The following is a 53602-nucleotide window of genomic DNA, read 5'->3' on the forward strand; positions in this document are numbered from 1 at the left end:
TCGGACAGACCCCCCGATGCCTGGATGCGGATCTGCTGCTCCTTGCCGGTGCCCTTGTCCTTGGCACTGACGTTGACGATGCCGTTGGCGTCGATGTCGAACGTGACCTCGATCTGCGGCACGCCGCGCGGCGCCGACGGGATGCCGACCAGGTCGAACTGACCCAGCAGCTTGTTGTCCGCCGCCATCTCGCGCTCGCCCTGGAATACGCGGATCGTCACCGCCTGCTGGTTATCGTCCGCGGTCGAGTAGGTTTGCGACTTCTTGGTCGGGATCGTCGTATTGCGATCGATCATGCGCGTGAACACGCCGCCCAGCGTCTCGATGCCGAGCGACAGCGGCGTCACGTCGAGCAGCAGCACGTCCTTGACGTCACCCTGCAGCACGCCCGCCTGGATCGCGGCGCCCATCGCGACGACCTCGTCCGGGTTGACGCCGGTGTGCGGGTCCTTGCCGAAGAAGTTCTTCACCACTTCGCGCACGCGCGGCATGCGGGTCATGCCGCCGACCAGCACCACTTCGCTGATGTCGTCCGCCTTGACGCCCGCGTCGGCTAACGCCTTCTTGCACGGCTCCAGCGTGCGCTTGATCAAATCCTCGACCAGACGCTCCAGGTCCGCGCGCGTGATCGTCTTGACCAAGTGCTTCGGGCCATTCTGGTCCGCAGTGATGAAGGGCAGGTTGACCTCGGTCGACGCCGCCGAGCTGAGTTCGATTTTCGCTTTTTCCGCGGCTTCCTTCAGACGCTGAAGTGCGAGCTTGTCCTTGGTGAGGTCGATGCCCTCGTCCTTCTGGAATCCCTGCGCCAGATAATCGACGATCTTGTTGTCGAAATCTTCGCCGCCCAGGAAGGTGTCGCCGTTGGTTGCCTTCACCTCGAACACGCCGTCGCCGATCTCGAGGATCGAGACGTCGAACGTGCCGCCGCCGAGGTCATAGACCGCGATCGTCTTGCCGTCCTGCTTTTCCAGCCCGTATGCGAGCGCCGCCGCGGTCGGCTCGTTGATGATGCGCAGCACTTCGAGGCCCGCGATCTGGCCGGCGTCCTTGGTCGCCTGGCGCTGCGCGTCGTTGAAATATGCCGGAACCGTGATGACCGCCTGGGTCACCGTCTCACCGAGATAGCTCTCGGCGGTTTCCTTCATCTTCTGAAGCGTGAACGCGCTGATCTGCGACGGCGAGTAATCCTTGCCGCCCGCATTGACCCACGCGTCACCGTTCTGGCCGCGCACGATCTTGTACGGAACTAGCTCGGTGTCCTTCTTGGTGACGGGATCGTCGAACCGGCGACCGATCAGGCGCTTCACCGCGAAGATGGTGTTGTCGCCGTTGGTGACCGCCTGGCGCTTCGCCGGCTGGCCGACCAGCCGCTCGCCGTCCTTGGCGAAGGCGACGATCGACGGCGTGGTGCGCGCGCCCTCGGCGTTCTCGATCACCTTGGGCTTGCCGCCCTCCATCACCGAGACGCACGAGTTGGTCGTGCCGAGATCGATACCGATAACTTTTGCCATGAGTGCTTTGCCTAGCCCCTACAACGATGAAAAAACATGCAAGTCACGCCCCGTTACGGCAGCGCAACCCTTCGTGTCTGGGGGCGATATAGGTGCCGCACTCCTTGCCGCAAGATTTCTGCCCGACTAGGCGGGGCGCGTTGTTCCATCGCCGGAGAAATTTCGTGACCAAAGGCTTGTGGGCGGTTCTGACGGTCGCGGCGATGACCGCGGCGTGTGCGAAGATCGAGACGCCCGCCGCCAGCGACGCGTGGATCCGGCTCGCCGCCGTACCCGGGCGGCCCGCGGCGGGCTATTTCACGCTCCACGGCGGCAAGGCGGACACGCGGCTGGTCGGCGTCACTGTCGCGGGCGTGCCGCGGGTGGAACTCCACCTGTCGCGGATGACCGCGGGGGACATGATGACGATGGACGCAACACCGTCGGTCGATCTCCCCGCGCGCGCGACGCTGCCGTTCGCGCCCGGCGGACGCCACGCGATGCTGTTCGACGTGCCCGCCGCGCTCGCACCGGGCAAGACCGCGACGATGACGTTCCGCTTCGCCGACGGGGAAACCGCGGTCGCCGATGCAAAGGTGGTCAGCGCCGGGGGGGGCGGGCCGGAATAATGGCCGGCGATCCCGCCGCGCGCGAGCTGACGCCGGGCGAGGTCAACCTCGCGCGTTCGGTCTACGGCGACACGATCGACTACGCGCAGGTGCGGGTATCGAACCGCAAGTGGATCTTTTTTCAGCCGCGGGACACCGTCATGGCGCCCGCGGGCACGATCCACTTCCATCCCAAGGGGGGCCTGTGGCGCGACGATTTCGCGCACGCGTCGCTCGGCGAGCAGGGATTGTTCGTCCACGAGATGTGCCACGTCTGGCAGCATCAGCGCGGCGTCTACCTGCCGCTCGCGCGGCACCCCTTCTGCCGCTACGATTACACGGTGAAGCCCGGCTGGCCGCTCGCGCGCTATGGGCTCGAGCAGCAGGCGGAAATCGTCCGCCACGCCTTTCTGCTGCGCCGCGGCGCGCGGGTAGCGGGCGCGCCGCCGCTGGTGCAGTATGAGACGATCCTGCCGTTCGGCACGGCCTGAAGGGGATGCGCGCGATGATCTGGCACGACGGACTTCCCGACCTCGCGCAACTGACCAAGCTCGGCGAGGGCAGTATGCCGGGCTTTCTCGGCATCGAGTTCACCGAGGTCGGTGACGACTGGATACGCGCTCGAATGCCGGTGAACGAGCGCACGAAGCAACCTTATGGCCGACTACACGGTGGTGCCTCGGTGGTGCTGGCGGAAACGCTCGGTTCGGTCGCCGGCGCGATGACGGTCGATCCGGCGCAGTTCGGCGCGGTGGGGCTGGAGATCAACGCCAACCACGTGCGACCCGCGGGCGACGGCTATGTCTACGCGACCGCCCGTCCCGAGGCGCGGGGGCGAACCACGCAGATCTGGTCGATCAGGATCGAGGACGAGGCGGGAAAACTCGTCTGCATCTCGCGCTTCACCCTCGCGGTGATTCCGCGTGATCGCGGCGCGGTCGCGATGTAGAAAAGAGGTGCGGGCAGGGGAGGCGTGCAACCCCCGCCCGCGCGAATCATCACGGCATCAGCACGGTGTCGATGACGTGGACGACGCCGTTCGACTGCATCACGTCCTTGGTCGACACGACCGAGGTGCCGCCCTTTGCATCGGTCAGGATCAGGCGCCCGCCGGTCATCTTCGCGGTCAGCGGCTCACCCTGCACCGTGGTCAGCGTCGCGGTGCCGCCGCCCGCCTTGATCGCGGCTGCGATATCCTTCGACGTCATCGTGCCCGAGACCACGTGATAGGTCAGAATGCTGGTGAGCTGCGCCTTGTTCTCGGGGCGCGTCAGCGTGTCGAGCGTGCCTGCGGGCAGCTTCTTGAACGCTGCGTCGGTCGGCGCGAAGACGGTAAACGGACCCGGGCCGCTCAGCGTGTCAACCAGCCCGGCGGCCTTCACTGCAGTGACCAGCGTGGTCAGGTTGTTCGCGGTCGAGGCATTCTCAACGATCGTCTTGTTGGGGTACATCGCCGCGCCGCCGACGCGCGGGTTGGTCTTGGCGATCGCGGGCGCACCGACGATCAGAGTGGCGGCGGCCATCGCGCCGAGCATCTTGTTGCGTAGCATGATCCATCTCCGGCTCGACCATCGAGCCCGCGCAGATACGATCGAAACGGCCGGATTGATGCAGGTCAATGTGTAATTTGGTTGCTAAAGCGGGATGAGATCTAGCGCGATTAGGCCACGCCGTCAGACAGACGAGCTACGCTCGCCCGCTGTCCAACGTGGCATGTCCTGCGATTGCTTACCCAATCACAGGCTGCCCGCTACTTCAGCAGTACCAGTTCCTCGGCCATCGTCGGGTGGAGCGCGACGGTCGCGTCGAACTGCGCTTTCGTGAGCCCCGCCTTCACCGCGACGGCGGCGGCCTGGATGATTTCGGGGCAGTCGGGGCCGATCATGTGGATGCCGACGACGCGGTCGGTCTCGCCGTCGCACACCATCTTGTAAAGCGCACGCTCGTCGCGGTTGGCGAGCACGTTCTTCATCGGGCGGAAGTCGGAGGAATAGACGCGCACCGAGCCGAGCTTCGCGCGCGCCTCCGCCTCGGTCATGCCGACCGCGCCGATCGGCGGGTGGCTGAACACCGCTGAGGGCACGCAGTCGTAATCGACGCGCGTCGCCTTTCCACCGTACAGATTGTCGGCGAACGCCTGCCCCTCGCGGATCGCGATCGGGGTCAGCTGAATGCGGTTGGTCACGTCGCCGACCGCGTAGATCGAGGGGCAGGTCGACCGATTGTCCTCGTCGACCTTGATCGCGCCCAGCTTGTCGACCTCGACGCCGGCACTTTCCAGCCCGAGCCCGCGCGTGTTGGGCAACCGCCCGGTCGCGAACATCACCGCGTCGACCGTGACGGGCTCGTGGTTCGACATGCTGACCGTCAGGCAACCGTCGTCGCCGCGCTCGATCCCCTGGAACGTTGCGTCGAAGCGGAATTCCAGCCCCTTCATCATGCTGATCTGCAGCAGACGGTCGCGGATTTGCAGGTCGTAGCCGCGCAGGATCTCCTTGCTGCGGTTCATCAGGATGACGTGCGCGCCAAGCTGATGGAAGATGCCCGCGAACTCGTTGGCGATATAGCCGGCGCCAGCGATCAGGATGCGCTTGGGCACCGCCTCCAGATGGAATGCTTCGTTCGAGGTGATGCCATATTCGTGGCCGGGGCATTCGGGCACCATCGGATGCGCGCCGACCGCGATCAGGATCGTCTTCGCGGTCTTCTTCGTGCCGTCGGCCAGCGTCACCTCGTTCGGACCCGACACGACCGCGCGCTGATGAATGATCTCGCCGCCGCTATTCTCGATCGTCGTCGTATAAGCGCGATTGATCCGGTCGACCTCGTCGAAGACGTTCGCGGTCAGCGTCTTCCAGTCGAAGGCGCACTGGTCGGGGACCTGCCAGCCGAACCGCTTCGCATCCTTCAGATCCTCGGCAAAATGCGCGCCGTAAACGAGCAGCTTCTTGGGCACGCAGCCGCGGATGACGCAGGTGCCGCCGACACGGTATTCCTCCGCCACCGCAACTCTCGCGCCGTGCGCTGCGGATACGCGCGCAGCGCGCGTGCCGCCCGAGCCCGCGCCAATGACGAACAGGTCGTAATCATAGTCGGGCATGTCACTCGTCCTGGTCTATGGGGCGCTGTATGTCGCCGCTCGTACCGCCGCCGGGCAGATCGCGCTAGCGCTGCCCCGCGCGCCGCATCGGCATCGCGTCGATCCGCCTTTGCAGTTCATCAGCCGTGACCGGCTCGCCCGAGCGCAGCGCGACATGGCCATCCTTGCCGATCAGGACCAGCCCGAAACGCGCGGTCGGCAGGCGCAGCCGTGCACGCAGGGTGGCCGCGGTGTCGCGCGCGCCGTCGACCCGGTCGCCGATTACCTCGACCACCTGCACGTCACGATCCTCCGACTGCCGCTTCCACCCCCGAAGGGTGCGGCGCTGCGCGGTTAGCGCAGGGTCATTCACAATCGGCGCGGCGACGACGAGCACGCGGCGCTGCCACCGCATCTCAGCAACGCTCGGCATGCTCGCGGCCACCGCGACGAGCGCGAGGATCACGCCTCGTCGTCGCCGCCGAACGCGCGCGCGATCAGGTCGTCGGTCGAGGGGTCGAAATCACCGCCGCCCTTTGCCGCCGCCTTCGCCATCTCCTTGCCCAGCTCGACACCGAACTGGTCGAAGGAATTGATGCCCAGCAGCACGCCATTCACGAACACTCGGTGTTCGTAGAAGGCGATCAGTGCGCCGAGCGTGCGCGCATCCAGCCGGTCGAGCAGCAGCGTCGAGGACGGCCGGTCGCCGGGATAGGCGCGCGCAGGGTCATCGGGGTTGGCACGCCCCTTCATCAGTGCGGCCCCTTGCGCGAAGGCGTTGAGCAGTAGGTTCTTGTGATGATCCTCCGACAGCGTGTCGCCCGCCTCGATCACTGCCAGAAACTCGACCGGCACCAGATGCGTGCCTTGGTGGAGCAATTGGAATACGGCGTGCTGCGCGTCGGTTCCGACGCCGCCCCAGGTGATCGGCGACGTCGGGCGGCCGACCGGCTTGCCGTCGACGGTCACGCCCTTGCCATTCGATTCCATCTCAAGTTGTTGGAGATAACTCGGCAACAGCCGCAGCCGCTCGTCATAGGCGAACGGCGCCCGCGTCTCGGCACGGCGGACCTGGGTGTAGTAAAGGTCGGCGAAGGCGGCGAGCGCGGGGGCGTTTTCGTGCAGCGCTGAAAGGCGGAAATGGCGGTCCATCTCGGCCGCGCCTTCCAGCAGTTCCTCGAACTGGTCCCAGCCGAGCTTGATCGCGGCCGGAAATCCGATCGACGACCATAGCGAGTAGCGTCCGCCGACACCCTCGCCGAAGGGCACGACGCGCGTCTCGTCGACGCCCCATTCGATTGCCTTGTCGGGCGCGGCGGTGACCGCGACGACGCGGCCGTACGGGTCGGTCACGCCCGCACCCTCCATCCAGGCGATGACACTCTCGGCGTTCATCATCGTCTCGGTGGTGGTGAAGGTCTTGGACGCGACCACCAGCAGCGTGGTGGCGGGGTCGAAGCGGTCGAACACGTCCTCCAGCGCCATGCCGTCGACGTTGGAGACGATCGCGACGTCGTAGCGGTCACTGTCACGCCCCAATGCGTCGACCAGCAGGTGCGGGCCCAGCGCCGACCCACCGATCCCGACGTGGAGGATGTGGTTGACCGGCCCGAACGCTTCCGCCTCGATCGCGTCGATCAGCGCGCGCATCCGCGCATGATAGGCGCCGGCGCGCGCGACTGAGTCCGGGTTGCCTTCACCACGCTCGGCGGTGTGTTCGACCGGGCGATCCTCGGTCACGTTGACGTGCGCGCCGGAGAACATCGCCTCGCGCTTGCCCGCCAGGTCGCTTTCCTTCGCGAGGCGCTCGAACGCCGCGATCATGTCGGGCGTCAAATGCGTCTTCGCCCAGTCGAAATGGATGCCCGCGACGTCGAGCGTCAGCTTGGCGAGCCGATCGGGATCGGCCGCGAACAGCGCCTCCAGTCGTTCCTGCGGCAGCGCCTCGATTGTCGACCAGTCAGCCATCGTTTCTCGTCCTGCTAGGGAAATCCGTCCGCCGCCCGAACGGGCGAGGCGCATCAAGGGTCCAAGGCCAGGAACGTCGTCCCAAACGCGCCGCTTGACGTGCACCGCCGCTTGCGCGACCGGGCAGTCATGGCCACCAGCACCCCCGCGGGCAAGACCGCTGCTTCGGAAACCAAGGAAACGCTCCGCTTCCTGCTGAAGCTCGCGTTGTTCGTCTTCATCCTGCGTTCGTTCATTTTCGCGCCGTTCTCGATTCCCTCGGAATCGATGCTGCCGCGGTTGCTGATTGGCGACTATCTCTTCGTGTCGAAGTGGAATTACGGCTATTCGCGCTGGTCGCTGCCGTTCGGTGTGCCGCTGATTCCGGGGCGCATCTTCGCCTCCGATCCGACGCGCGGCGACACGGTCGTCTTTCGCAGCATGGAGCCCGACGACCACGACGTGATCAAGCGCGTCATCGGCCTGCCCGGCGACACGGTGCAGATGCGCCGCGGGCAATTGTTCCTGAACGGCAAGGCGATCCCGAAGCAGCGCGTCGCCGATTTCGTCGTGCCGATCTCGCCCAACTTCCCCGAGGACAAATGCGGCACGCAGTTTCAGGACGTCGGCGCGGACAACAAGCCGATCTGCCGCTATCCGCAATTCCGCGAGACGCTGCCGAACGGTCGCAGCTACTTGGTGATCGATCAGGAATATATTCCGATCGCCGACGACACGCCGGTCTACCGCGTGCCGGCGGGTGACGTGTTCCTGATGGGCGACAACCGCGACGACAGCGCCGACAGCCGTTTCGCCCCGCCCGAGGGCATGGGCTACATCCCGATGGAGCGGATCGAGGGCAAGGCAATCGTCAACTTCTGGTCGACCGATGGCTCGGTCGAGTGGATCAAGCCGTGGACCTGGGTGTCGGCGGCACGGTGGAGCCGCATCGGGGAGGGCTTTTGAGCGACCTCGCCGACTGGATCGAGGCGCGGCTCGGCTATCGCCCGCTCGAGATCGCACCCTATGAGCGCGCGCTGACGCATTCGAGCCACGTCGGCGACAGCTACGAGCGGCAGGAGTTTCTGGGCGACCGCGTGCTGGGGCTCGTCATGGCCGAATGGTTGTTCGAGACGTTCCCCGACGAGCCCGAGGGCAATTTGTCGAAACGCTTCAACGCGCTCGTCACCGGGTCGGTCTGCGCCGCAGTGGTGCGCGACCTGGGTGTCGCACCGTATCTGCGGCTGGGCAAACAAGCCCGCGACGATGGCGCGGCGGCGAGTGACAATGTGCTGGGCGACGTAATGGAGGCGCTGCTCGGGGCACTTTACCGCGAGCGGGGGCTGGATGCGGCGCGCGACGTCGTGCGGCGGCTGTGGGCCGATCGCATCCATGCTGGTGGCGCCGCGCCGCAGCATCCCAAGTCCGCGCTCCAGGAATGGGCCGCCGCCAACCGCCGCGCGACCCCGGCGTACGAGGTGACCGACCGTTCCGGCCCCGGCCACGCGCCGCGTTTCACCGTCCGCGTCGCGGTCGGCAAGGACGAGACGAGCGCGACGGGCACCAGCAAGCAGGAGGCGGAAACCGCCGCCGCCGCCGCGCTGCTCGACACGCTGCGTGCTCAGACGCCGCCGCTCAAACGACGCCGACGTATCTGACGCCGACGTCGCTGTTTACGCCCGACCGCCGCACGTCATCGCCGTTGCACCCGGCGTAAGTCCAGTTATGCTGACCACCCGTCGGCGCCGCACCGGGCGGCGCGCGGGTTTGGGAGCGCGCGCTTATGGTGACCATGACCATTGCTTACCCTTATGACGCCGATCAGCCGTTCGATGAGGCCTATTACAACAGTCGCCACATGCCGCTGGTCCGCGAGGTGTGGGGCGATGCGGTGAGCGACGTCGCGGTCTATCACGCGCTCGCCGGGCTGACGGGCGATCCTGCCTTCTCGACGGTGGCGCTGGTCGAGTTCACATCGATGGAGGCGTTCCAGAAGGCGATGGCGAACCCGCGGACCGCCGAGGTGAACGCGGACGTCGCGAACTTCACCGCGGTCAAACCAAACATCCAGCTCAGCCGCCGGGCGTGAGCCCGAGCTGGACTCCCGCCGCCGACAGCGGGATCACGCAGCGCACGGTCGCCGCCAACGGATTGACGTTCGAGGTGGCGGAGGCGGGGGCGGGCGACCATTTGACGCTGTGTCTTCACGGTTTTCCCGAGCTCAATTTCTCGTGGCGCTACCAGATGCCGCTGCTCGCCGAGCTGGGCTACCGCGTCTGGGCGCCCAACCAGCGCGGCTATGGCGCCTCGTCGCGGCCGATCGGGGTCGAGCAGTATAGCGCCGACCGTATCGTCGCCGATGCCGCCGCGCTGTTCGATGCGAGCGGCGCGCACAAGCTGACGCTGGTGGCGCACGACTGGGGCGGGGCGATCGCGTGGATGTTCGCGATCAACCGGGTCCGCCCGGTCGAGCGGCTGGTGGTGATGAACCTGCCGCATCCGATCTGTTTCGCCGAGGCGTTGAAGCATTGGCCGCAGCGGCGGCGGAGCTGGTACATGGCGGCGTTCCAGCTGCCGTGGCTGCCCGAGGCGGCGCTGACTGCGAAGGACGCCGCCGCGATCCGCCACGCGTTCCGCGGCATGGCGGTCGACAAGTCGCGCTTTCCCGACGAGGTGCTCGACGTCTACGCCGCCGCAGCGCAGCGGCCGGGTGCGGCGAGCGCGATGGTCAACTGGTACCGCGCCGCGGCACGCCACCGTGACCGCATGGCGCTGTCGAACGGCGGGCGGGTCGAGGTGCCGACGCTGATCGTCTGGGGCGAGGAGGACAGCGCGCTGGGGCTCGAGACGCTGAACGGGACCGAGCGGTTCGTGCCCGACCTGACGATCCGGCGGCTGCCGGGCGTATCGCACTGGGTGCAGCAGGAAGCGCCCGAGGCGGTCAACGCGATCCTTGCCGACTGGCTGCCGCGCGGCTGACGGATACGAGTGGGGGAGCGGAACCCTGCGGTCCCGCTCCCCCGGAAAACCACCGCGCGCTACGCAACCGGCGCGGGGTTCGTGATCATGCGATCAGAAGTGGGTGACGATACCCAGCGTCGGGCGGAAGCTGTGCACCCAGCCGAACGACGACACTTCGCCGCGCAGACGGAAGCCGGCGTTGCCGGTCAGACCGCCGAGACCGATGTCCTTCGGGCCGACTTCGAAGCCGACGCCGTAGGTGACATCGTCATAGTCGCGGTTGGTGTTCACGCGCTTGTCGAAGTTGACCCACTGGTAGCCGACCTTGCCGTAGAACAGGCCGCTCTCGCCAGCGCGGAAGCCGAAGCGGCCCGCGGCGCCGTATTCCCAGTCGATGTCGCCCGACACGCCCTTGGCGACGTTACCCTCGGCGCCGATGAAGAAGGCGTTGAGCGGCACGTTGAAGCCGACCAGACCCTCGACCAGCGAACCGTTCAGCTTGTCGCGACGGTTGACGGGGGGGATGCCTGCCTTGTTCGGCTCGCTGTCGAACTGCTCCCAGCCGCCACGAATCGCGAAATACGGATCGATGCCGAACGCGCGCGTGCCGTCGGGCGCGGTCGCCGTGTCGGTCGTGGTCGTCTGACCATAAGCGGTGTCGGTGGTCGACGGATAGGACGCGTCCTGCGCGAAGGCAGGGGCAGCGGCGAGAGCGGACACGGCAACGGCCGTCGCAAGAACGAGCTTACGCATGATGAACCTCGGTATAGTTTTATCTGTTTTATCGGGGGTGACTGCGTTTCGAAGCAGCGTACCCGAGGCCCACGTAACCGGCGGATGCTGACAGGGTTGCGCAAATCGACGCGTGCCCGCCGAGTAAATCGGAAGTGTGGCCGGAACGACACGCTTTCTTGCGAAATGATGAACGGGGTTGCCACAAAGCTGCCGCACCCGAACGCGCGCGCCACAAAGCCGCCGCACCGCGCCTTGTTCCGCCATGCTCGGCTCCCCCGCGTCGCGCGCGGCGAATCGGTGATCGACGCGCGGCACGCGTCGGTACGGGGTCAGCGTGCGCGTCTGGTCGGCGCGTGGAAGTCGGGCGGCTTGTCCGCGATCCAGCGCAGGAACCGCGCCATCACCGGCACGTCGCGCAACGCATCGAGCGTACCCGCGACCGCCAGCGCGCGATTGTCGGCGGCGGCGTGGATCGCGCGGTGGCAGATCGGATGCACCGGTGCGGTATGCGTGCCGCCCTCGCTCTTGGGGACGACGTGGTGCCATTCGACCTTTACCCCCAGCGGCCGGCCGCACAGCGCGCAGACAGGCGGCGGCGCGGCGCGGGCGATGAGCGCTTCCGCCTCCGCCAGCCCCGCCTTGCGCTTCACCCGTCCCGCCACCGATCCTCCCTGGCTGTGCGGGAAGCAGACGCGCGGTGCGGTGCGCGGGTTGCATTGCGGGATCGACGCGGTGCGAGGCGGCGCGGAAAGTCACTAAAGTCACACCCCTACGCATGTGCGCGCGCGCGAGCCCGCAGCCTCAGGTATCCTCCTCCAGATCGCCCGGCACCTCGGGGAAGAAATCGCGCGACACCACCGGCACCATCTCGCACGCGTGGTCGCCGAGCGCGCCGAGCGAGCGCTGGAAACTGCCGCGGGCGGCATCGGTCATCGCCTCGAACCCGTCCCAGCGGTCGCCAGGCTTGCCCGCGGGGAGCAGATGCTGGAGCAGGAACACGAGCAGCCGGTCGCTCGGCTCGCGCGTCTGCTGGACGAGTTGTCCTTCCTTCCAGATCTCGCGAACGGTGCCGCGCGTCGCGCGCTCGAACGCGAGCGTCGTCAGCCGCACCGTCGCGATCTTGAGCGCCTGATCCCAGGTGCGCGCGAAATCCTCCGCATCGGGCCGCGCGCGCAGGCGATAGGCCGAGCGCGACGACACGCGCGCCTCGCGGCACGCGTTGCTGACCGACCCCGTCTCCGCCAGCACGACGAGAAAGGTACGCTGCCGCTCCGCGGTCCACCCATCGGCGCGTACGCGGACGGGAACGGGCGGGGGCAGCGGCAAGTCGGTGACGTTGTCGTGGACCGGTTCATGCTCGGACGAGCGAGCGGCGGCGGATCGGCGAGCGGCCATGTGTGTGCTCCGTGGTTATGGAGCGTGGGGAGGTATGCGGGGAAGGGGCGTGTAGGACAGAACTACTTGTCTTCAGTTTAATCTGATATGTATTCAGGCGCGACATCATCATGCAAGACGACAGTCCCTTAAAACAATATCGAAGGCGCTAAAACTTTCTAATTCTCCCGTTGCGGTAATAATGTCGTCGCGTGACAGAATTTCTAAACGGTCATGATCCTGAAGGAAATTTAGCCAAACCCCCTCAATTGTCGTGGAGCTGCCATCGTCTTGTAACGATACTCTTATTGCGGCCCCATCGTACGGGGGAGCGTAAACTGATTTCACCCGGCCTCGAACTGTCATGCATTTGCCAATGTATAAAGTCGCCAGTCGGTCAGCCTGCAGTGAGGTCCTGTCACGATAGATAGAGCGTAGTGTTTGGGGCGATAGTGCTTTATCAGAAGGCGGTGGTGCGGCAGTAGGACAAGTGTCACTCCGCTGCATTTCGTATTTTGAAGGCTTTACTGTTGTATTTGAGCTTACCACTATTCGCTCACCCACCTCCGGCGCGTGAGCGGAGGTGTCATCTCGCAGCTTCAGGCGATGTTCGAAATTATCAATGATTGAGCTGTAACGCCAGTCAAGTACTCGCCAAATTATTATTATGGCTAATATGACCGACGCATAAATGGGATGGGCGTCTTAAAGACGATAGCGAGCTGATTGAGAGCCTCGACGCCCATGTAATCCCCTCCAACGACGCTCTGTTATTCCGCCGCAACCCCACCAAACATATCCGCCTCGGCCACGACGTCCTCGTTCGCGGGCTTGGCGTCCTTCGCCTTCTTGCGCTTGTCGAACGCGTCCCAGACGTCGTTCCACTGGCCCTTGGTCGCGGCCTTCGAATATTCGGTCGCGCGGGTTTCGAAGAAGTTGGCGTGCTCAACGCCGTTGAGCAGCGGGGTGAGCCAGGGGATCGGGTGCTCGTCGATCATGTAGATCGGCTTCAGGCCCAATTGCCCCATGCGCCAGTCGGCGATGTAGCGGATGTACTTCTTGATATCCTTGGGCTTCATCCCCTCGACCGGGCCCATCTCGAACGCGAGGTCGATGAAATTGTCCTCGAGCCGGATCGTCGTCTGGCACACGTCGGCGATGTCGTCCTTGACCGCCTTGGTCAGGCACTGACGCTCGGCGCAGAAGGCGTGGAACATGCGGATGATGCCCTCGCAGTGGAGGCTCTCGTCACGCACCGACCAGCTGACGATCTGCCCCATGCCCTTCATCTTGTTGAAGCGCGGGAAGTTCATCAGCATCGCGAAGCTGGCGAAGAGCTGGACGCCCTCGGTAAAGCCACCGAACATCGCGAGCGTGCGCGCGATATCCTCGTCGCTGTCGACGCCGAAGTTCTGCATGTAATCATGCTTGTCCTTCATCTCGGCATATTCGAGGAAGGCGCCATACTCGCTCTCGGGCATGCCGATCGTGTCGAGCAGGTGGCTGTAGGCGGCGATATGGACCGTCTCCATGTTGCTGAACGCGGTCAGCATCATCTTGATCTCGGTCGGCTTGAACACGCGGCCGTATTTCTCGTGGTAGCAATCCTGCACCTCGACGTCGGCCTGCGTGAAGAAGCGGAAGATCTGCGTCAGCAGGTTGCGCTCGTGATCGGTCAGCTTCTGCGCCCAGTCGCGGCAATCCTCGCCCAAGGGCACTTCCTCCGGCAGCCAATGGAGCTGTTGCTGGCGCTTCCAGAATTCGAACGCCCAGGGGTATTCGAACGGCTTGTACTGCTTCGATGCGTGGAGGAGGGACATGGGGGTTACTCCGACAGGATGGTGTTGAGGTGGTGGCCGGCGACGCCGAGCGTCAGCGCGCCGAGGAAACAGTCGCGCGCGCCGGCGAGCGCGGCGCGGGTGGGGGCCAAGCCTCGCGGGTGCCGCGGCAGGTGGCGGCGGCGCAACTGCACGAGCCCGAGCGCGAACAGCAGCGCACCCGCGACCAGGAGCGCGGTCGTCGCGAACAGGGCGAGCGGATGCCTCACGACGCGGTGCCCTGCGCGTTCGGGGTTAACGAGTCTTCCGCGCTCCAATTGCGCATCGCGGTCGCGCTCATCGCCAGCACGACGCCGCCCGCGAGCAGCATGATGCCCGCCATGCGGAAGACGTAGACCTTGGCCGGGCCGCTCGGCCGCGTCAGCGCGAGGAGCAGCCCCGCGCCGACGAGCGCGAGGACGCCCGCGACCACGTACATGATGATGATCGACCAGCTCATGCGGCGCGCGCCGATGGCGATGCGACCAACCGCGCGATCGTGCGTTGCGCACCCGAACCCATCAAGCAAGGAGTGACACGATGGTCGACGCCAGCCAGATCAAGGAACATGCCGAAGTCATCGGCGCGGACGGCACCCATGTCGGCACCGTCGACCATGTCGAGGGCGACCGTATCAAGCTGACCAAGAACGATTCGCCGCAGACCCAGGACGGGCAGGGCGCGAAGCACCATTACATCTCGCTCGCCCTCGTCGCCGACGTGGAGGATGGCAAGGTCCGCCTGTCGGCGAACGGCGCCGAGGCAGTGCAGCTCGAGGAATCCGAGTAAGCGTAACCCGCGCGAGCGGTGACGTACGGCCCCGGTTCGCGTGCCCCGTGCGGGCAGGCGGGCCGGGGTTTTCGTTATGCGCGAGCCGCAACGCGACGGGCGGGACGAGCGATCGGCCGCCCGCGCGCACGACCGCAGCGCGCGCGCGTTCCGCGCGGCGGCAGGGATCGTGTCTCGGCTCGATTCGACCAACGGTTGCTCCCGGTGCGGCGCGGCGAAGGGGTTGCCGATGCGCTGTGCGATGATACGGGAAGCGCGCCTGCGCCGCCACCCCGCAGAGCGGCTGCGGGCATGGTTTTTCTGTGAACAAATTCGATATCTAGGTGTGGGTAAGTGAGTGACGCGCTAGATATGGTGTGGTGGGAACGGGGCGCGTTCGTGGCGCGAATCCTTGGTTGGCGGTCGATGTACCCGATCTGTTCGCGCGGTGGTGTGAGTCGCGGGTGACCGATGGGGCCGGGCGGGCGGCAAGGTAGGCCGCGATGGTCGCGCCAATTTGGAGCCAGGCGCCTGGCACGTCGATAGCGCAGGATCGATGACCCGCCGCTGCGACGTTATTGAGCGTGGCGTGGCGTGGCTTGGTGGCCTGAACACCCAGCATTAGCAGGGCTGCGCTGCTTACTGCGGCGGCCTGCTAGGTCGCGCTCGATGCAATTTTTGGTTCTAAAGTGCCGCCGTCGCGCGTCGCTCGCGGCAGGATCGTCGTTCGTCCTGGTGGACCAATGCCGCGCGCTAGTCAATCAGCCGGTCGTGAGGGCGGTGCTCGTCCGCCCCCTCGACCGTCGTCAGCGTCAGCGTGAGGCGTAGGCAACCGGGACGAGCGGGTCGCCGCAGCGCTTGACGTTATACTCGTTGCCCTTCCAGCAGACCTTTTCAAAGCGCGGCAGCGTTGCGGGCATCGGGCGGCCGACGCGGACGATCGCCTGGTCGCCCCACGGCGTCAGGCTGTTGCGCAACTCCCGCATCCGGTCGAGCGACAATTGCGTGAACTGCCCGCGCGGGCTGAACAGCGCCTCGCGCCCGATATCGCCCGCGGTGCGGCAGAAGTTGAACTGCGAATTGACCGTCGCGAAGCTCGAATAGGTGCGCGTGCCGAACTGGTCGAGCGCCTGCTGCCCTTCCTTCTTGGTCTTCGCGACACGCAAGAAATATTTGGTGAGCGTGTCGTACGACGACTTCAGCTCGGCCTCGTGGTCGGTCAGCAGCGCATTGTACTTGTCGACGGTCAGTAGCGTCGGCTCGAACTGGCATTGCAGCGCCGCGACGTTCAATGCCGCGCGCATGTTCCATGCGATGCCGGCGCGTTGCTCCGCCGCGGTCGCGCCGGGCAGGACCATGCCGACATCGGGCTCGCTGCCCGTGATCGCGGGTGCGCTCAGGTCCTTGTGCTGCAGGTAGAATTGCGCAGACGCCGATACGCTCGAAAACGCCAACACGGTTGCGGCACCCATGCCGACGAACCGAACCAACCCCATGTTCCGACACTCCTCACCCGCGCGCCCCGGCCGCGCCTTATGTGGTGCGCTTTTACCAATGTTGGTTAATCGCCCCAAGCGATTTCTGCCATGATTCCGCTGCGTTCCGTCGCAAAACGGAGACGCGATCGAAACGACCTCCCTGCGGATATCGTCGGCGGGTGGGGCCCGCGATCGATGCCGGCAAGCTTATGGGAAAAGCAGTCGCCGATCGGTCGCCACCTGTTTCAGGCGAGCAAAAGAAAAGGCCGCCCGGTCGCCCGGACGGCCTCTCGCTTCGTAAATGCCCTGGCGGCAGATTACATCGCGTTGGTCGTGGTCGTGGTGGTCATGGTGTTCGACATCATCATGTCGTTGCCGCCCATGCCAGCGCCCATCGTGTCGTTCGCCATCATGCCGCCGTTCATGCTGCCGTCGACGGCAGTCATGTTGTCCGACATGGTGTCCATGCCCTCGGTGGCGTTCATGTCGGTGATCATGGTGTTGTCGGTGGTGGTCTCGGTCTTCGAACCGCACGCCGAAACCGCGAGCGCGGCTGCTGCGAGTGCCGAGCCGGTCAGAACCTTGGTGATGATGGCACGCATGAATTTGCTCCCTAGACTGTAGATTTGGAGACCGTTGGGGTCGTGAATACCCAAATCGGCGTTAATGGTAATCGGTACGCGACCACCCCTCAAGCCTCGATTTCACCGTGACAAGAAAGGCTTTGGAGAAAAGGTCTGGCGGTGAACGCCAGCGCGGCGTCGAAGGTTGCACTGGTGACCGCTTTTTCAAGTGCTTGCGCGCTGGTGACCGGATAATCGGCGATCCCGCACGGGACGATGCCGCCGAAATGCGACAGGTCGGGGTGCAAATTGACTGCAAAGCCGTGCAGCGTGACCCAGCGCCGCACGCGGATGCCGATTGCGCCGATCTTGGCCTCCTGCCCTGAACGGTCGTGCGTCCAGATGCCGATCCGCCCCGGTGCGCGGAAGCCGTCGATCCCGACCTGGGCGAGCGCCGCGATCACCCAGCCCTCGACCGCGTGGACGAAGCAGCGCACGTCGCGTCCGCGTTTATTCAGATCGAGCACGAGATAGCCGACGCGCTGGCCGGGCCCGTGATAGGTGTAGCGCCCGCCACGCCCCGCGGGCATCACCGGAAAACGCGCGTCGACCAGCTCGGCCGGGTCCGCGCTCGTCCCCGCGGTATAGACCGGCGGGTGTTCGAGCAGCCAGATCAGCTCGCGTGCGCTGCCGGCGGCGACCGCGGCGGCGCGCGCCTCCATCTCCGCCAGCGATTGGTCGTACGGCGTCAGCCCCGGCGTCACGCGCCATTCGATATCGTCGATCTCATCCACGCGACCCAGATGCGATGCGGGGGCGGGCTTGGCAACGGGGCGGGATTGCGAAGGGGGGAGCGTGCGGCACCTGCCGCGTGCGGGTGATTGGCGGGGCGCGGCGGATCGGCTAGGCCGCGGCATATCGCCCCCGCGCCGTCGCGCGCGCCGGGGCAACGGGCGTCGGCGAGCAGGGGGAACGATGGTGCACATGGGGCTGGTCTGGGATCGCACGGTTGATGTGCTGCAGGGACGCAGCGGCATTCTCGCGCGGCTGGCGCTGTTGTTCTTCTTCGTACCGGGCGTCGTGAGCGCGGCCGTCGGTGCGTTCGCCACGCCCGCGACGCCGCTCGCCTTCGTCGCCTCGCTGGTGTCGCTGGCGGCCAGCGTGCTGCTGATCGCGGGCGTCCTCGCGGTCACCGCGGTGGCGAGCGACCCGGACGTCGACGCGGCGCGCGCGACAAGCATCGGGTTCCAGCGGCTGCTTCCCGCGATCGGCGCGATCGCGCTGGTCGTCGTCGCGGTGATCGCGATCGGGGTGCCGATCACGCTGCTGGTCGTCCAGTCGGGGGCGACCTTCGATCCCGCGACCGGGCGGTTCGATCTGGCGCGCGCGAGCGGCAGTGCGCTGAACCTCGCCGGCATCATCACGCTGATCGCGCTGGTCGTCGGATTGTGGGTGACCGCGAAGCTGGTTCCGCTGTTCGCGATCATCGTCAACGAGCGGCGCGGCCTCGGCGCCTTCGCGCGCAGCTTTCGGTTGACGCGCGGCTCGGCGTTGCGGCTGGTCGGGGTCGTCATCCTCTACGGCATCGTTGTGATCGTCGCGATGCTCGCGGCGACGTCGGTGACGGGCGTGATCGCGCGGCTGCTGCTCGGCGCGGACGCGGCCGGGGGCGTCGGCGTCGCAGTGGGTGTCGCGTCCTCCGCGCTGACCGCGCTGGCGACCGTCGTGCAGACGGTGTTCTACGCGCGCTTCTACGTCGCCGCGCGCGACCGCGAGGACGCCGCGCAGGACGCGCCGCTCGTTCAATGACGCTCACCTTCTCGCGGCTGCTCGCCGATGCCTGGTCGCTGTTCCGGCGTCAGGCAGACCTGATCCTGCGCATCGCGCTGCCGCTCGTCGTGTTGCCGGGCTTCGCGGTGCAGTTGCTGTGCGATCCGCTGCCGCCGCTGCCGCCTGCGCCGCGCGACCAGCCGATGCTGGAGGCGTGGATGACGCAGGTCGGCACCTGGGGGCAGACGAACGCGATCTGGTACCTGCTCGCCGACGCGGTCGGCGTGTTCGGGCTCGCGACGATCGCGGTGCTGCTGCTCGATCCCGATCGCCCCGTGGTCGCGGGGGCGATGCGAACCGCGGGCGCGCGCCTGGTACCGTTCATTCTCGCCAGCCTGCTGATCGCGGTGCCGGTCGGCGTCGGCATGTGGCTGTTCGTGCTGCCCGGACTATGGGTGCAGGGACGGTTGTCGGCGGCGATCCCGCTGCTCGCGCGTGCGCCGCGCCAGCGCGTGATCGCGGCGATCCGCACGTCGTGGCGCGCGACGCGCGGGCAGGGGTTCGCACTTGCCGGCGCGGTCGTGTCGGTGTTCCTGCTGCAATGGCTCGCGATCGTGCCGCTGCTGTCCGCCGACGAATGGCTGCGCGCACCGGGCAACGACAATCCGCTGGTGCTGAGCCTCGTCGACGGCGCGATCGCATTCCTCGGCGGGGCCTATCACCTCGCCGTGCTGATGATCGGGATGGCGACCTATATCCGGCTGGCGAGAAGGGGCAGCTGAGGCGCGGCGTCGGCGGGCAGCAGCCCGATCAGCCGCGGGTCGGGAAACGTCTCGATCGTGCGCCGGACCGCGACGAACCCTTGCGCGCGGTAGAAATTGAGCGCCGAGGGGTGGTCGAGCGTGCAGGTGTGGAGCGCGACGCGCGTCACCCCGGGCAGCCACGCGCGCGCCAGCGTCTCCGCCATCAGCCAGCGGCCCAGTTGCCGCCCCGCCAGTTCGGGCACCAGCGCGAAATAGCCGATCGTGCAATTGCCCGTGTGACGGAAGTCGAGCTCGACCATCCCAACCTCGACGCCGGCGGCATCGACCGCGGCGAATACCTGCACATACGGGTCACGGATGATCACGAGTAGAGCGGCGTCGTCGAGCGTCAGCCGCGAATACCATAACCAGCGCGCGCCGACGCGGCGGAACAGCGCGCGGTACTTGTCGGGCTCGGGTGCGGGCCAGCGCACCAGCCTGAGCGGCGCGGGCGGAATGGGGCGCAGCGGCGGGCGGCGCGTCATCTCCAGCGTGGTGACGATCGTCGCCAGCTCGCCCTCTGGCACGGGGATCAGCGCCATGCGCCTCAGTCCCAGTTTGCGACGGGCGGCAAGCTCATCAGGATCGCGTCGATGTTGCCGCCGGTCTTCAACCCGAACAAGGTGCCGCGGTCGTAGACGAGGTTGAACTCGGCGTAGCGCCCGCGCCAGCGGCGCTGCTCGGCCACGTCGTCGGCGGTGAAGGCATCGCTCATCCGCCGCCTGACGATCCGCGGATACGCGTCGAGAAACGCGCGCCCAACATCCTTGGTGAACGCCAGATCGCGCGCGAAGTCGTTCTCGAGGTGATCGTAGAAGATCCCGCCGACGCCGCGGTGGACCTTGCGATGGGGGATGTAGAAATAGTCGTCCGCCCATTCCTTGAAGCGCGGATAATAGCCCGCGTCGTGCTCGTCGCACGCGGATTTCAGCGTCGCGTGGAAGTCGGCGGTATCCGCCGCGACCGGCAGCGGCGGGTTCAGGTCGGCGCCGCCACCGAACCATTGCTTGGTGGTGCGCAGGAAGCGCGTGTTCATGTGCACCGCGGGGACGTGCGGGTTCGCCATGTGCGCGACGAGGCTGATGCCGGTCGCGAAGAAACGCGGATCCTCGCCCGCGCCGTGGATCGTGCGTCCGAATTCGCCCTCGAACGTGCCGCCCACGGTGGACACGTTGACGCCGACCTTCTCGAACACGCGGCCCTTCATCACGCCGCGTACCCCCCCGCCACCGGGTTCGCCCGAGGGATCGGCGCGGTCCCAGGAGATATAGGCGAACGTCGCGTCCGACCCCGCCTCGCGCTCGATCGCCTCGAATTCGGCGCAGATCAGGTCGCGCAGATGCTCGAACCAGGTGCGGGCTTGGGTCTGTTGGTCGTCGAGCTGGAACATGGGGCTAGCGCTTAGCGGGCGAGGGGCCCCCGCGTCGAGGCGGCAGAATGCCTCACGCGGGGGAGCCTTGGGGCCACGCGTCCGTCTGCCGAAGCGCCTCGCCCAGGATCATCGCGCACGATACCGCGACGTTCAGCGAGCGCATCCCCTCGCGCATCGGCACGCGCACGCGCAGGTCGGCGCGCGCGTGGACGTCGGCGGGCACGCCCGCGCTCTCCGACCCGAACAGCAGCACGTCGTCGCCCCGGTAGGCGGCGTCGGTATAGGGTACCGCGCCGCTCGTCGTCGCCAGCACCAGGCGGCCGCGCGCGGTGGCGACGAAGGCGTCCCAGTCGACGTGGCGCGTCACGCTCGCCGCCGCGGCATAGTCCATCCCCGCGCGTGCGAGCGCGCGGTCGCTCCACGGAAACCCCATCGGCTCGATCAGGTCTACCCCCGCACCCATGCACGCCGCGAGCCTGAGGATGGTGCCGACGTTGCCCGCGATATCGGGTTGAAACAGCGCAATACGCATGACGCGGGCCTTACCGGCTCGTTACGCGTCTGCAAAATGGGATTGGCAAAGCGACGGTGGCTTGGCTATCAGGCGATCAAGGGACCGGCCGGGGGGATCGCCGGCCGTCACAGGGGGGTACGCGGGCGTGTCAGGCTCGCCACGTGCCCCGCAGGGCAATGCAAGGGCGCGTGTGAATGGCGACTGTCGACGATCGGCTTCCTCCGGGTGAGGACCCCGCGCTGCTCGCGGACGGCACCGTCCACGATCCGCGCCGTCGCGACTTCATCAACATTGCCGCCGTGTCGTTCGCGGGCGTCGGCGCGCTCGCGATCGTGCTGCCGCTGATCAACCAGATGAACCCTTCGGCCGACGTGCTCGCGCTGTCGACGACCGAGCTCGACATCTCGAAGATCGAGCCGGGGCAGGCGATCAAGGCGTCGTTCCGCAAGCAGCCGTTGTTCGTGCGCAACCTGACCCCGGCCGAGATCGCCGCCGCCGACGCGGTCGCGGTGTCGAGCTTGCGCGATCCGCAGACGCTGGAGGAGCGCACCAAGGCGGGCAAGAAGAACTGGCTGATCACGCTGGGCGTCTGCACGCATCTGGGCTGCGTGCCGCTGGGCGCCGGCGAGGGTGAGAACAAGGGGCCGTTCGGCGGCTATTTCTGCCCGTGTCACGGGTCGGCGTACGACACCGCGGGCCGCATCCGTCAGGGCCCGGCGCCCAAGAACCTGGTCGTCCCCGAGTATGCATTCAATTCCGACACCGTCGTGACGGTGGGTTGAGGTAGCCGCACATGAGCTTTCCCTGGGCCAAGCATTATGAGCCGAAGCAGCCGCTGATGCGGTGGATGGACGAGAAGCTGCCGCTGCCGCGTCTCGTCTACAACGCGATCGGCGCGGGCTATCCCGTGCCGCGCAACCTCAATTATTTCTGGAACTTCGGCGTGCTCGCGGGCGCGGCCTTGGTGTGTCAGATCGTGACGGGCGTCGTGCTCGCGATGCATTATGCCGCCAACGGCGCGGTCGCGTTCGGCTCGGTCGAGAGCATCATGCGCGACGTCAACGCGGGCTGGTTCCTGCGCTACGCGCACGCCAACGGCGCGTCGATGTTCCTCGCGGTGGTCTACATCCACATCGGCCGCGGGCTCTATTACGGGTCGTACAAGGCACCGCGCGAGATGGTGTGGCTGCTCGGCGTTGTCATCTTCCTGCTGATGATGGCGACCGCGTTCATGGGCTACGTGCTCCCCTGGGGGCAGATGAGCTTCTGGGGCGCGCAGGTCATCACCGGCTTCTTCTCGGCGATCCCGCTCGTGGGTGAGACGATCCGCGTGTGGCTCTTGGGCGGGTTCGCGCCCGACAATGCGGCACTCAACCGCTTCTTCTCGCTCCACTATCTGCTGCCGTTCGTCACCGCGGGCGTCATCATTCTCCACATCTGGGCGCTGCACATCCCGGGGTCGAACAACCCGACCGGCGTCGACGTGAAGGGCGAGCAGGACACGGTGCCGTTCCACCCTTATTACACCGCCAAGGACGGCGTCGGCGTCGCGGTGTTCTTCCTGATCTTCGCCGCACTCATCTTCTTCTCGCCCAACCTGCTCGGCCACCCGGACAATTACATCGAGGCGAACCCGCTCTCGACCCCGGCGCACATCGTGCCCGAATGGTACTTCCTGCCGTTCTACGCGATCCTGAAGAGCTTCACCGCGGACTTCCTGCTGCCCGCGAAGCTGTGGGGCGTGCTCGCGATGTTCGGCTCGATCCTGCTGCTGTTCTTCCTGCCGTGGATCGACAATTCGCCGGTGCGTTCGGCCAATTATCGCCCGACCTACCGCTGGTTCCTCGTCGTGCTGCTGATCGACATCCTGGTGCTCGGCTACGTCGGCGGGGCGGAGGCGACCGCGCGCAACGTCATCATGGGGCAGATCGCGGCGGGTTATTATTTCGCGCACTTCCTCATCATCCTGCCGCTGGTGTCGGCATCGGAGCGTCCGCGCCCGCTGCCCAACTCGATCACCGAGGCGGTGCTGGCGAAGCACGCCGGTACCTCGCCCGCCAAGACCGCGATGGCGGGCTGAGCCGAGCAGCGACGAAAAGGGGATAAAGAACACAATGGCTCGTCTCATTTCGATCGTGATCGGCGCGGCGTTCGTCTTCGTGCTGGCGCTGGCGCTGTTCGGCACCGCCCGGACCGCGATCACCGACCCCGCGAAGGAAAGCGCGGAACACGTCTTCCACCTGCATCCCGAGAGCATCGGGCTGCCGTCGGCGGGGCTGTTCGGCAAGTTCGACCGCCAGCAGGTCCAGCGCGGCTTCGCGGTGTACAAGGAAGTCTGCGCCGCCTGCCACTCGCTCAAGTACGTCGCGTTCCGTGACCTGACCAAGATCGGTTATTCCGACGCCGAGGTGAAGGCGATCGCCAACCAGTGGGCGATCGAGCAGCCGAGCGTGAACCCCGAGACGGGCGAGGCCGCGACGCGCAAGAACCTGCCGTCCGACCACTTCCCGTCGCCGTTCGCGAACGAGGTCGCCGCGCGCGCCGCCAACAACAATGCGCTGCCGCCCGACCTGTCGCTGATCACCAAGGCGCGCGAGGACGGCCCGAACTACGTCCACGCGCTGATCACCGGCTATCGCAACCAGCCGGCGGAACTCCTCAAGGAGTTCCCGGGCGCGAAGACTCCGCCGGGGCTGCACTACAACCCGTATTTCGCCAACCTGAACATCGCGATGCCGCCGCCGCTGACCTCCGACGGTCAGGTGACCTATTCGGACGGAACCAAGGCGACCCGCGACCAGATGGCGCGCGACGTGTCGGCGTTCCTGACCTGGACTGCCGAGCCCAACCTGGAGGCGCGCCACGCGGCGGGTCTTGCCGCGGTGATCTTCCTGATGATCTTCGTGTTCCTGACCTGGGGCGCGTACCAGAACGTGTGGCGCGGGATCGAGCACTGATCGAGCGCGGCGCGCAGGTAGCATAGCTGCCGCGTGCCACTCGCGCTCGATCGGCCGGCGGCGCCGCGGCGCCGACCGACGACGCGGGCTTTGTCCGCGGCGCCCGCCACCGGGACGACCAGCGAAACAAACGGCCGGGGCTCACGCTCCGGCCGTTGTCGTTCGTGACGGGACGCACGCACCCTTGCGCTCCCCCGCCACACCGCCGAAAAGCGCACGCATGGCCAATGACGACCTCCGCGCGCTGATCCGCACCATCCCGGACTTTCCGAAACCCGGCATCCAGTTCCGCGACATCACGACGCTGCTGTTGTCGCCGACCGGGCTCGCCACCGCGGTCGAGCGGATGGTCGCGGCCGTCGACGGCCCGGTCGATCTCGTCGCGGGGATCGAGGCGCGCGGGTTCCTGTTCGCCGCCGCGCTCGCGGTGCCGCTGAACGCGGGCGTGCTGCTGATCCGCAAGGACGGCAAGCTGCCGGGCGCGACGATCGCGGAGGATTACGCGCTCGAATACGGGCAGGACCGGATCGCGATCCACGCCGACGCCTGCGCGCCGGGTGCGCGCGTGCTGCTGATCGACGACCTAATCGCGACCGGCGGCACCGCGCGCGCGGCCGTCCGCCTGCTGCGCAAGACGGGCGCGACCGTCACGCAGGCGCAGTTCCTCGTCGACCTGCCCGACCTGGGTGGCGCGGACGCCCTGCGCGGCGAGGACATTCGCGTCGACGCGCTGGTTTCGTTCCCGGACCATTAAAGGAACTTCGATGTATCGCCTCCGTTCTACGATGAACGGCGGCGCGTTCCTGCCGCTTTCCTGCGTACGGGGGAGACACGATGAACCTGAAACGTATCGGCCTTGTCGCGCTGCTCGGCAGTCTGGGTCTGGGGTTGGGCGCCTGCACCGATGGCTACGGCTATAGCGGCGTCAACGTGGGCGTCGGCAGCGGCTATTACGGCGACGGTTATTACGGCGGCGCCGGCTATTACGGCGATCCTTATTATGCCGGCGGTTTCGGCGGCTACGCGCCGGGCTATTACGGCTGGTACAACAATTATTATTACCCTGGCACGGGCGTGTACGTCTACGATCGCAATCGTCGGCCTTATCGCTGGAACGACGGACAGCGTCGTTACTGGGAGGGGCGTCGCGGCAACGCGCAGGTGCGTCAGAACTGGGGCGATTTCCGCCGCGACGTGCGAAACGAACGGCGCGACTACCGCGGCGACATCCGCGACAACCGCCAGGCGTATCGCAACGGACAGATCACGCGCGAGCAGTTCCAGCAGGGACGCCGGGACGCGCGACGCGAGTATCGCGGCGACGTGCGGCAGGACTACCGCGACCTGCGCCAGCAGAACCGTGCCGAGGGGTATCGCACCCCGCGGCCGCAAGGCGCGTTCCGGCCCGGTGGTCGCGGCGGCGACGGCTTCCGCGGGCGCGGCGGCGGTTTCCGCGGCGGGCGCGGTGGCCGCGGTCCCAATCAGTAAGCCGGTCGGGCGCGGCGGCCTGACCTAATGCGATCGTTGGCTGGTCGATCCTACCCGGCGTCGGGAAGGTCGGCCGGCCGCGTCGCGATCAGCCCGTTCGAGATCATCGACATGACCGCGACGTCATCCTGATTAAACACCGTCAGCTGGCTTTTGAAGATCCCCATCTCGGGCCGCGAGGCCGAGCGGCGCTTCTCGATCACCTCGGTTTCGCAGCGCAGCGTGTCGCCGGGATAGACGGGCTTCAGCCAGCGCAATTCGTCGATCCCCGGCGAGCCGAGCCCGGCCTGTCGGTTGCGTTTCAGATTGTCGACCAGCATCGCCATCACCATCGCACAGGTGTGCCACCCGCTCGCCGACAACCGCCCGAAGTGCGTCGCCGCCGCCGCCTCGTCGGACAGATGGAACGGCTGCGGATCGTAGCGCGAGGCGAAGTCGATCACCTCGTCGCGAGTCACGACGTAGGCGCCGAACGATTGCCGCGCGCCGACCTCCAGATCCTCGAAATATTGCATCGCGCGAGCCCCTCTCCTTCGTTATCGCCGCAGCACGCCACGGAACGGCCGGTCGTTGCCGTCGAGCGTCGGGCCTGCGGGTAGCCCGATCAGGTCGCGCAGCAGCGGCGCCACGTCGACGTTATCGAAATCACCAACGCGCTTGCCCGCGGCGAAAGCGGGGCCATTGGCGATGAACAAGGCGCGCATGTCGGGGGCGGTGTTGTCGTAACCGTGGTTGCCGCCCTCGCGCGCTTTGGTCGGCGCGGTCTTTTCGATCGACCACGCGCCGCCCGGACCATCGTCGGCGAGGCACAGATAGGGTGGAACGCGGACGTTCGCGCCGTAGTGGAACCGCGCCGGGATATCGGCCTTCGCCCAGCACGTCATGTGCGGGTGGCGCGCGAGCAGCGCGGTGCGCACCGCGGCGTCGCGACCGGGCGCGGGGTAGAGGCTGGCATACGGCCCCGCCTCGAACACGCGCGCGTCGGCGGGCGGCACAATGCGATCGAGCGCGATCACGCGCGTGCTGCTGGTCGGGGCCATGCCGTGGTCGGCGACGATCACCAGATTGGCGGGCTGGCGCAGCGAGGCGAGCCCCTGCGTCAATTCGCCGATATGGCGGTCGACTTCGGCCACCGCCTGCGTCGTGCGTGCGTCGCCGGGACCGTAGCTGTGTCCGGCGCTGTCGACCGTGTCGAAATAGAGCGTCACCAGCCGCGGGCGGGTGGCGGCGGGGCGCCGCATCCAGTCGATCACCGCCGCGACGCGCTGCTCGCCGGTCACCGCCTGGTTGAACTGCTGCCAGTCGGACGGGCGCGTGCCGCCGTCGACTTCGCCGTGCCCGCCCGAGCCGCGCACACCGCCCCAGGCGACGTTCGCGCCGGGCCAGAACATCGTCGCGCTGCGGATCCCCGCTCTCTCCGCGGTGACCCAGATTGGCTCAGCTGCGTTCCACCAGAACGGGTCGTCGCTCGCCATCGTGAACGTCTCGTCGGGGCGCGCGGGATCGATGAACGAATTGGCGACGATGCCGTGGCGATCGGGGCGCAGCCCGGTCACGAGCGTCCAGTGATTGGGAAAGGTCTTCGACGGAAAGCTCGGCCGCATGTTCGCCGACACGCCGGTGGCCGCCAGGCGCGACAGATTGGGGGTGACCCCGCGGGCGAGGTAATCGGGGCGGAAGCCGTCGATCGACACCAGGATCGTCACCGGCGCGCGCGCCTCGGTCATCGCGGGCGCGTCGCCCATCCCGTCGTCGCGCGTGGCCGAGGCGGCGGGCGGGGTCGCGACCGTCGTGTAGGGCGCGCCGGTCGCGGGCGGTGCCGGCTGCGTCACCGGCGACAGCATCGCGGGGGTGTAGGGATAAGCGCACGCGCCCAGGGCAGCGAGCGCGGCGAGCGGGAGGGCCGGGCGCAGCATCGCCGTTTGCCCTAATCCTCCCGACCCGCTTTGTCTCGCCCGATGCGGGGCGAGACGGGGGCAGGCGGCAGCATTCCCGCGCGCGGGCCCGCCCGGTTACAAGCCCACCGCCAGCTTCGCGAACAACGTCCAGCTGACCGGCGCGTTGCCGTATGCGGCATCGAGCGCGGCGGGCTTGGCATAGGCCGCGACCGTCCCCCCCAGCGCGACCCCCAGCGGCCCGACGATCGGCAGGCGATAGGCGTAGCCGCCTTCCGCCTTGGTCACGCGGAACCGCCGGTCGTGAAGCGACGAGTCGTGGTCGGGGAAAAGCTCATCGTTGACGACATTCTCGACCCGCGCGAACACCGCGTGGCGCGGCGTGATCTCCCACGTCGCCTCGGCGAGATAGGCGTTCAGCACGTCGCCCGGCTGCCGGTCCTTGCGCGACCAGGCGATTGTGGTCGCGATGCCCCCGCGCGCCCATTGCACGCTCGCAGTGGTGCGGTTCTCGTTCTCGCCCGGATGCTGCACCTCCGGTTCCTTCAGATGCCCGTGGCTGACCTGCACCGCGAGGTAGGGGGAGGGCGTCCACGTGCCGCGCAACGACCACGAATCGAGTGCGATCGGATCGAGGCTCCAGCGCCGCTCGTCGGGTTCGCGCCCCTTGAACCACGATCCCTCGAGCTGGAATTTGGGCCCCGATACGCCCGCGGTCACCACGCCGTAGGTGATGTGGGTCGAATCGAACCAATGGTGCGTGATCGGCGACAGCGGCTGATAGCGTGCCGAGCCGCGATGCATGAACGCCGATGGCCCGAGCGCGGGCTCGCCGACCGGTCCGCCGTAGAAGAACAGATTGGTGTCGCCTCCCAGCCGGTAGTCGACGCGCGCGGCGAGCTCCATGAACAGGTCGTGCGGGTGCTGGCGGTCGACCAGCGGCACGCCGTTGGCGGTCTCGCCGGTCGCGAACAGGTTGGGATAGCCACGCTGCCCCATCGCGGGCTCGAGGCTGCCCATCGCGCGCAACTGAAGGTGGAACCGGTCGCCGAGATCGCGGTCGCCCATCAGCATCGCCATCGACTGGACGAACGCCATGTCGGCGCCGCGCGCGCCCCCCTGATCGGTGACGCTGCCCCAGGCGTAGCCGTGCGCCATCACCATCCATTCGCCGGCCGGGATCATCGCGCCGCGCATCGGACCTTCCGCCGCGGGCAGGCGCGCGGTGCCGCTGCCGGGGGAGTACCAGCCGTTCGCGGTACCCATCGTCATCCCCGACATCGTCGCACCGACCGGCGCGTGCGCGAGCGCGGCGTCGCTCGCCTGCCGCCACGCCGGCGGGGCGGTGAAGCTCATGGCGTGGTCCATGCCGGTGTGGTTCATCGCGGCGTGACTTTGAGCGGCGTCGTCCGCTGCCGCCGCACCGGTCTGCGCCAGTATGTCATTGTCGGCGTGGTTCATGCCCTGATGATCGCCGCTCATGCCCGGCATCGTGGCGTGATGCGGTGGCTGCGCCTCCGTGCGCGACGCCCGAGCGGACTCAGTCGGTGAAGCCTTCGCGCTTGTATGATCCTGGTGGACGTGATCGAGCGAGCCCGCCGGCATTGCCGCATGGTCTGCATGGTTCGATGCGGCGGCGCTGTCCGGTGCCTGCGCGAGCGCGGGCCGCAAATCCGTCATGCCGGTGTGGCTGATGGCTGCGCCGCGCGACGCATGGCCGGATGCGGATATCGAGGGCGCGACGGGACTCCGTGTGCGGGGCTTGGCGCCCTTTGGCTTCGCAACCGAGGCGTGTCGGGGCGGCGTGGTGTGCGTGCTCGCCGTGGCGGTGGTCGTCTCCGCGACGCTCGGCGAAGCGGCGGGCATCGGCATGTCGTGGTGGTGCTGTGCCGCGGCCGTTGACGGCAGCAGCGCGCCCGCCGCGCAGGCGGCGAGCAGGGTGGGGCGATACATGGGAAACTCCGGCAGAGGAAAACGCGTGTCGCGGGCGCGCGTGCGCCCGGGCGGCTACGCGGTCTTCGGCGGCGGTGGTGTCGGGCGCGGTGCCTCACCCGGCGCGAGCGAGACAACGCGCGCGGGCCGCGCGCGCGACGGCGGCGGCATCGAACCGTCCAGCCGCGCGCCGATCAGCATGTCGGGCGGGATGCAGCCGAGACAGTCGTGGCCGCCCCCGCGCGCGCCGTGATGGTCGCCATCTGTGCGACCGCCGGCGTGATGCATCGCCGTCGCATGGGGCATCGCTGCTCGCGCGCCGGCCGCTGGCCCCGTGTCGTGGCACGCCGGCCGCGCGGTCGCGGGCAGCGCCACGATCAGCGCGAGGAGGAGCAGCAAGCGGCGGAACACGTGGCCGTCCTACCCGCAAACGCGTCTCCTGACCATCCGCGGGACGACCACCGCGTGCGGACCCGTCGCGGCGTCCATGCTTACCCTGCGCACCGCGATGCACTGGTGCTGGAACGCGCCCGACGCTCGCGCTTTGTACCGCGCATGCGATTGCTCCTCCTCGCGCTGCTCGTCCCGCTTGCTGCCTGCGGCAAGGGCGAGGGGGGCAATGCGTCCGACGCCGGCGGGAAGGGCGGGGGCAACAGTGCGGCGGCGGCGCCGATGGCGACCCCCACCGGCCCGCCCCCCAAGACGCCCGTGATGCAGGTGACACCCGCGCCCGGAAAGCAGCCGCAGTGGCTCGAGCCGCGCTCTGACGCGAAGGCGCCGAAGACCGCGCCTTACGGCAACCTGCTCAACCAGCCCGTCGTCGACGCACCGCGCCGCTGAGCCTGTCTCAGCGGTTCGATCGGTCGCACCGGTCTTTCGCTCCTTGCTCACGCCACAACAGCGGCGCGGTACCCAGGACGTAGCCGAGGAAAGCGGCCTGGAACGCCACGCTGATCGCGAACCGCTCGAAACCTAGCACTTGCCACGCGTAGATGTTCGCCGTCACGTCGGCGATCATCACCGCTGCCGCCATCGCCACGCCGCCGCGCGCGATGTGCCGCATCAGCAACGCGACCGTCACCGCGTCGAGCAGCACGAGCGCGTTCCAGAACGCATTCGCCAGCGGCGGGCCGAAGCGGTACGGCCACCAGCCGAACCGCCACCAATCGATCGCGTGGGTCAGCGTGCCCCACGCGAACCCCGCGATCAGCACGCCGCGCGCGATGGCGGCGGCACGCGTCACACGTTGAAGCGGAACAGCATCACGTCGCCGTCGTGGACGACATATTCCTTGCCCTCCTGGCGCAGCTTGCCCGCGTCGCGCGCGCCCGCCTCACCGCCGAGCGCGACGTAATCGTCGAACGCGGTCGTCTCGGCACGGATGAAGCCGCGCTCGAAGTCGGAGTGGATCGCACCCGCCGCCTGCGGTGCCTTGGCGCCCGCCTCGACTGTCCAGGCGCGCGCTTCCTTCGGGCCGACCGTGAAGAAGGTGAGCAGGTTGAGCAATTTGTACCCGGCGCGGATCACGCGCGCGAGCCCGCTCTCTTCCAGCCCCAGCTCGCTCAGGAACTCCGCGCGATCCTCGGTCGGCATGGTCGCGATCTCGGCCTCGATCGCGGCGGAAACGACCACCGCCTGCGCGCCCTCGGCCGCGGCCTTGTCGAACACGCGCTGCGAGTAAGCGTTGCCGTTCGCGGCATCCTCCTCGTTGACGTTGCAGACGTAGAGCACGGGCTTCGCGGTCAGGAGTTGCGCCTGTTCGAGCACGCGTGCTTCCTCCGCGTCGTTCACCTGCGTCAGCCGCGCGGGCTGTCCCTCGCGCAACAGGTCGAGCGCGCGGCCGAGCACCACCGCGGCGAGCTTCGCGTCCTTGTCGCCCTGCTGGCCCTTCTTGGCGAGGTTGGGAACGCGCTTCTCGAGGCTGTCGAGGTCGGAGAGCATCAGCTCGGTTTCGACCGTCTCGGCGTCGGCGATCGGATCGACGCGGTTGTCGACGTGCTGGATGTCGTCGTTCTCGAAACAACGCAGCACGTGGACGATCGCGTCGACCTCGCGGATGTTGCCGAGGAACTGGTTGCCCAGGCCCTCGCCCTTCGACGCGCCGCGCACCAGCCCCGCGATGTCGACGAAGCCCAGCTGCGTTTCGATGATCTTGGCCGATTTCGCGATCGCCGCCAGTTGGTCGAGCCGCGGATCGGGCACGCCGACGTTCCCGACGTTGGGCTCGATCGTGCAGAACGGATAATTTGCGGCCTGCGCGGCGGCCGTCTCGGTCAGCGCGTTGAAGAGGGTGGACTTGCCGACGTTGGGCAGGCCCACGATGCCGCAGCGGAAACCCATGCGTTGTTCCTAGTGTTTCAAGACAGATTGGGGAGAAGGGATTGCGGGCGCACCTAATCGTTCATGCACGGTTCCGCCAGTGGGGCGGATGCGCGCGGGCGCGCCGTCGGGGCGGTCGCTACCAGCGATAGTTGAAGCTGACGCTGATCCGCTCGGCCTTGGCCTGGCTCGGCATCACCTCATGGCGCAGCCAGCTTTCCCACAGGAAGATGCTGCCCGCTTTGGGTTCGGCATAGACGAACGTGTCGGGCCGGGTCGGTGCGGCCATCAGCATCGCGAGGCGCGGGTCCTCCAGTTTCAATGCCCCCGACCCTTCGGGCACCGCGACGTAGAAGGTGCCCGACACGACGCTGTGCGGGTGGAGGTGCCCCGAATGCGTGCCGCCGGGCTTCATCACATTGACCCACAAACTGTCGAGCTTGAGGCGCCGCCCGGCGAGATCGAGCTGGAGGTCGCGCGCGAAGGCCGCGACATGGCGGTCGAGCACGCGCTTCAGATCGGCGAAGGCGGGATCGCGCTGCGGCAAATCGGCGAGCGAGGCGTAGCTCGTGTAGCCGCGATAGCCGTGCTCCTTCGACCACGCACGCCCGGCACGATCCTCCTGCGCGAGCGCGCGGCACGAGGCGTCGAGGTCGTCGAGCAGCGCGGCATCGTAGATCGCGGCATCGTAGAATAGGGTGGGAAAAAGGGCGCGGCTGGTCATTCATCTGCCGAAGCATGCGCGTCGCGTGGCTGTCAAACCACGCACCGGTGGTGCGCCGCTACGTATTTCCCGCAATCGTACCGGGACCGCGGTTAATCTTTGCGTTGTACCTCGCTGATAAAGCGTCGCAGCATGATCACATCGCGTCAGATCACGCTGGTCCAGAACAGCTTCGCCGCCGTCCTCCCGATCACCGCGGAGGTTGCCGACGATTTCTACACCCGCCTGTTCGCGCTCGCGCCGGACACGCGCGCGCTGTTCCGCACCGATATGGCGGAGCAGGGGCGCAAGCTGTTCCTGACGCTCGCCACCGTCGTCGACTCGCTCGACGCACTCGACCGCGTGCTGCCGGTCGCGGCCGAGCTCGCCGTCCGCCACGTCGAATACGGCGCGCGCGATCGCCATTACGCGGCGGTCGGCGAGGCATTGGTTGGGGCGCTCGCTGTGACACTGGGGGATCGGTTCGATCGCGACACGCGCGCAGGCTGGATCGCGGCCTATGCGATGCTGTCTGACCATATGCGCGCGGCGGCCGCGGCCGCTTCCGGCGGATCGATCGCGGCGGCGGCATGACCGCGCTGGTTCAACCTGACGACGCGCCGACCGCGCCGCCGTCGCTGTTCGGCCCGCCCGAGGCACGTGCCGCGTTGCAGGATCGCGCCGAGGCTTATGTGTCGCGCGCGTTCACGATGATGCGGCGTGCCGAGGCGCTCGTCGCGGGTGGGCGGATCGGCAGTCTCGCGCTGCTGGCGGGCAACCGCGACCGGCTGGCCGCGCATCTCGGGCGCTATCAGCGTTTCAAGCACGGGGAGATCTTCGATCCCGTCGTGCTCCACGGCCCGGCGTCGAGCAAGATCGTCGCGCGCACCATGAAGCTCGACTGTTTTCACCTGGGGGAGGTCGTCACCGCGCATCACACGCGATGGCGGCACCTGCGCGCGAGCGAATGGCCGATGTACCGTGCCGAGATGACCGAGACGGTCGCGATGCTGCGACGGAGCATGGAGGCCGAACTGCGCGCGATCCGGCAGCTGCTGATGATCTCCACGCTCTACGTCGCCTGAACGCGGAGCGCCGGCTCAGGCTGGGGGCGGGCCGAACACCGACCAGCCCGTACGCGCTGCCAGCATTTCGAGCGCGTGGACGCCCTGGATCGAATTGCCGTTCTGGTCGAGGTTGCGCGACCATACCGCGATCGACGCGACCTCGGGCGCAATCGCGAGGATGCCGCCGCCGACGCCGCTCTTTGCTGGCAATCCGACGCGCAGCGCGAAATCACCCGACGCGTCGTAATGCCCGCACGTCATCATCAGCGCGAGCAGGTGGCGCATCCGCGTCGCCCGCGCAGCGTCACCGTCTGCGCGACCGTTCAGCCGCGTGCGCGACAGGAACAGCCCCGCCCGCGCCAGCTCGCCGCAGTCGAGCGAGACGGCGCATTGCGCGACGTAGCGGCGCAGTACCCGGTCGGGATCGCGGTGCAGATTCCCGTGATGCTTCATGAAGCTCAGCATCGCGCGATTGAGATCACCCCCGCTCGTCTCGCTCACCAGCACCTCCTCGTCGAGCGGCACGTGATCGCGGCCCAGCTGGCGTGCGATCAGGTCGACCACCGCACCATGTTCGCCGGCATCCGGCAGATGTTCGTCGACCACGTCGACCGTCACCAGCGCGCCCGCGTTGACGAACGGGTTGCGCGGCACGCCGTCGTTGCGCTCGAGCTCGACGATCGAGTTGAACGGATCGCCCGACGGCTCGCGCCCGACGCGTTCGAACACCGCGTCGCCGATCGCGCACAACGCGACCTCCAGCGCGAAGACCTTGGAGATGCTCTGGATCGGGAAGCGCGTGGCCGTATCGCCCGCGCGCAGGACGCGCCCATCGGGCAGCGCGACCGGGATACCGAACGGCCCCGGCATCGCGCCCGGGTCCTTCGCGTCAGCCTCGCACTCGATTTTGGCGGCATTGGCCGCGATCTCCTGCGCCACCGCGGTGACGATTTCGCCCAATTCGTTCACGAAAAAATCCCCCTCGCACGTGATCACCAACGTGCGCCTGGCGCGATAATGTCCGGTGCGGGTGCGGCGAACGTGTAAGGAAGTGTGATCGCGCGTTAACGCCTTCTTCGGCGGCCCGGCAGTATCGATGTCGCTTACGCATGATTGATCTATCCACCCTCTACGCACTGATCATCGGCACGCTGCTCGTCAGCGCGGGGCTGACCGCGTGGGAAGGTTTCGGTCGCTGGCGGCGGCGTCCGCTGCTGATCTGGGCGGCGGGATGGACGGTGCTGGCGCTCGGGTGCAGCATTGCGGTCGCGCGCACGCACCTGCCCGGGCTGTCTGGCTGGGCGATCAGCAACATGGTCATCGTCACCGGTTATCTGCTGGTGCTGAACGGCGTCGCCGCGCTCGACCGCCGGCTGTACCTGCGCACCTCGGTCATGCTGGTCGCCGCGCTCGGGCTCGGCTGGATGATCGAGGGGAGCGTCCACCGCTTCGCCTTCTGGCAGCACACCGCCGGCGTGCCGATCATGATCGCGAGCGGGCTGACCGTATTCGAATTGCGCCGGAACCGCGCGCTGCGGCAGTTGCGCACGCGCCCGGTCGCGATCCTGCTGCCGGCGATGCACACCGCTTTCTACGCCGCGCGCGTGTTCGTGCTGCCGTTGTTCGCCGCGCACGACGGCGACGCGGTGATCGCGCTCGCGTCCAAGATCACGATGTACGAGGGCGTGCTCTACTCGGTCGCGATGCCGATGACGCTCGTCGGGCTGGTGCGCGAGGAAGCGCAGCGCCACCTGATCGCGGCGTCGCGCACCGACTTCCTGACCGGGCTGACCAACCGACAGGGCTTGTTCGAGGCGGGCGCCGAGGTGTTGCGCCACGACCGTGCGGCCACATTGCTCGCGTTCGACCTCGATCATTTCAAGTCGATCAACGACGCGCACGGTCACGCCGCGGGCGACGCGGTGCTGCGCTCGTTCGCGGGCGTCATGCGCGATGTCGCCGCGCCCGACGCGATCCTCGCGCGGCTGGGGGGCGAGGAGTTCGCCGCGCTCTTGCCCGATACCGACCGCGCGGCGGCAAAGGCCATCGGGGAGGAGATCGCCGCGCGCTTCGCCGCGTTGCGCGATCACGGCGAGGGGGTCGTGGTCGCCGCGACCGTCAGCACGGGGCTCGCGTACGCCGGCGCCGATGGAGACGATCTGGGCGCGCTGCTGTCGGCCGCCGACCGCGCGCTCTATGTCGCAAAGGCGCTGGGGCGGAACCGGCTGGTCAGCGCCTCGCCGCTGTTCGACGGCGCCGGCAGCGAGCCTGCGCGGGGTGTCGGCGCAGGCGCCGCGGCCCGGCTCGTCGCCTAATCGGCCATCCGCATCGCGACGTCGTTCATGAACCGCACGTCGTCACGCTGCGCCAGCCAGTCCGCCTCGCCCGCGACCGCGCCGAGCATGTCGGACAGCGCGTCGATCTCCGCCTTGGCATAATTACCGAGCACGTAGCCGCTCACTCGGTCCTTGTGTCCCGGATGCCCGATGCCGAGCCGCACACGGCGGAACTCCGGCCCCAGATGCTGGTCGATCGAGCGAAGGCCGTTATGGCCGGCAAGCCCGCCGCCGACGCGCACCTTGACCTTCATCGGCGCGAGGTCGAGTTCGTCGTGGAACACGGTCAACGCGTCGACGCCGAGCTTGTAGAAGCGCATCGCCTCGCCGACGCTGCGCCCGCTGTCGTTCATGAAGGTCGCGGGCTTGAGCAGCATGACCCTGGTCGTGCCGACGCGCCCCTCCTGCACCCAGCCCTGAAACTTCTTCGCCGGCGCGCCGAAGCCGTGGACCTCGGCGATCGCGTCGACCGCCATGAACCCGACATTGTGGCGATGCATCGCATATTGCGCGCCCGGATTGCCGAGCCCCACCCACAATTGCACGCAAGTTCCTTTCGCGATTGAACGCCCGTCAACGAAAAGGGGCAGGGGAGCGTTGCCGCCCGCCTGCCCCAAATCGTAACAACACACCCGCGCTCGCACGCGGGCGGGGAGGAGGTCAGCCCTCCTTCTTCTCGCCCTCGTCGGCGTCCTCGGCAGCCTCGGCCTCGGCTTCCGCCTCGGCAGCAGCCTCTTCCTCGGCGTGCTCGGCGGCCTGAGCCTCGGCGACCTCGGCGTCGAGCGCCTCGTCCTCGGCGGTCGGGACCGTCGGCGGCACGATCGTCGCGACGGTGAAGTCGCGGTCATCGATCGATGGCTCGACGCCGTTCGGCAGCGCGACGTCGCTGATGTGGATCGAATCGCCGATCTCGCGGCCCTTCAGGCTGATCGTGATCTCGGTCGGGATGCTGCTCGCCTCACAGGTGACCTCGATCTCGTGGCGCACGACGTTCAGCACGCCGCCCTGCTTCAGATAGACCGACTCGTCCTCGTCGACGAAGTTCACCGGCACCTGCACGGTCACCGTCTCGTTCGCGCGGATGCGCAGGAAGTCGACGTGCACCGGACGGTCGGTCACCGGGTGGAAGGCGACGTCCTTGGGCAGCGTGCGCTGGCCGTTCAGCGTCACCACCGTGGTGAAGAAGTGACCGGTCGACAGCGCCTTGACCAGCGCCTTCTCTTCGAGGTGGATCGCGGTCGGTTCGCGGTTCTGACCGTAGATCACGGCGGGGACGCGGCCGTCGCGACGCAGCGAACGGGAGGCTCCCTTGCCAACCCGGTCACGCGTCTCGGCTGCGAGCGTAATGGTGTCGCTCATCGATGTGCTCCGAAATTCGTGTGTGGTTTTCCCGCCACGCCTCCAGGGATGACCATGGCCGGAAGCCGCGGCGCATAGCCGGGCGGGGGGTAAAACACAAGTCGTGCGGTATCGGGGTCGTGCGGTATCGGGCGTGCGGGCATCGGCGCGGCGGCATCACCGCGCGTGCCCGCATCACTGCGTACCGCGCGTCCGCGTCAGTATTTCACCCGCACCGCGTCGAGCTTGTACGCCTTCAACTGCTCCTGCACGCTGTTCGCGCCCGCCAGATGCCCCGCGCCGACCGCGATGAAGACCGTCCCCGGGGTCCGCATCCGCTCCGCGATCCATCCCGCCCAACGCTTGTTGCGATCGGTCAGAAGCGCCTTCGCCACCTCGGGCGAATCCTTCAGCCCCTTGTTCATCTCGCGCGCGAGCGCGTCGGGGTCGCCGCGCGACCAGTCGTCGACCATCTTGTCCATCGTCGCGTTCGCGGTCGGCAGCTCGTCGATCGTGCTTTCGAGCAGCTTGACCTGCGCGGGCTTCGACAGGCCGTCGAAGATGCCGAGCTGCCCTTCGAAGGTCTCCAGCCCCATGACCGGCTTGCCGGCCGCCTTCGCCGCCGCCGACAGCACGCCCTCGGGCCCGTTCGCCGCGCCATAGCCCGATTTCTGCACCGGCAGCAGCGACAGCGTGACCGCGGCGAACCACGGCCGCATCTTCTCGTAAGTCGCGGGCGGCACCTTGCCCGCCGCCATCGTCGTCACCAGCGTCTGGCGATATTTGTCCGATACCTGCGTGCTGAGCGCGGGCTGGTCGGGCGCGAACGCCTTTGCCAGCACGACCTTCTGCTCGGTCGCCTGATCAGGCTCGACCATTTCGAGCACCAGCGTGTTCGACCGGTCGAATGCGGTCTTTACCGCCTCGTCGAACCACGACAGCCCCGGTTTCAGGACGTGGATCGTCCCGAACAGATAGATCGTCGTGTCGGCGTCCTTGACCACCCACAATGCGGGATCGGCGTCCTTGGTCGCAACGGCGGGCGCGGGCGCCTGCTTCGCGCAGGCAGGCAACGCGAGGAACAGCGCGAGCGCAGAGGTGAGGGTCTTCATCACGGGGGTCATGAAACAGGGCCTTTGCCGAAGATAGAGGCGTGGTCAGCGGTATTTGCGCCAAATCCAGACAATACCGCATGAAGCTAGCGGCGCGATGAACATGGCAACCGGGTCGACCGGCGGCGCCATGCCACCGCGCCACAGGAACCACCACACCGGCGCACCGATCGACAAGACGTAGAACCCCGCCACCGATCCGTCGCGATACGCCTCACGCTCGTGCTCGTCGACGACGCGATGCCAGCGCCACGAGATGAACGGCAACACGACGCCCCACGCGATCACCAGCAGCAACGCGATCCACGCGGGCAGCGGTGCACTCAGCAGCGAGAGCTGTGAATCACCGGGATCATGGTCGCGCAGGACCGCGATTGCGGTTCCGAGCCCGATCACCCCGCCGAGCGCGCCCGACCACGCCAGCAGCCGGTGATTGGCCCGCTCGCTCGGGCCCTTCGTTACGACGTCGGTCATCGCGCTCACCCCTTCACCCGCTGCCAGATCAGTACCGCCGCCCCCGCCGCGAGCGACCCCCACCACAATTGTTCGGTCATCGGCGACAGATGCAGCGCGCGCTCGATCATCTGTAAAATCGTGCGCCCGACGAAGCCGACGACGCCGACCGCCGCCCAGGCATTCACCGCGTGGCGCCGCTGCACCTCGTCGCTCTCGCGCCAGCCCCAGACGCCTGCGACCGCGATCACCGCCAGCAGCGCGATCGCGATGCCGATCACCTCGCCCGCGGGCGCGCCGCTGCGCGACGGATTGCGCATGAAGCCGTCGATGAACCCCGACACGAACGGCGGTACCACCATCACCGCGGTCGCCAGCACGCCGACGATCACCGCGCGCTGTACGCGCCGCTTCCGGCGCTCGCGTATCCGCGCCTCACCCCAACGCTCGTTCATCGTTGCTCCCCCGCTGATTCCCCCGCGCATCGTCACCCCGTTCACGGCCGCACCTCCACGGTCACGCGGACCGACAGATGCGGGATGGACCAGGCCGCGCCGATCGGGCCGGACCCGTTCCACGCATCCGCCAGCCACTTCACGCCCGCCGCCGGCGAGACACCGACCAGCGCGAGCGCGCACACGCACGCCAGCACCAATTCCGCCGCCCACGCGCGGGCGCGTTCACGCTTCGCCGTCATCGAAGATCTCCTCGATCCTGAGGTCGAACAGCCGCCCGATGCGGAAGGCGAGCGGGAGCGAGGGGTCGTATTTGCCCGTCTCGATCGCGTTCACCGCCTGACGCGACACATCCAGCCGGCCCGCTAACTCGGCCTGGCTCCAGTCGCGCTCCGCACGCAGCACCTTGAGGCGATTTTTCATAAGCCACTCATGCATCATCAGGTGCCTCCTGTCAGCATCGCCTGACCCAATGTCAGGTAACCATGACAAATTGCCAGCGAGTCGCGTCTATGTCAAGCTCGCCTGACAAAAAGTCGCGTAACAATGACCAACGTTGTGCCGCCCATGTTGATTCCCGGCCGGTGCTGGGCCAAGGCGACGCGCGTCATGACCGACGCCCACATCCCCTCCGCCGCGCCCGCGACCGGCGGCACGCGCCCGCTTTCGTTCCAGTCGATGATCCTGCGGCTTCACCAATATTGGTCGGAGCGCGGCTGCCTCATCCTGCAACCCTATGACATGGAGATGGGGGCGGGGACGTTTCATCCCGCGACCACGTTGCGCGCGCTCGGGCCCGAGCCGTGGAACGCCGCCTTCGTCCAGCCCTGCCGCCGCCCGACCGACGGTCGCTACGGCGAGAACCCGAACCGGCTGCAGCATTACTACCAATATCAGGTGATCCTGAAGCCGAGCCCGCCCGACCTGCAGGAACTCTACCTCGGCAGCCTGCTCGCGATCGGCGTCGACGTGACCACCCACGACATCCGCTTCGTCGAGGACGATTGGGAGAGCCCGACGCTCGGCGCCTGGGGTCTCGGCTGGGAAGTATGGTGCGACGGCATGGAGGTGACGCAGTTCACCTATTTCCAGCAGATGGGTGGTTTCGACTGCAAGCCGGTGGCGGGTGAGCTGACCTACGGGCTCGAACGCCTCGCCATGTACATCCAGGACGTCGACAACGTGTATGACCTCGCGTTCAACGACGCCGGGGTCAGTTACGGCGAGGTGTTCCTCGAGAACGAGCGCCAAATGTCGACCTGGAACTTCGAGGTCGCCGACACGGCCGCGCTGTTCGACGCCTTCCGCAAGCATGTCACCGAGTGCGAGAACTCGCTCGAAGCAAAGCTGCCGATCGCCGCCTACGAGCAGGCGATCAAGGCGAGCCACGTCTTCAACCTGCTGCAGGCGCGCGGCGTCATCTCGGTCGCGGAGCGGCAGGCGTACATGGGCCGCGTCCGCGATCTCGCGAAGGGTGCGTGCGCCGCGCAGATCGAGAAGATGACGCCCCAGTGGCAATCCCGTTTCCCGGAGTGGAGCCTGTGACCGATTTCCTGCTCGAACTCCGCTCGGAGGAAATCCCCGCGCGGATGCAGGACGGCGCACGCGCCAACCTCGCCAAGCTGTTCGCTGCCGAACTCGCCCGCGCCGGGCTCGCCGCCGCGGAGATCGTCACCTACGCGACCCCGCGCCGCCTCGCACTCATCGCGCGCGACCTGCCGATGGCGACTGAAGCGGTCAGCGAGGAGGTGAAGGGCCCCAAGACCAGCGCGCCGCCGCAGGCGCTCGACGGCTTCCTGCGCAAGACCGGCCTGACACGCGAGCGGCTGACCGAGCGCAATGGCGTGTTCTTCGCGGTCACCGAGAAGCCCGGCCGCGCCACCGCCGACGTGCTGGCCGAGGCAATCCCGGCGATCATCCGCGCGTTTCCGTGGCCCAAGTCGATGCGCTGGGGCAATGCGTCGGCCTCGACCGAGAGCTTGCGCTGGGTTCGCCCGCTGCATGGCATTGTCGCGCTGTTCGGTGAAGAGGTGGTGCCTGTGACGGTCGCCGGCATCGACAGCGGCGCGGTCACCTACGGCCACCGCTTCCACCATCCCGGTGCCATCACGATCGGCTCGGCAGCGGATTACGCCGACAAGCTGCGCATGTGCCACGTCATCGTCGACCAGGACGAGCGCGCCGCGGCGATCCGCACCCGCGCCGCGGCGCTCGCGGCAGAGGCGGGCTTGGAACTCGTTCCCGACGAGGGGCTGGTCGCGGAGAATGCCGGGCTCACCGAATGGCCCGTGCCGCTGCTCGGCCGCTTCGACCCCGCCTTCCTCGACGTGCCGGCGGAAGTGATTCAGCTGACCGCGCGCGTGAACCAGAAGTATTTCGTCTGCCGCGATGGCGCGGGCAAGCTCGCCGATGCCTTCATCTGCACCGCCAACATTGAAGCGACCGACGGCGGCGCCAAGATCGTCGAGGGCAACCGCAAGGTCCTCGCCGCGCGCCTCGCCGACGCGCGCTTCTTTTACGACACCGATCTGAAGGTGCCGCTCGAGGAGCAGGCGAAGAAGCTCCAGAAGATCGTCTTCCACGAGAAACTGGGCACGCTCGCCGACAAGGTCGACCGCGTCGCCAAACTCGCCCGCTGGCTGGTCGAGGAAGGCATCGTGGGAGGAGAGAATATCCTCCCCGGAACGGGGAGGGGGACCAGCGAAGCTGGTGGAGGGGGAGCGCCCGGAAGCGCTACGCCCGAGGCAGCCCCCCTCCACCGTCCTGCGGACGGTCCTCCTCCCCATGCTGGGGAGGATAAGGCGCACCTTGCCGACCTCGCCGAACGCGCCGCGCGTTTGTGCAAGGCCGACCTCGTCACCGGCATGGTCGGCGAGTTTCCCGAGCTACAGGGCCTGATGGGCGGCTATTACGCCGCCGCGCAAGGCGAGGACCCCCGGGTCGCCGAAGCGATCCGCGACCATTACAAGCCCGTCGGGCAGGGCGACGACGTCCCCACCGCCCCCGTCACGGTGGCGGTCAGCCTGGCGGACAAACTGGATACGATCGCGTCCTTCTTCGCGATCAACGAGAAGCCGACCGGATCGAAGGATCCCTTCGCGCTCCGCCGTGCAGCGCTCGGCGTGTCCGCGACGCTGATCGCGGGCGACGTCCGCCTGCCGCTCGCACGTGCGCTCGCGCAGCAGGGGGCCGCGGTCGCGCGCACCTTGGCGGGGCAGGGAATCGCGAAATTTCCCGACGCGTTCCGGCAGTGGGAAGCGCGTTTCTGGGAAGCACGCGACGCCGGTACGCCGTTCGTGCGCAACGCCGACGGCAGCTACGCCTCGCCGATGCACGACGTGCAATTCTCGGGCGGCATTTCCGCGGTGATCGACGAATACGTCGCGATCCTCGACGGCCCGCGGCTCGACCACGCCGCGGTGCTCGACTTCTTCGCCGACCGCCTGAAGGTCCAGCAGCGCGAGGCGGGCGTCCGCCACGACCTGATCGATGCGGTGTTCGCGCTGGGCGGCGAGGACGATCTCGTTCGCCTGCTTGCCCGCGTCCGTGCGCTGCAATCGTTCGTCGGAACCGACGACGGCGCGAACCTGCTCGCCGGCTACAAGCGCGCTGCCAACATCCTCAAGAAGGAGGGCGTCGACGCGTCCGGGGCAACGGTAGCAAACGAATCGCTGTCCTACACCCCCGAGAAGGACGAAGCCGCGCTGATCGCCGCACTCGACGCCGCCGAACCCGCCGCCGCGCGCGCGGTCGCGGCGGAGGATTTCGAGGCGGCGATGGCGGCGCTCGCGACGCTGCGCGCACCGATCGACGCGTTCTTCGACACCGTCACCGTCAACGATCCCGACGCGGCCAAGCGCGCCGCGCGCCTCGGGCTCCTCGCCCGCGTCCGCGCCTCCGTCCACACGGTCGCCGATTTCTCCAGAATCGAGGGGTAGCCGCGCAATCCCTCTCCCTACCGGGGAGAGGGAGGGCCCCGCCCGGCAGAGCCGGGTTGAAGGGTGAGGGGCAAAGGCAGCACGAACGAGCTGCGTCTCTCCTGACGTCGCACAATCGTTGCGAGGCGCGACGCCCCAGCCGAGCCGTGCGAAAACGGCGCGATAACGAGACGGCGACCCACCTCGTCTCGCGCCGCCGCCCCACTTTCCAATGCCCCCGTCCGCGCCTATGCCGCATCGCAACAACAAAGCATGCAGGAGACGATCACGGTGGCCAACGGGGCGAGCGAAAAGGTCCAATACGTCTACCGCTTCGGCGGCGGCACGGCGGAGGGCAAGGTCGACCAGAAGAACCTGCTCGGCGGTAAGGGTGCGAACCTCGCGGAGATGGCCTCGATCGGTCTGCCCGTCCCCCCCGGCTTCACGATCTCGACCGAGATGTGCACGCGTTACTATGAGGAGGGCGAGCGCTTCCCCGATAGCCTGCGCGAAGAGGTCGCCGCCGGCATCGAACACATCGAGCAGGTGACCGGCAAGCGCTTCGGCGATGCGTCGGACCCGCTGCTCGTCTCGGTCCGCTCGGGCGCGCGCGTGTCGATGCCCGGCATGATGGATACCGTCCTCAACCTTGGACTGAACGACCAGACCGTCGAGGGGCTCGCCACTGCCAGCGGCGACGCGCGTTTCGCGTGGGACAGCTACCGCCGCTTCATCCAGATGTACGCCGACGTGGTGCTCGAACTCGACCACGGCGCGTTCGAGGAAGCGCTGGAGATCGCGAAGGAAGATCGCGGCTACACGCTCGACACCGAACTCAGTGCCGACGACCTGCGTGCGCTGGTCGACGAGTATAAGGGTCTCGTCGAGCAGCAATGGGGCAAGCCGTTCCCGCAAGACGAGCACGACCAGCTCTGGGGCGCGGTCGGTGCCGTCTTCGGCTCGTGGCAGTCGGACCGCGCCAAGGTCTATCGCCGCCTGAACGACATCCCCGCCGACTGGGGCACCGCGGTCAACGTGCAGGCGATGGTGTTCGGCAACATGGGCGATACGTCTGCGACCGGGGTCGCCTTCACGCGCGATCCGTCGAAGGGCGACCGCGCCTATTACGGCGAGTTCCTGATCAACGCTCAGGGTGAGGACGTCGTCGCCGGCATCCGCACGCCGCAATACCTAACCCGCGCCGCGCGCGAAGAAGCTGGCGCCAAGCCCGCGTCGATGGAAGAAGCGCTGCCCGAGGTGTACACCGAGCTCGCCGGCGTTTTCGACCGGCTCGAGACGCATTACCGCGACATGCAGGACATCGAGTTCACGGTGCAGCAGGGCAAGCTCTGGATGCTCCAGACCCGCTCGGGCAAGCGCACCGCGAAGGCCGCGCTCAAGATTGCGGTCGACATGGCGAACGAAGGGCTGATCACGCGCGAGGAAGCCGTCGCGCGCGTCGACCCGCAGGCGCTCGACCAGTTGCTCCACCCGACGCTCGACCCCGAGGCCAAGCGGGACGTGCTGACCAAGGGGCTCCCTGCGTCGCCGGGTGCCGCCAGCGGTGAGGCGGTGTTCGACGCCGACACCGCCGAGCGTCACGCGGGCGAGGGCAAGTCGGTGATCCTGATCCGCACCGAGACGTCGCCTGAGGACATTCACGGCATGCACGCGGCGAAGGGCATCCTGACCGCGCGCGGGGGCATGACCAGCCACGCCGCGGTCGTCGCGCGCGGCATGGGCCGCCCCTGCGTCTCGGGCGCGGGCTCGATCGCGATCGACGCCAAGGCCAAGGTGATGCGCGTCGCTGGTCGCGAGGTGCGCGAGGGCGACACGGTCACGATCGACGGCTCGACCGGCGAGGTGATGGCGGGCGAGGTCGCGACGATCCAGCCCGAGCTCGCGGGCGATTTCGGCACGCTGATGGAATGGGCCGACGCGGTCCGCCGTCTGAAGGTCCGCGCCAATGCCGAGACGCCCGCCGACTGCCAGGTTGCGCGCGACTTCGGTGCTGAAGGCGTCGGGCTGTGCCGCACCGAGCACATGTTCTTTGAGGCGACGCGCATCACCGCGGTGCGCCAGATGATCCTTGCCGAGGACGAGCGCGGCCGCCGCGCCGCGCTCGACCGGCTGCTGCCCGAACAGCGCAGCGATTTCGCCGCGATCTTCGAGGTGATGGCGGGGTTGCCCGTCACCGTCCGCCTGCTCGACCCACCGCTGCACGAATTCCTGCCGCACGAGGAAGCCGAGTTCGCTGAGGTCGCCGCCGCCGCGGGGCTGGAGGTCGAGCAGCTCAAGCGCCGCGCCGCCGAGCTGCACGAGTTTAACCCAATGCTTGGCCACCGCGGCTGCCGCCTGGGCGTGACCTATCCTGAAATCTACGAGATGCAGGCGCGCGCGATTTTCGAGGCCGCGGTCGACGTCGCCGAGAAGTCGGGCGAGGCGCCGATCCCCGAGGTGATGATCCCGCTGGTCGCCACCAAGCGCGAGCTCGACCTGATGAAGGCGGTGGTCGACGCCGCGGCGGAGGCCGTCTTCGCCGAGCGCGGGCGCGAGATCACCTATCTCGTCGGCACGATGATCGAGCTGCCACGCGCGGCGCTCAAGGCAGGCGAGATCGCCGAGACGGGCGAGTTCTTCTCGTTCGGCACCAACGATCTCACGCAGACGACACTTGGCGTCAGCCGCGACGACGCCGCGCGATTCCTGGGGGCGTACGTCGACAAGGGCATCTACGCCAAGGACCCGTTCGTCAGTCTCGACGTCGAGGGGGTAGGCGAGTTGGTCCGCCTCGCGGCCGAGCGCGGCCGCGCGACGCGCGCCGACATCAAGCTCGGCATCTGCGGCGAGCACGGCGGCGATCCCGCCTCGATCGCGTTCTGCGAGGAGGTCGGGCTCGATTATGTCAGCGCCTCGCCCTACCGCGTGCCGATCGCGCGACTGGCGGCGGCGCAGGCGGCATTAAAGGCGCGCTGACGACAAAAGCCGCCGCGGCGCTGTGCCGCGGCGGCCTTCATTCTACCCGATGGGGGCGATCAGAGCGGGCGGTGGTCCGCGTCGCGCAATCCCTGCTCGTCGCGAACGAGCGTTTCGTCGCGGTACGCGGGCTCGGCGCGCGACGCAGCATGCTGGGCGGCGTGCGGGGCGATCGTCGCCGCGGTGACCGGCGCGGCGTTCGCCAGCCGGCTGTTCTCGCGTTCCAGTTCGTTGATCCGCGCTTCCAGCGACTTGCGCGTCTCCGCGTGGCCGTTGCGCTCGTCGGCGTAGCGCTGCTTCCACTTCTTGCCGCCGGGATGGCTCGCCAGCCCGAACAACCAACCCGCGACCAGCGCAACGACCAACGCGATATATTGCGTGGTGGTGGTGAACAGCATCTCATGTCTCCTGTTACGGCTGCACAACGATGCTAGGGTGGCGCCGTTCCCTCGCACCGGGCGGCGTCGCCGCGATCAGCCGCCCGGGCCGTTGCCCGCGAAGGCGTCGCTGATCGAGCAGGCGGCGGGCCCCAGGATGACGATGAACAGCACCGGCAGGATGAACAGGATCAGCGGCACCGTCATGATCGCGGGCAGCCGCGCAGCCTTTTCCTCCGCGCGCATCATGCGTTCGTTGCGGAATTCCGCCGACAGGACGCGCAACGCGCTGGCGAGCGGGGTGCCGTATTTCTCGGTCTGGATCATGGTGGTGACCACGCCCTTCACCGCGTCCAGCGCGACGCGCTTCGACAGATTCTCGAACGCCTGACGCCGGTCGGTCAGGAAGCCGAGCTCGATCGCGGTCAGCGCGCATTCCTCGCCCAGTTCGGGATAGGCCTTGCCCAGTTCCTTCGCGACGCGGTGAAACGCCGCGTCGACTGTCAGGCCCGCCTCCGCGCAGATCACGAGCAGGTCGAGCGCGTCGGGCAGGCCCTTGCGGATCGCGTCCGACCGCTTGTTGATCAGATTCTTCAGATAGATGTCGGGCGCCTTGTAGCTGAGCAGGAAGCTCGCCGCGACGATGCCGTAGCGCTTGATCGGGCCCCAGGTGGGAAAGGCGTCGAGCCCGTAGACCCACAACACCATGAAGCCGCCGATCACCAGCGGCAGCGCGACCCGGCCGAAGATGACGCCGATCGCCCAGTCCTTCTTGCGGATGCCCGCCTGCAACAGCTTCTGCTGCGCCGCGCGCACCTGTTCGTCCTGGAGCATCTTGAGGCTCGACAGCAGGTCGCGCACCCGGTCGGCGGTTTCGCTTTTCTGAACGAGCTTGGCGCGGCGTTTCGAAGTCGAGGCGGTGATGCCCGCCTTCAACTGTTCGCGCCGGTCGTTGAGCGCCTTGACGCGCTTCGCCATCGGGTCGCGCACGCTCACCGCGGCGTAGATCGCGAACACGACCGCGGCGGCGGCGACCCCGGACAGGATCGTCGCGACCCAGATCACGTCGATGCCCATCAACGTCGGGCCGGGCGTGGACGCGATCATATCTCGAAGCTCACCATCTTGGCCATGATAAAGGCGCCGATCCCCATCCAGATCAGACCACCCGCGCCGGTGATCATCAGGCGTTCGTCGACGAAGAAGTTCTGCATATACTTGCCGTTGATCACCATGATCATGATGAACACGATGAACGGCAGCGACCCGACGATATAGGCCGAGGCTTTCGATTCGGACGACATCGCCCTGATCTTGAGCTTCATCTGCATCCGTCCGCGCAGCACGGTGGAGAGGTTCTGCAGCGTTTCGGCGAGATTGCCGCCCGTCTCGCGCTGGATCGCGATCGTGATGACGAAGAACTGGAACTCGGGCGTGCCCAGCCGGTCGGCGGTTTCCTGCAAGGCCACGTCCATGGAACGGCCGATCTTCATCTTGTCGCTGACCGAGCGGAATTCCTCGCCGACCGGGCCGTCGACCTCGGCGCCGACGACCGACATCGTCTCGCTGATCGGCAGACCCGAGCGCAGCCCGCGGACGAGCAGCTCGATCGCGTCGGGGAACTTCGTGTTGAACTTGGCGACGCGCTTGTTGATGACCTTGCCGACCCACCAGTGCGGGAAGCCCGCGCCGATGCCGAGCCCCAGGAACAGCGCGAGCAGCAGCGGCCAGCCGCGCAGAAGCATCAGCAGCGTCAGCCCGACCGCGAGGCCGAGCGACACCATGCCATATTGGCCGACCGTCCAGGACTTGCCCGTCATGTTCAGCCGTTTCTGCAACTCGGCCGGATTGGGCAGCAGCCGCATCGCGGCCTTGTCGGCCTTGGTCTGGTTGCGCCCGGTGATGCGGCGCATCTGCGCCTCCATCGCACCTTCTGCGGAGGTCGAGTGACGCTCGCGCAGCGCGGACAGGCGGCGGTTGCTCGTCTTCTGCGCCGACGGGCCGGCGAAGGCGAACAGGATCATGCCGAGCGTGATGAGCGCGCCGATCCCGATCAACATCATTGGCAGCATGGTTCGCCCCTCACGCTCGTGCCGTGCCCGCTTACTTCGCCGCGCTCTTGGAGGCGGGCTTCTTGACCAGCTCCTTCTTGGCGACGAGGCCCTTCAGATTGCTGAACTTGCCAAGCAGCGATCCGCCCTTTGACTTGGCCGCCTGCGGGTTCCCGCTCTCGTCGGTCTGCGCGAGCGACGCCGCCAGCTCGATCAGCGGCTGCACCGTCTTCGACGCCTTGCCCGCTTCGGCGAGTGGCTTGCCGAGCTTCGCTGCCTGCGCCGCCAGTTTCTGGTCGAACGGCACGATCAGGTCGATCTTGCGCTCGATCGAGCCCTCGAAATCCTTGCGCGTGATCTCCAGCGCCGTGCCCGGGTGGACGCGGTTCGCAACAACGGTCACCTGCATCTGCGGCGCGTTGCTGCGCACCCACGACAGCAATCGGATCGTGTCGCGCGCGGCGGCGAGCGTCAGCTCGGTGACGATCACCGCGCTGTTGATGTCGGCGACGAGGTGCGGGTGCTGAACCAGCATCATCCGCGGCAGATCGACCACGGTGCATTCGAACGCGCCGCGCATCTCCTCCTGCAACTGATAGAAAGCGGCGCCGTCGGTCATCACCGGCTGGCTGATCGGTGCCTCGGCGGACAGGACCGACAGGTTCTCCGACGCGCGCACCATCGCGCGCTCGATGAACAATCCGTCGATACGGCTCGGGTTCTCGATCGCGTCGGTCAGTCCGCGGCCGGGCTCGAGGTCGAGCGCGAGCGCGCCCGTGCCGAAATGCACGTCGAGATCAAGGAGCGCGGTGGAACGCTTCTCCTTGTCGCTCAGCAGCCACGCGAGCGAGGTCGCGACGGTCGACGCGCCCGCGCCGCCGCGCGTGCCGATGACCGCGATCGCGCAATGCGGGCGGTCGACCGCGGCTTCGGTCATCTTGGGCGCGTTGATGATCGCCTGCGCCTGCGCGAACGAATCGCGCAGCATGTCGGCGGAATAAGGTTTCAGCAGATAATCCTGGATCCCCGATGCGAGCAGGTCACGGTAGAGCCGTACGTCGTTGACCTGTCCCGCGGCGATCACCACCGTGCCGGGTTCGCAGACTTCGGCGAGGCCGTTGATGTCGCTCAGCGGATCGCTCGACCCCGACAGGTCGACGAACAGCACGTGCGGGCTGGTCGACACCGACAGCGTCTGGACCGCATTGCGCAGCCCGCCCTGATGGACGTTGTCCGACGGCCAGCCCATTTCCGACGCGATCGGGCGGATCGCATCGGCGCCCGCCTCGTCGCTCGCGAAGGCGAGGAAGGGGATGCGCTGGGCGAGCCCGCCCGGTTTCCACGGCGCGTTCACTTCTTGGCTCCCGCGGCGTCGGCGCGGACCCAGGTGCCGCCCTGTCCAGTCGGGGTCGCGGCGCGCATGGTGTTGATCGCGCGCGAACCCGTCGCCGCGTCGTAATCGCCGCTGCCGGGTGCGCCGCGCACCAGGTCGGCAGGGTTGGCGATCATCGCGGCGAGATTGGTGTTGGTCGCGCAACCGTAGTTCGATCCGGTGTGCGCGTTGAAATTGGGGTCGTTCATCCGTGACCAGTCGGCGCAGCCGGGTACCGAAGCGCGGGTGCGGCTGACGACGATCCGTACCGTGCCGGGGGCGACCGGCGAGCCGGTCACGGGCGCCTCGTCGGACAGGAGCAGGCCGTAGCGCGCGGCGATCTGCGCGACGTCGCCGCGCGTCGCGCGAGTCGCGCCGTACGGATCGTCGAGCGCGATCGTGTCGCCGTATCCGATCCGCAGCGTGTCCATCCATCCGGTGACGCGGCGCGCCTCGTCGGGACCGATCCCCTCGGGGCCGCTCTGCACGTCGAGCGCGTAATCGGCGCGCGACACGACCGGCTGATGGACGGATTCAAGGCCGCGATTCGGCGTGCCGCAGCCCGCCAGCAGCAGTGTGGCGGCGGCGGTCGCGAAAAGAAGGGGGCGCTTGGTCATGGGCATGGTCCCTTTGCTTGTCAGTGCGCGCATCAGTTGATCGAGAAGCCGGGGGCGGGCGCGGGGCCCTTGCGCGTGGCGGGCTTGGCCGCCTTGCGATCGGCAGCACCCGTCGCCTGGGACTGTGCCGGGGCGGCGGGAAGCGGCTGGGGCAGCGGGCGTGCGGCGCTCGTCGTGGCGGCGGCACCGATCGCGGGGGCCGCGGCCGGGGCGACCTGCATCGTCGGCTTGGGCCGTTCGGCCGCGCTCTGGCCGTCGGTCAATTGTCCGAGCAGCACGCGCTGTAGGTCGGTCGGCGCCTTGTAGCCATCGGTCGGCAGCGCGATGTCGGTCCCGTTGACCGGCTTCACCAGATACGGCGTGATGATGATGACCAGCTCGGTCTCGTTGCGCTGGAATGCGTTCGAGCGGAACAAGGCGCCGAGCACGGGCACGTCGCCGACCCCGGGGGTCTTCGAGAAATTGTTGTAATGGTTGTTGGACATCAGCCCGGCGATCATGAAGCTCTGGCCCGAGCCGAGTTCCACCGTCGTCTCGGCGCGGCGCGTGGTGAGCGCGGGGATCTGCGTGCCGCCGAAGGGGACTGCGTTCGAATAATCGAGGTTCGACACCTCGGGACGGACCCGCAGCGAGATGCGGCCGTCGGACAGGACGGTCGGTGTATAGGCGAGGCTGACGCCGAATTCCTTGTACTCGATCGATACCGAGCCTAGCCCCTGCGCGATCGGGATCGGGATCTCGCCGCCCGCGAGGAAGGTGCCCGTTTCGCCCGACAGCGCGGTCAGGTTCGGGTTGGCGAGCAGCGTGACCTGGCCGTTCTGTTCGCCGAGGTCGATCGCGGACAGGACGTCGAGGCCCAACAACTTGCCCGCCAGCCCGATCGACGTGCGCGCGGTCGTCGGACGGTCGTTGTTGAACGAATAGGAACTGCCCGAATTGGGATACACGAACTGCCCGGTCTTCGGATTGAACGGCAGGTTCACCGAACCTGCCGGCAGCCCGTAGCGCGACGATGCGTCGACGAGCGGAAAGCCCGAGGTGTCCGCGTTGCCGATCGTACCGGGCACGCGGCCCGAACCGATGCTGAAATTGAACCCGTTGGTCGTGTCGCGCGTCAGCAGGTTGTTGCCGATGTTCTTCAGGAAGCTGCGGTTCACTTCCGCGAACTTGACCTGGAGATTGACCTGCAGCGGCGTCGCGGTGCGCAGGCGGCTGAGTACCTTCGTATTCTCCCCCACGAACGCGGCGACGAGCTTCTCGGCTTCCGCGCCGTCCTCGGGGCCGCGCACGGTACCGGTCAGCAGCACCATGCCGTTCATCGTCGTCGCGGTGATCTGCGCGTCGGGCATCGCGAGGTTGAGCATCGACTGGATCGAGTCGTAATTATTGCCGACGCGTACGGTCGCGGCGTAGACGACCGCGCCGCCCTTCGCGGTCGCCGACACCGTTGTCTCCCCCGGCTTCTTGCCGAAGACGTAGAGCTGGGTCGGCGAACGGACCTGAACGTCGGCGATGTCCGGGTTGGCGACGAACAGGTCGCTCATCGGGCGTGCCAGGGTGACGAGGCGGCCGCGGTTGGTGGATACCTGCACCGTGCCGCCGTTGGTCGTGGCGACGCCCGATTGGGCGGGGGCGGCGGCCGGCGTGGCGGCGATGGCTGCACTCGCGAGTGCGAGCGCCAGCGGCCAGCCGAGCGGCGTGGTCGAGAAACGCATGCTCACTTCCCTCCGACCGGAACTTCGGTCACGTTGTTGCCGCGGGCGATCCGAACGACCGGCCCCGCTGGTCTCGGTGCCGCGGCGGGCGCGCCGATCCCTTGAACCTGTGGTGCTGCCATCGACGGTGCGGGCGCAGCGCCCATCCCCGAGCTGGGCTTGCCGGGCACCGTGCGGCGCTGGAAGCGCGAGATGTCGGCCCCCGTCATGAAGCTGCCCGCGCCCGATTGCGGCATGCTGGCCGCCTGGGCGAGCACCGCCTTCTCGTTCTTGCCGTCGCCAACGCTCAACTGACCCGAGGCGATCGCCTCCTCCAGCTGCCCCGCATTGTCCGCGATCGAGCGCAGCGACAGCGAGAGGTTGCCGAGCGTCTGCGCCAGCTCGATCTGCTCGGCGATCTTGGGCGTCGCCTCGACCGTCACGGTCGAGAAGGTCTTGACAATGGTGTTGCCCTTGTCGTCCTTCTCATCGCTGGTGCGCTGATCGGTGGCGAGGACGCGCAGGTTGCGGATCACCGTCTCGCTGGTCTTGAGCGGGGGGCCATCGCCGCCGCCCTCGACCGACTGCGTCAGGATCAGGTCGATGTGATCGCCGGGAAAGACGAAGCCCGCGACCGAAGTCTGCGCCGAGACGGGAACGGTGACCGCGCGCATCCCGGCGCCGAGCGCGGCGGCGAGGAAGCCGCGATCGCCGGGCTTCACCAGCGCGCCCTGCGTGACCGGCTGCCCCGCGGTGATCGGCAGGCGGACGACGGTGCCGAGCAGTTTCGACATGTCGGTGCCGTCTTTCTTGAAATAGGCGTTCTCGACCAGTTCCTTGGGCCAGGGCTGGAATTTCAGCGCCGTCGCGTCGAGGATCGTGCCGACCGGCAGCGCGCGCGTCGCCACCAGCACCTCGGGCCCATCGGGCACGACCGGTGCGGGCATCGCGACCGCGGCGGCGGCGGGTGCCGCGCTGCCTGCCATCAGCGTGCGCGCCATGAAGGCGGTGATCGCCGCCACGAACAGCGCGCCGACCAGCAGAACCACCTTGCGACTATCCATCGTATGCCTTGCCCCTTGTTCCTGGCCGAGCGGCGGAACGGTCGATTCTCTCGACCTGCATGATTACGTAAATTGGTTAACGAGCGGTTCGCGCAGCGCGAGAAGTCCGGCAAAGGCGATCGCGACGCCGTACGGTATTTCGATCGCGCCTTCGCGCTTGAGCAATTTGTGCTCGATGACGAAGGCGAGCGTCAGCGCGC

Annotated in this window: 62 protein-coding genes (2 of these 62 running past the window's edge); 23 read left to right on the plus strand and 39 right to left on the minus strand. The window is 67.7% G+C overall.

The window, feature by feature from the left end; all coding sequences use genetic code 11:
- Nucleotides 1–1511, minus strand: partial view of a molecular chaperone DnaK gene (gene dnaK, locus KZ810_RS05545; RefSeq protein ID WP_219768002.1) — the 5' portion only. Its footprint begins 400 nt before the window's first position; the window shows 1511 of its 1911 coding nt (coding positions 1–1511); it begins with the start codon at nucleotides 1509–1511; the stop codon falls past the left edge of the window.
- A 164-nt stretch (nucleotides 1512–1675) separates the two neighbouring features.
- Between dnaK and KZ810_RS05550 the strand changes: the two genes are divergently transcribed.
- From KZ810_RS05550 to KZ810_RS05560, 3 genes are read left to right on the plus strand one after another with little or no spacing between them, the layout of a single operon-like run.
- Nucleotides 1676–2119: a copper chaperone PCu(A)C gene (locus KZ810_RS05550; RefSeq protein ID WP_219768003.1), complete on the plus strand. Its 444-nt coding sequence runs from the start codon at nucleotides 1676–1678 to the stop codon at nucleotides 2117–2119.
- Nucleotides 2119–2589 (plus strand): vgr related protein, encoded by a 471-nt coding sequence (locus tag KZ810_RS05555; protein ID WP_219768004.1) that lies wholly within the window; start codon nucleotides 2119–2121, stop codon nucleotides 2587–2589. Before KZ810_RS05550 ends, KZ810_RS05555 begins: the two co-directional genes overlap by 1 nt.
- Nucleotides 2590–2603: 14 nt before the next feature.
- Complete coding sequence (locus KZ810_RS05560) at nucleotides 2604–3047, plus strand: hotdog fold thioesterase (RefSeq protein ID WP_219768005.1); 444 nt, start codon at nucleotides 2604–2606, stop codon at nucleotides 3045–3047.
- A gap of 49 nt (nucleotides 3048–3096) precedes the next feature.
- On the opposite strand, the gene KZ810_RS05565 is transcribed toward KZ810_RS05560, so the two are convergent.
- The 4 genes from KZ810_RS05565 to pgi form a co-directional block, all read right to left on the minus strand.
- Nucleotides 3097–3648, minus strand: coding sequence for a fasciclin domain-containing protein (locus tag KZ810_RS05565; RefSeq protein ID WP_219768006.1), 552 nt, complete (start codon nucleotides 3646–3648; stop codon nucleotides 3097–3099).
- Between the two features lie 200 nt (nucleotides 3649–3848).
- Entirely contained in the window at nucleotides 3849–5198 is a 1350-nt protein-coding gene (gene gor / locus KZ810_RS05570; protein ID WP_219768007.1) for a glutathione-disulfide reductase, read from the minus strand.
- 64 nt (nucleotides 5199–5262) lie between these two features.
- Nucleotides 5263–5643 (minus strand): DUF4174 domain-containing protein, encoded by a 381-nt coding sequence (locus KZ810_RS05575; RefSeq protein ID WP_308461498.1) that lies wholly within the window; start codon nucleotides 5641–5643, stop codon nucleotides 5263–5265.
- Nucleotides 5640–7145 carry a glucose-6-phosphate isomerase gene (gene pgi, locus KZ810_RS05580; protein ID WP_219768008.1) on the minus strand — a complete coding sequence of 502 codons (1506 nt, stop codon included), beginning with the start codon at nucleotides 7143–7145 and terminating at the stop codon, nucleotides 5640–5642. The genes KZ810_RS05575 and pgi overlap by 4 nt, the downstream gene beginning before the upstream one ends.
- Nucleotides 7146–7274: 129 nt before the next feature.
- Between pgi and lepB the strand changes: the two genes are divergently transcribed.
- From lepB to KZ810_RS05600, 4 genes are all read left to right on the plus strand, one after another.
- The gene (lepB, locus tag KZ810_RS05585) at nucleotides 7275–8090 is read left to right on the plus strand and encodes a signal peptidase I (protein WP_219768009.1); all 816 of its coding nucleotides are present in this window, start codon (nucleotides 7275–7277) and stop codon (nucleotides 8088–8090) included.
- Entirely contained in the window at nucleotides 8087–8782 is a 696-nt protein-coding gene (gene rnc, locus KZ810_RS05590; protein ID WP_219768010.1) for a ribonuclease III, read from the plus strand. Before lepB ends, rnc begins: the two co-directional genes overlap by 4 nt.
- A gap of 134 nt (nucleotides 8783–8916) precedes the next feature.
- The gene (locus tag KZ810_RS05595) at nucleotides 8917–9213 is read left to right on the plus strand and encodes an EthD family reductase (protein WP_219768011.1); all 297 of its coding nucleotides are present in this window, start codon (nucleotides 8917–8919) and stop codon (nucleotides 9211–9213) included.
- Nucleotides 9210–10103: an alpha/beta fold hydrolase gene (locus KZ810_RS05600; protein WP_219768012.1), complete on the plus strand. Its 894-nt coding sequence runs from the start codon at nucleotides 9210–9212 to the stop codon at nucleotides 10101–10103. The genes KZ810_RS05595 and KZ810_RS05600 overlap by 4 nt, the downstream gene beginning before the upstream one ends.
- 93 nt (nucleotides 10104–10196) lie before the next feature.
- On the opposite strand, the gene KZ810_RS05605 is transcribed toward KZ810_RS05600, so the two are convergent.
- The 6 genes from KZ810_RS05605 to KZ810_RS05630 form a co-directional block, all read right to left on the minus strand.
- Nucleotides 10197–10838 carry an opacity protein gene (locus KZ810_RS05605; RefSeq protein ID WP_219768013.1) on the minus strand — a complete coding sequence of 214 codons (642 nt, stop codon included), beginning with the start codon at nucleotides 10836–10838 and terminating at the stop codon, nucleotides 10197–10199.
- Between the two features lie 311 nt (nucleotides 10839–11149).
- The gene (locus KZ810_RS05610; protein WP_219768379.1) at nucleotides 11150–11431 is read right to left on the minus strand and encodes an HNH endonuclease signature motif containing protein; all 282 of its coding nucleotides are present in this window, start codon (nucleotides 11429–11431) and stop codon (nucleotides 11150–11152) included.
- Nucleotides 11432–11621: 190 nt separating this feature from the next.
- Complete coding sequence (locus KZ810_RS05615; protein ID WP_219768014.1) at nucleotides 11622–12215, minus strand: hypothetical protein; 594 nt, start codon at nucleotides 12213–12215, stop codon at nucleotides 11622–11624.
- A gap of 749 nt (nucleotides 12216–12964) precedes the next feature.
- On the minus strand, nucleotides 12965–14014 hold the full coding sequence (locus tag KZ810_RS05620) for a ribonucleotide-diphosphate reductase subunit beta (RefSeq protein ID WP_093005379.1): 1050 nt from the start codon (nucleotides 14012–14014) through the stop codon (nucleotides 12965–12967).
- A 5-nt stretch (nucleotides 14015–14019) separates the two neighbouring features.
- Nucleotides 14020–14241 (minus strand): hypothetical protein, encoded by a 222-nt coding sequence (locus KZ810_RS05625; RefSeq protein WP_219768015.1) that lies wholly within the window; start codon nucleotides 14239–14241, stop codon nucleotides 14020–14022.
- Complete coding sequence (locus KZ810_RS05630) at nucleotides 14238–14471, minus strand: hypothetical protein (protein WP_219768016.1); 234 nt, start codon at nucleotides 14469–14471, stop codon at nucleotides 14238–14240. The genes KZ810_RS05625 and KZ810_RS05630 overlap by 4 nt, the downstream gene beginning before the upstream one ends.
- Before the next feature lie 80 nt (nucleotides 14472–14551).
- On the opposite strand from KZ810_RS05630, the gene KZ810_RS05635 reads away from it, so the two are divergent.
- Nucleotides 14552–14800, plus strand: a complete 249-nt coding sequence (locus tag KZ810_RS05635; protein ID WP_219768017.1) for a DUF2171 domain-containing protein — start codon at nucleotides 14552–14554, stop codon at nucleotides 14798–14800.
- 791 nt (nucleotides 14801–15591) lie between these two features.
- On the opposite strand, the gene KZ810_RS05640 is transcribed toward KZ810_RS05635, so the two are convergent.
- The 3 genes from KZ810_RS05640 to lipB all read right to left on the minus strand — a co-directional run bounded on the left by KZ810_RS05640 (nucleotide 15592) and on the right by lipB (nucleotide 17614).
- Nucleotides 15592–16275, minus strand: a complete 684-nt coding sequence (locus tag KZ810_RS05640; protein WP_219768018.1) for a hypothetical protein — start codon at nucleotides 16273–16275, stop codon at nucleotides 15592–15594.
- A 299-nt stretch (nucleotides 16276–16574) separates the two neighbouring features.
- Nucleotides 16575–16859, minus strand: coding sequence for a hypothetical protein (locus tag KZ810_RS05645; RefSeq protein WP_219768019.1), 285 nt, complete (start codon nucleotides 16857–16859; stop codon nucleotides 16575–16577).
- A gap of 89 nt (nucleotides 16860–16948) precedes the next feature.
- The gene (gene lipB, locus KZ810_RS05650; RefSeq protein WP_219768020.1) at nucleotides 16949–17614 is read right to left on the minus strand and encodes a lipoyl(octanoyl) transferase LipB; all 666 of its coding nucleotides are present in this window, start codon (nucleotides 17612–17614) and stop codon (nucleotides 16949–16951) included.
- A gap of 190 nt (nucleotides 17615–17804) precedes the next feature.
- Between lipB and KZ810_RS05655 the strand changes: the two genes are divergently transcribed.
- Together KZ810_RS05655 and KZ810_RS05660 are read left to right on the plus strand one after the other, a co-directional pair.
- Nucleotides 17805–18629, plus strand: a complete 825-nt coding sequence (locus KZ810_RS05655; RefSeq protein ID WP_219768021.1) for a hypothetical protein — start codon at nucleotides 17805–17807, stop codon at nucleotides 18627–18629.
- Complete coding sequence (locus tag KZ810_RS05660) at nucleotides 18626–19372, plus strand: hypothetical protein (protein WP_219768022.1); 747 nt, start codon at nucleotides 18626–18628, stop codon at nucleotides 19370–19372. The genes KZ810_RS05655 and KZ810_RS05660 overlap by 4 nt, the downstream gene beginning before the upstream one ends.
- Here KZ810_RS05660 and KZ810_RS05665 read toward each other — a convergent pair.
- From KZ810_RS05665 to KZ810_RS05675, 3 genes are read right to left on the minus strand one after another with little or no spacing between them, the layout of a single operon-like run.
- Entirely contained in the window at nucleotides 19342–19935 is a 594-nt protein-coding gene (locus tag KZ810_RS05665) for a GNAT family N-acetyltransferase (protein ID WP_219768023.1), read from the minus strand. The two genes, KZ810_RS05660 and KZ810_RS05665, sit on opposite strands and share 31 nt — an antisense overlap.
- Nucleotides 19936–19940: 5 nt before the next feature.
- Entirely contained in the window at nucleotides 19941–20783 is an 843-nt protein-coding gene (gene hemF, locus KZ810_RS05670; protein WP_219768024.1) for an oxygen-dependent coproporphyrinogen oxidase, read from the minus strand.
- Between the two features lie 52 nt (nucleotides 20784–20835).
- Complete coding sequence (locus KZ810_RS05675; protein WP_219768025.1) at nucleotides 20836–21297, minus strand: tRNA (cytidine(34)-2'-O)-methyltransferase; 462 nt, start codon at nucleotides 21295–21297, stop codon at nucleotides 20836–20838.
- Nucleotides 21298–21473: 176 nt separating this feature from the next.
- Here KZ810_RS05675 and petA point away from each other — a divergent pair, with 176 nt between their 5' ends.
- The 5 genes from petA to KZ810_RS17190 all read left to right on the plus strand — a co-directional run bounded on the left by petA (nucleotide 21474) and on the right by KZ810_RS17190 (nucleotide 25724).
- On the plus strand, nucleotides 21474–22061 hold the full coding sequence (gene petA / locus KZ810_RS05680) for a ubiquinol-cytochrome c reductase iron-sulfur subunit (protein WP_258044477.1): 588 nt from the start codon (nucleotides 21474–21476) through the stop codon (nucleotides 22059–22061).
- An 11-nt stretch (nucleotides 22062–22072) separates the two neighbouring features.
- The gene (locus KZ810_RS05685; protein WP_219768026.1) at nucleotides 22073–23359 is read left to right on the plus strand and encodes a cytochrome b; all 1287 of its coding nucleotides are present in this window, start codon (nucleotides 22073–22075) and stop codon (nucleotides 23357–23359) included.
- Between the two features lie 34 nt (nucleotides 23360–23393).
- On the plus strand, nucleotides 23394–24236 hold the full coding sequence (locus tag KZ810_RS05690) for a cytochrome c1 (protein WP_219768027.1): 843 nt from the start codon (nucleotides 23394–23396) through the stop codon (nucleotides 24234–24236).
- A gap of 220 nt (nucleotides 24237–24456) precedes the next feature.
- Nucleotides 24457–24990 carry an adenine phosphoribosyltransferase gene (locus KZ810_RS05695; protein WP_219768028.1) on the plus strand — a complete coding sequence of 178 codons (534 nt, stop codon included), beginning with the start codon at nucleotides 24457–24459 and terminating at the stop codon, nucleotides 24988–24990.
- A gap of 80 nt (nucleotides 24991–25070) precedes the next feature.
- A complete protein-coding gene (locus KZ810_RS17190; RefSeq protein WP_258044478.1) occupies nucleotides 25071–25724 on the plus strand; it encodes a hypothetical protein in 654 nt (217 codons plus the stop codon).
- A gap of 50 nt (nucleotides 25725–25774) precedes the next feature.
- Here KZ810_RS17190 and KZ810_RS05705 read toward each other — a convergent pair whose 3' ends face one another.
- From KZ810_RS05705 to KZ810_RS05715, 3 genes are all read right to left on the minus strand, one after another.
- A complete protein-coding gene (locus tag KZ810_RS05705; protein ID WP_219768029.1) occupies nucleotides 25775–26239 on the minus strand; it encodes a MaoC family dehydratase in 465 nt (154 codons plus the stop codon).
- 21 nt (nucleotides 26240–26260) lie between these two features.
- Nucleotides 26261–27640, minus strand: coding sequence for an alkaline phosphatase family protein (locus KZ810_RS05710; RefSeq protein WP_258044479.1), 1380 nt, complete (start codon nucleotides 27638–27640; stop codon nucleotides 26261–26263).
- 96 nt (nucleotides 27641–27736) lie between these two features.
- Nucleotides 27737–29101, minus strand: coding sequence for a hypothetical protein (locus KZ810_RS05715; RefSeq protein WP_258044481.1), 1365 nt, complete (start codon nucleotides 29099–29101; stop codon nucleotides 27737–27739).
- Nucleotides 29102–29297: 196 nt separating this feature from the next.
- On the opposite strand from KZ810_RS05715, the gene KZ810_RS05720 reads away from it, so the two are divergent.
- On the plus strand, nucleotides 29298–29804 hold the full coding sequence (locus KZ810_RS05720) for a hypothetical protein (RefSeq protein WP_219768030.1): 507 nt from the start codon (nucleotides 29298–29300) through the stop codon (nucleotides 29802–29804).
- 302 nt (nucleotides 29805–30106) lie between these two features.
- Nucleotides 30107–30391, plus strand: a complete 285-nt coding sequence (locus tag KZ810_RS05725) for a hypothetical protein (protein ID WP_219768031.1) — start codon at nucleotides 30107–30109, stop codon at nucleotides 30389–30391.
- A gap of 7 nt (nucleotides 30392–30398) precedes the next feature.
- Here KZ810_RS05725 and KZ810_RS05730 read toward each other — a convergent pair whose 3' ends face one another.
- From KZ810_RS05730 to KZ810_RS05740, 3 genes are all read right to left on the minus strand, one after another.
- On the minus strand, nucleotides 30399–30794 hold the full coding sequence (locus KZ810_RS05730; RefSeq protein WP_219768032.1) for a hypothetical protein: 396 nt from the start codon (nucleotides 30792–30794) through the stop codon (nucleotides 30399–30401).
- Nucleotides 30791–31891 carry a redox-regulated ATPase YchF gene (gene ychF / locus KZ810_RS05735; RefSeq protein ID WP_219768033.1) on the minus strand — a complete coding sequence of 367 codons (1101 nt, stop codon included), beginning with the start codon at nucleotides 31889–31891 and terminating at the stop codon, nucleotides 30791–30793. Before ychF ends, KZ810_RS05730 begins: the two co-directional genes overlap by 4 nt.
- Before the next feature lie 118 nt (nucleotides 31892–32009).
- Nucleotides 32010–32594: a TIGR02466 family protein gene (locus KZ810_RS05740; RefSeq protein ID WP_219768034.1), complete on the minus strand. Its 585-nt coding sequence runs from the start codon at nucleotides 32592–32594 to the stop codon at nucleotides 32010–32012.
- A 132-nt stretch (nucleotides 32595–32726) separates the two neighbouring features.
- Here KZ810_RS05740 and KZ810_RS05745 point away from each other — a divergent pair, with 132 nt between their 5' ends.
- Entirely contained in the window at nucleotides 32727–33167 is a 441-nt protein-coding gene (locus KZ810_RS05745) for a globin domain-containing protein (RefSeq protein ID WP_219768035.1), read from the plus strand.
- A complete protein-coding gene (locus tag KZ810_RS05750) occupies nucleotides 33164–33658 on the plus strand; it encodes a hypothetical protein (protein ID WP_219768036.1) in 495 nt (164 codons plus the stop codon). Before KZ810_RS05745 ends, KZ810_RS05750 begins: the two co-directional genes overlap by 4 nt.
- Before the next feature lie 15 nt (nucleotides 33659–33673).
- On the opposite strand, the gene glsA is transcribed toward KZ810_RS05750, so the two are convergent.
- The gene (gene glsA / locus KZ810_RS05755; RefSeq protein WP_219768037.1) at nucleotides 33674–34609 is read right to left on the minus strand and encodes a glutaminase A; all 936 of its coding nucleotides are present in this window, start codon (nucleotides 34607–34609) and stop codon (nucleotides 33674–33676) included.
- Nucleotides 34610–34749: 140 nt separating this feature from the next.
- On the opposite strand from glsA, the gene KZ810_RS05760 reads away from it, so the two are divergent.
- Nucleotides 34750–35955: a GGDEF domain-containing protein gene (locus KZ810_RS05760; RefSeq protein WP_219768038.1), complete on the plus strand. Its 1206-nt coding sequence runs from the start codon at nucleotides 34750–34752 to the stop codon at nucleotides 35953–35955.
- Here the strand turns inward: KZ810_RS05760 and pth are convergent.
- The 7 genes from pth to KZ810_RS05795 all read right to left on the minus strand — a co-directional run bounded on the left by pth (nucleotide 35952) and on the right by KZ810_RS05795 (nucleotide 39757).
- The gene (gene pth, locus KZ810_RS05765; protein WP_219768039.1) at nucleotides 35952–36521 is read right to left on the minus strand and encodes an aminoacyl-tRNA hydrolase; all 570 of its coding nucleotides are present in this window, start codon (nucleotides 36519–36521) and stop codon (nucleotides 35952–35954) included. The two genes, KZ810_RS05760 and pth, sit on opposite strands and share 4 nt — an antisense overlap.
- A 115-nt stretch (nucleotides 36522–36636) precedes the next feature.
- Nucleotides 36637–37335 (minus strand): 50S ribosomal protein L25/general stress protein Ctc, encoded by a 699-nt coding sequence (locus KZ810_RS05770; protein WP_219768040.1) that lies wholly within the window; start codon nucleotides 37333–37335, stop codon nucleotides 36637–36639.
- Nucleotides 37336–37532: 197 nt separating this feature from the next.
- Entirely contained in the window at nucleotides 37533–38438 is a 906-nt protein-coding gene (locus KZ810_RS05775; protein WP_219768041.1) for a TraB/GumN family protein, read from the minus strand.
- A 33-nt stretch (nucleotides 38439–38471) separates the two neighbouring features.
- Nucleotides 38472–38900 (minus strand): hypothetical protein, encoded by a 429-nt coding sequence (locus KZ810_RS05780; RefSeq protein ID WP_219768042.1) that lies wholly within the window; start codon nucleotides 38898–38900, stop codon nucleotides 38472–38474.
- Between the two features lie 5 nt (nucleotides 38901–38905).
- The gene (locus KZ810_RS05785; RefSeq protein WP_219768043.1) at nucleotides 38906–39334 is read right to left on the minus strand and encodes a hypothetical protein; all 429 of its coding nucleotides are present in this window, start codon (nucleotides 39332–39334) and stop codon (nucleotides 38906–38908) included.
- Nucleotides 39335–39375: 41 nt separating this feature from the next.
- Nucleotides 39376–39576: a hypothetical protein gene (locus tag KZ810_RS05790; protein ID WP_219768044.1), complete on the minus strand. Its 201-nt coding sequence runs from the start codon at nucleotides 39574–39576 to the stop codon at nucleotides 39376–39378.
- A complete protein-coding gene (locus tag KZ810_RS05795) occupies nucleotides 39560–39757 on the minus strand; it encodes a helix-turn-helix transcriptional regulator (RefSeq protein ID WP_026325773.1) in 198 nt (65 codons plus the stop codon). Before KZ810_RS05795 ends, KZ810_RS05790 begins: the two co-directional genes overlap by 17 nt.
- A gap of 255 nt (nucleotides 39758–40012) precedes the next feature.
- Here KZ810_RS05795 and KZ810_RS05800 point away from each other — a divergent pair, with 255 nt between their 5' ends.
- From KZ810_RS05800 to ppdK, 3 genes are all read left to right on the plus strand, one after another.
- Nucleotides 40013–40879: a glycine--tRNA ligase subunit alpha gene (locus tag KZ810_RS05800; RefSeq protein ID WP_219768383.1), complete on the plus strand. Its 867-nt coding sequence runs from the start codon at nucleotides 40013–40015 to the stop codon at nucleotides 40877–40879.
- Nucleotides 40876–43272 carry a glycine--tRNA ligase subunit beta gene (glyS, locus tag KZ810_RS05805; RefSeq protein WP_219768045.1) on the plus strand — a complete coding sequence of 799 codons (2397 nt, stop codon included), beginning with the start codon at nucleotides 40876–40878 and terminating at the stop codon, nucleotides 43270–43272. Before KZ810_RS05800 ends, glyS begins: the two co-directional genes overlap by 4 nt.
- Nucleotides 43273–43524: 252 nt before the next feature.
- Entirely contained in the window at nucleotides 43525–46227 is a 2703-nt protein-coding gene (gene ppdK / locus KZ810_RS05810; protein ID WP_219768046.1) for a pyruvate, phosphate dikinase, read from the plus strand.
- A gap of 59 nt (nucleotides 46228–46286) precedes the next feature.
- Here ppdK and KZ810_RS05815 read toward each other — a convergent pair whose 3' ends face one another.
- The 8 genes from KZ810_RS05815 to KZ810_RS05850 all read right to left on the minus strand — a co-directional run.
- Nucleotides 46287–46625, minus strand: coding sequence for a hypothetical protein (locus KZ810_RS05815; protein ID WP_219768047.1), 339 nt, complete (start codon nucleotides 46623–46625; stop codon nucleotides 46287–46289).
- 75 nt (nucleotides 46626–46700) lie between these two features.
- A complete protein-coding gene (locus KZ810_RS05820; protein WP_219768048.1) occupies nucleotides 46701–47711 on the minus strand; it encodes a type II secretion system F family protein in 1011 nt (336 codons plus the stop codon).
- Nucleotides 47708–48676 carry a type II secretion system F family protein gene (locus KZ810_RS05825; protein WP_219768049.1) on the minus strand — a complete coding sequence of 323 codons (969 nt, stop codon included), beginning with the start codon at nucleotides 48674–48676 and terminating at the stop codon, nucleotides 47708–47710. The genes KZ810_RS05820 and KZ810_RS05825 overlap by 4 nt, the downstream gene beginning before the upstream one ends.
- A 31-nt stretch (nucleotides 48677–48707) precedes the next feature.
- Nucleotides 48708–50009, minus strand: a complete 1302-nt coding sequence (locus KZ810_RS05830; RefSeq protein ID WP_219768050.1) for a P-loop NTPase family protein — start codon at nucleotides 50007–50009, stop codon at nucleotides 48708–48710.
- On the minus strand, nucleotides 50006–50644 hold the full coding sequence (locus KZ810_RS05835; protein ID WP_308461499.1) for a CpaD family pilus assembly protein: 639 nt from the start codon (nucleotides 50642–50644) through the stop codon (nucleotides 50006–50008). The genes KZ810_RS05830 and KZ810_RS05835 overlap by 4 nt, the downstream gene beginning before the upstream one ends.
- Nucleotides 50645–50676: 32 nt before the next feature.
- Complete coding sequence (locus KZ810_RS05840; RefSeq protein ID WP_219768052.1) at nucleotides 50677–52359, minus strand: type II and III secretion system protein family protein; 1683 nt, start codon at nucleotides 52357–52359, stop codon at nucleotides 50677–50679.
- A gap of 2 nt (nucleotides 52360–52361) precedes the next feature.
- Entirely contained in the window at nucleotides 52362–53402 is a 1041-nt protein-coding gene (cpaB, locus tag KZ810_RS05845) for a Flp pilus assembly protein CpaB (protein WP_219768053.1), read from the minus strand.
- Nucleotides 53403–53465: 63 nt separating this feature from the next.
- Nucleotides 53466–53602 carry the end of an A24 family peptidase gene (locus tag KZ810_RS05850; protein WP_219768054.1) on the minus strand. 337 nt of this gene lie beyond the right edge of the window, so 137 of the gene's 474 nt are visible here — the last part of the coding sequence; the start codon falls outside the window, past its right edge — the gene reads right to left on this strand; the stop codon is at nucleotides 53466–53468.

The organism is Sphingomonas citricola (genome assembly GCF_019429535.1).
Taxonomy (GTDB): domain Bacteria; phylum Pseudomonadota; class Alphaproteobacteria; order Sphingomonadales; family Sphingomonadaceae; genus Sphingomonas; species Sphingomonas citricola.

What these genes read in the sequence shown, in the direction of transcription:
- KZ810_RS05555 (WP_219768004.1), top strand. Translation starts at nt 2,119, where the DNA reads ATGGCCGGCGATCCCGCCGCGCGCGAGCTGACGCCGGGCGAGGTCAAC.
- KZ810_RS05560 (WP_219768005.1), top strand. Translation starts at nt 2,604, where the DNA reads ATGATCTGGCACGACGGACTTCCCGACCTCGCGCAACTGACCAAGCTC.
- KZ810_RS05565 (WP_219768006.1), bottom strand. Translation starts at nt 3,648, where the DNA reads ATGCTACGCAACAAGATGCTCGGCGCGATGGCCGCCGCCACTCTGATC.
- gor (WP_219768007.1), bottom strand. Translation starts at nt 5,198, where the DNA reads ATGCCCGACTATGATTACGACCTGTTCGTCATTGGCGCGGGCTCGGGC.
- pgi (WP_219768008.1), bottom strand. Translation starts at nt 7,145, where the DNA reads ATGGCTGACTGGTCGACAATCGAGGCGCTGCCGCAGGAACGACTGGAG.
- lepB (WP_219768009.1), top strand. Translation starts at nt 7,275, where the DNA reads ATGGCCACCAGCACCCCCGCGGGCAAGACCGCTGCTTCGGAAACCAAG.
- KZ810_RS05595 (WP_219768011.1), top strand. Translation starts at nt 8,917, where the DNA reads ATGACCATTGCTTACCCTTATGACGCCGATCAGCCGTTCGATGAGGCC.
- KZ810_RS05605 (WP_219768013.1), bottom strand. Translation starts at nt 10,838, where the DNA reads ATGCGTAAGCTCGTTCTTGCGACGGCCGTTGCCGTGTCCGCTCTCGCC.
- KZ810_RS05615 (WP_219768014.1), bottom strand. Translation starts at nt 12,215, where the DNA reads ATGGCCGCTCGCCGATCCGCCGCCGCTCGCTCGTCCGAGCATGAACCG.
- KZ810_RS05620 (WP_093005379.1), bottom strand. Translation starts at nt 14,014, where the DNA reads ATGTCCCTCCTCCACGCATCGAAGCAGTACAAGCCGTTCGAATACCCC.
- KZ810_RS05630 (WP_219768016.1), bottom strand. Translation starts at nt 14,471, where the DNA reads ATGAGCTGGTCGATCATCATCATGTACGTGGTCGCGGGCGTCCTCGCG.
- KZ810_RS05635 (WP_219768017.1), top strand. Translation starts at nt 14,552, where the DNA reads ATGGTCGACGCCAGCCAGATCAAGGAACATGCCGAAGTCATCGGCGCG.
- KZ810_RS05640 (WP_219768018.1), bottom strand. Translation starts at nt 16,275, where the DNA reads ATGGGGTTGGTTCGGTTCGTCGGCATGGGTGCCGCAACCGTGTTGGCG.
- KZ810_RS05645 (WP_219768019.1), bottom strand. Translation starts at nt 16,859, where the DNA reads ATGCGTGCCATCATCACCAAGGTTCTGACCGGCTCGGCACTCGCAGCA.
- KZ810_RS05655 (WP_219768021.1), top strand. Translation starts at nt 17,805, where the DNA reads ATGGGGCTGGTCTGGGATCGCACGGTTGATGTGCTGCAGGGACGCAGC.
- KZ810_RS05660 (WP_219768022.1), top strand. Translation starts at nt 18,626, where the DNA reads ATGACGCTCACCTTCTCGCGGCTGCTCGCCGATGCCTGGTCGCTGTTC.
- KZ810_RS05665 (WP_219768023.1), bottom strand. Translation starts at nt 19,935, where the DNA reads ATGGCGCTGATCCCCGTGCCAGAGGGCGAGCTGGCGACGATCGTCACC.
- hemF (WP_219768024.1), bottom strand. Translation starts at nt 20,783, where the DNA reads ATGTTCCAGCTCGACGACCAACAGACCCAAGCCCGCACCTGGTTCGAG.
- KZ810_RS05675 (WP_219768025.1), bottom strand. Translation starts at nt 21,297, where the DNA reads ATGCGTATTGCGCTGTTTCAACCCGATATCGCGGGCAACGTCGGCACC.
- petA (WP_258044477.1), top strand. Translation starts at nt 21,474, where the DNA reads ATGGCGACTGTCGACGATCGGCTTCCTCCGGGTGAGGACCCCGCGCTG.
- KZ810_RS05685 (WP_219768026.1), top strand. Translation starts at nt 22,073, where the DNA reads ATGAGCTTTCCCTGGGCCAAGCATTATGAGCCGAAGCAGCCGCTGATG.
- KZ810_RS05690 (WP_219768027.1), top strand. Translation starts at nt 23,394, where the DNA reads ATGGCTCGTCTCATTTCGATCGTGATCGGCGCGGCGTTCGTCTTCGTG.
- KZ810_RS05695 (WP_219768028.1), top strand. Translation starts at nt 24,457, where the DNA reads ATGGCCAATGACGACCTCCGCGCGCTGATCCGCACCATCCCGGACTTT.
- KZ810_RS17190 (WP_258044478.1), top strand. Translation starts at nt 25,071, where the DNA reads ATGAACCTGAAACGTATCGGCCTTGTCGCGCTGCTCGGCAGTCTGGGT.
- KZ810_RS05705 (WP_219768029.1), bottom strand. Translation starts at nt 26,239, where the DNA reads ATGCAATATTTCGAGGATCTGGAGGTCGGCGCGCGGCAATCGTTCGGC.
- KZ810_RS05710 (WP_258044479.1), bottom strand. Translation starts at nt 27,640, where the DNA reads ATGCTGCGCCCGGCCCTCCCGCTCGCCGCGCTCGCTGCCCTGGGCGCG.
- KZ810_RS05715 (WP_258044481.1), bottom strand. Translation starts at nt 29,101, where the DNA reads ATGAGCGGCGATCATCAGGGCATGAACCACGCCGACAATGACATACTG.
- KZ810_RS05720 (WP_219768030.1), top strand. Translation starts at nt 29,298, where the DNA reads ATGCCGGTGTGGCTGATGGCTGCGCCGCGCGACGCATGGCCGGATGCG.
- KZ810_RS05725 (WP_219768031.1), top strand. Translation starts at nt 30,107, where the DNA reads ATGCGATTGCTCCTCCTCGCGCTGCTCGTCCCGCTTGCTGCCTGCGGC.
- ychF (WP_219768033.1), bottom strand. Translation starts at nt 31,891, where the DNA reads ATGGGTTTCCGCTGCGGCATCGTGGGCCTGCCCAACGTCGGCAAGTCC.
- KZ810_RS05740 (WP_219768034.1), bottom strand. Translation starts at nt 32,594, where the DNA reads ATGACCAGCCGCGCCCTTTTTCCCACCCTATTCTACGATGCCGCGATC.
- KZ810_RS05745 (WP_219768035.1), top strand. Translation starts at nt 32,727, where the DNA reads ATGATCACATCGCGTCAGATCACGCTGGTCCAGAACAGCTTCGCCGCC.
- KZ810_RS05750 (WP_219768036.1), top strand. Translation starts at nt 33,164, where the DNA reads ATGACCGCGCTGGTTCAACCTGACGACGCGCCGACCGCGCCGCCGTCG.
- KZ810_RS05760 (WP_219768038.1), top strand. Translation starts at nt 34,750, where the DNA reads ATGATTGATCTATCCACCCTCTACGCACTGATCATCGGCACGCTGCTC.
- KZ810_RS05770 (WP_219768040.1), bottom strand. Translation starts at nt 37,335, where the DNA reads ATGAGCGACACCATTACGCTCGCAGCCGAGACGCGTGACCGGGTTGGC.
- KZ810_RS05775 (WP_219768041.1), bottom strand. Translation starts at nt 38,438, where the DNA reads ATGACCCCCGTGATGAAGACCCTCACCTCTGCGCTCGCGCTGTTCCTC.
- KZ810_RS05780 (WP_219768042.1), bottom strand. Translation starts at nt 38,900, where the DNA reads ATGACCGACGTCGTAACGAAGGGCCCGAGCGAGCGGGCCAATCACCGG.
- KZ810_RS05785 (WP_219768043.1), bottom strand. Translation starts at nt 39,334, where the DNA reads ATGAACGAGCGTTGGGGTGAGGCGCGGATACGCGAGCGCCGGAAGCGG.
- KZ810_RS05790 (WP_219768044.1), bottom strand. Translation starts at nt 39,576, where the DNA reads ATGACGGCGAAGCGTGAACGCGCCCGCGCGTGGGCGGCGGAATTGGTG.
- KZ810_RS05795 (WP_026325773.1), bottom strand. Translation starts at nt 39,757, where the DNA reads ATGAAAAATCGCCTCAAGGTGCTGCGTGCGGAGCGCGACTGGAGCCAG.
- KZ810_RS05800 (WP_219768383.1), top strand. Translation starts at nt 40,013, where the DNA reads ATGATCCTGCGGCTTCACCAATATTGGTCGGAGCGCGGCTGCCTCATC.
- ppdK (WP_219768046.1), top strand. Translation starts at nt 43,525, where the DNA reads ATGCAGGAGACGATCACGGTGGCCAACGGGGCGAGCGAAAAGGTCCAA.
- KZ810_RS05815 (WP_219768047.1), bottom strand. Translation starts at nt 46,625, where the DNA reads ATGCTGTTCACCACCACCACGCAATATATCGCGTTGGTCGTTGCGCTG.
- KZ810_RS05820 (WP_219768048.1), bottom strand. Translation starts at nt 47,711, where the DNA reads ATGATCGCGTCCACGCCCGGCCCGACGTTGATGGGCATCGACGTGATC.
- KZ810_RS05825 (WP_219768049.1), bottom strand. Translation starts at nt 48,676, where the DNA reads ATGCTGCCAATGATGTTGATCGGGATCGGCGCGCTCATCACGCTCGGC.
- KZ810_RS05835 (WP_308461499.1), bottom strand. Translation starts at nt 50,644, where the DNA reads ATGACCAAGCGCCCCCTTCTTTTCGCGACCGCCGCCGCCACACTGCTG.
- KZ810_RS05840 (WP_219768052.1), bottom strand. Translation starts at nt 52,359, where the DNA reads ATGCGTTTCTCGACCACGCCGCTCGGCTGGCCGCTGGCGCTCGCACTC.
- cpaB (WP_219768053.1), bottom strand. Translation starts at nt 53,402, where the DNA reads ATGGATAGTCGCAAGGTGGTTCTGCTGGTCGGCGCGCTGTTCGTGGCG.